General features: G+C 67.4%; 50 protein-coding genes (2 of these 50 only partly in view). 16 read left to right on the forward strand and 34 right to left on the reverse strand.

The annotated features are described in order from the left end of the window. From ASG27_RS02475 to cysC, 8 genes are all read right to left on the reverse strand, one after another. Positions 1-823, reverse strand: the 5' portion of a protein-coding gene (locus tag ASG27_RS02475) for a sulfotransferase family protein (RefSeq protein ID WP_056411033.1). Its footprint begins 35 nt before the window's first position; the window shows 823 of its 858 coding nt (coding positions 1-823); the start codon lies at positions 821-823; the stop codon falls past the left edge of the window. Positions 824-898: 75 nt separating this feature from the next. Further along, positions 899-1435 carry a phage tail protein gene (locus ASG27_RS02480; protein ID WP_056411036.1) on the reverse strand — a complete coding sequence of 179 codons (537 nt, stop codon included), beginning with the start codon at positions 1433-1435 and terminating at the stop codon, positions 899-901. A 16-nt stretch (positions 1436-1451) separates the two neighbouring features. Beyond that, the gene (locus ASG27_RS02485) at positions 1452-1979 is read right to left on the reverse strand and encodes a phage tail protein (RefSeq protein WP_056411038.1); all 528 of its coding nucleotides are present in this window, start codon (positions 1977-1979) and stop codon (positions 1452-1454) included. Positions 1980-2001: 22 nt separating this feature from the next. Then, positions 2002-2520 (reverse strand): phage tail protein, encoded by a 519-nt coding sequence (locus ASG27_RS02490; protein WP_056411040.1) that lies wholly within the window; start codon positions 2518-2520, stop codon positions 2002-2004. Between the two features lie 63 nt (positions 2521-2583). Then, the gene (locus ASG27_RS02495; RefSeq protein WP_056411044.1) at positions 2584-3084 is read right to left on the reverse strand and encodes a GNAT family N-acetyltransferase; all 501 of its coding nucleotides are present in this window, start codon (positions 3082-3084) and stop codon (positions 2584-2586) included. Continuing rightward, the gene (locus tag ASG27_RS02500) at positions 3074-4243 is read right to left on the reverse strand and encodes a hypothetical protein (RefSeq protein ID WP_056411047.1); all 1170 of its coding nucleotides are present in this window, start codon (positions 4241-4243) and stop codon (positions 3074-3076) included. The genes ASG27_RS02495 and ASG27_RS02500 overlap by 11 nt, the downstream gene beginning before the upstream one ends. After that, entirely contained in the window at positions 4236-4874 is a 639-nt protein-coding gene (locus tag ASG27_RS02505; protein WP_056411051.1) for an aspartyl/asparaginyl beta-hydroxylase domain-containing protein, read from the reverse strand. Before ASG27_RS02505 ends, ASG27_RS02500 begins: the two co-directional genes overlap by 8 nt. Next, positions 4871-5554, reverse strand: a complete 684-nt coding sequence (gene cysC / locus ASG27_RS02510) for an adenylyl-sulfate kinase (RefSeq protein ID WP_056411053.1) — start codon at positions 5552-5554, stop codon at positions 4871-4873. The genes ASG27_RS02505 and cysC overlap by 4 nt, the downstream gene beginning before the upstream one ends. Positions 5555-5811: 257 nt before the next feature. On the opposite strand from cysC, the gene uvrA reads away from it, so the two are divergent. The 3 genes from uvrA (at position 5812) to ASG27_RS26450 (ending at position 10260) form a co-directional block, all read left to right on the forward strand. Continuing rightward, the gene (uvrA, locus tag ASG27_RS02515) at positions 5812-8859 is read left to right on the forward strand and encodes an excinuclease ABC subunit UvrA (RefSeq protein ID WP_156370417.1); all 3048 of its coding nucleotides are present in this window, start codon (positions 5812-5814) and stop codon (positions 8857-8859) included. Between the two features lie 131 nt (positions 8860-8990). Continuing rightward, the gene (locus tag ASG27_RS25685; protein ID WP_235503874.1) at positions 8991-9848 is read left to right on the forward strand and encodes a DUF6402 family protein; all 858 of its coding nucleotides are present in this window, start codon (positions 8991-8993) and stop codon (positions 9846-9848) included. Between the two features lie 22 nt (positions 9849-9870). Next, positions 9871-10260 (forward strand): hypothetical protein, encoded by a 390-nt coding sequence (locus tag ASG27_RS26450; RefSeq protein ID WP_156370418.1) that lies wholly within the window; start codon positions 9871-9873, stop codon positions 10258-10260. A 14-nt stretch (positions 10261-10274) separates the two neighbouring features. Here the strand turns inward: ASG27_RS26450 and ASG27_RS02530 are convergent, their stop codons facing one another. Beyond that, a complete protein-coding gene (locus ASG27_RS02530) occupies positions 10275-11255 on the reverse strand; it encodes an alpha/beta hydrolase (protein ID WP_056411063.1) in 981 nt (326 codons plus the stop codon). Between the two features lie 137 nt (positions 11256-11392). On the opposite strand from ASG27_RS02530, the gene ompR reads away from it, so the two are divergent. Both ompR and ASG27_RS02540 read left to right on the forward strand, forming a co-directional pair. Beyond that, positions 11393-12139 carry an osmolarity response regulator transcription factor OmpR gene (gene ompR, locus ASG27_RS02535; protein WP_056411065.1) on the forward strand — a complete coding sequence of 249 codons (747 nt, stop codon included), beginning with the start codon at positions 11393-11395 and terminating at the stop codon, positions 12137-12139. Beyond that, positions 12136-13569, forward strand: coding sequence for an ATP-binding protein (locus tag ASG27_RS02540; RefSeq protein WP_082485714.1), 1434 nt, complete (start codon positions 12136-12138; stop codon positions 13567-13569). The genes ompR and ASG27_RS02540 overlap by 4 nt, the downstream gene beginning before the upstream one ends. A 286-nt stretch (positions 13570-13855) precedes the next feature. Here ASG27_RS02540 and ASG27_RS02545 read toward each other — a convergent pair whose 3' ends face one another. Next, on the reverse strand, positions 13856-15904 hold the full coding sequence (locus ASG27_RS02545) for a sigma-54-dependent Fis family transcriptional regulator (protein ID WP_056411067.1): 2049 nt from the start codon (positions 15902-15904) through the stop codon (positions 13856-13858). 307 nt (positions 15905-16211) lie between these two features. Between ASG27_RS02545 and exaC the strand changes: the two genes are divergently transcribed. Both exaC and ASG27_RS02555 read left to right on the forward strand, forming a co-directional pair. Continuing rightward, positions 16212-17735, forward strand: coding sequence for an acetaldehyde dehydrogenase ExaC (gene exaC, locus ASG27_RS02550; RefSeq protein WP_056171339.1), 1524 nt, complete (start codon positions 16212-16214; stop codon positions 17733-17735). 347 nt (positions 17736-18082) lie between these two features. Then, positions 18083-18463: a DUF779 domain-containing protein gene (locus ASG27_RS02555; protein WP_056171337.1), complete on the forward strand. Its 381-nt coding sequence runs from the start codon at positions 18083-18085 to the stop codon at positions 18461-18463. A gap of 56 nt (positions 18464-18519) precedes the next feature. On the opposite strand, the gene ASG27_RS02560 is transcribed toward ASG27_RS02555, so the two are convergent. Continuing rightward, positions 18520-20505, reverse strand: coding sequence for a methyl-accepting chemotaxis protein (locus ASG27_RS02560; protein ID WP_056411070.1), 1986 nt, complete (start codon positions 20503-20505; stop codon positions 18520-18522). A 293-nt stretch (positions 20506-20798) separates the two neighbouring features. Here ASG27_RS02560 and ASG27_RS02565 point away from each other — a divergent pair, with 293 nt between their 5' ends. Then, the gene (locus ASG27_RS02565) at positions 20799-21239 is read left to right on the forward strand and encodes an acyl-CoA thioesterase (protein ID WP_056411072.1); all 441 of its coding nucleotides are present in this window, start codon (positions 20799-20801) and stop codon (positions 21237-21239) included. Then, complete coding sequence (locus ASG27_RS02570) at positions 21236-22186, forward strand: EamA family transporter (protein WP_056411076.1); 951 nt, start codon at positions 21236-21238, stop codon at positions 22184-22186. Before ASG27_RS02565 ends, ASG27_RS02570 begins: the two co-directional genes overlap by 4 nt. 139 nt (positions 22187-22325) lie before the next feature. Here the strand turns inward: ASG27_RS02570 and ASG27_RS02575 are convergent, their stop codons facing one another. The 13 genes from ASG27_RS02575 to def form a co-directional block, all read right to left on the reverse strand. Then, positions 22326-23450, reverse strand: a complete 1125-nt coding sequence (locus ASG27_RS02575) for an ABC transporter substrate-binding protein (protein WP_162240415.1) — start codon at positions 23448-23450, stop codon at positions 22326-22328. Positions 23451-23701: 251 nt separating this feature from the next. Next, on the reverse strand, positions 23702-24718 hold the full coding sequence (locus ASG27_RS02580) for a succinylglutamate desuccinylase/aspartoacylase domain-containing protein (RefSeq protein WP_056411081.1): 1017 nt from the start codon (positions 24716-24718) through the stop codon (positions 23702-23704). Then, complete coding sequence (locus tag ASG27_RS02585) at positions 24715-25704, reverse strand: Bug family tripartite tricarboxylate transporter substrate binding protein (RefSeq protein ID WP_056411084.1); 990 nt, start codon at positions 25702-25704, stop codon at positions 24715-24717. The genes ASG27_RS02580 and ASG27_RS02585 overlap by 4 nt, the downstream gene beginning before the upstream one ends. A 307-nt stretch (positions 25705-26011) precedes the next feature. Beyond that, positions 26012-26914, reverse strand: coding sequence for a LysR family transcriptional regulator (locus tag ASG27_RS02590; protein ID WP_056171323.1), 903 nt, complete (start codon positions 26912-26914; stop codon positions 26012-26014). Positions 26915-26983: 69 nt separating this feature from the next. Then, positions 26984-27811 carry an orotidine-5'-phosphate decarboxylase gene (gene pyrF / locus ASG27_RS02595; RefSeq protein WP_056411087.1) on the reverse strand — a complete coding sequence of 276 codons (828 nt, stop codon included), beginning with the start codon at positions 27809-27811 and terminating at the stop codon, positions 26984-26986. Between the two features lie 147 nt (positions 27812-27958). Then, on the reverse strand, positions 27959-28516 hold the full coding sequence (locus ASG27_RS02600) for a FlgO family outer membrane protein (RefSeq protein ID WP_056411090.1): 558 nt from the start codon (positions 28514-28516) through the stop codon (positions 27959-27961). After that, positions 28513-29202 carry a hypothetical protein gene (locus tag ASG27_RS02605; protein WP_056411093.1) on the reverse strand — a complete coding sequence of 230 codons (690 nt, stop codon included), beginning with the start codon at positions 29200-29202 and terminating at the stop codon, positions 28513-28515. The genes ASG27_RS02600 and ASG27_RS02605 overlap by 4 nt, the downstream gene beginning before the upstream one ends. Positions 29203-29411: 209 nt before the next feature. Further along, positions 29412-30611: a phosphoglycerate kinase gene (locus tag ASG27_RS02610; RefSeq protein WP_056411095.1), complete on the reverse strand. Its 1200-nt coding sequence runs from the start codon at positions 30609-30611 to the stop codon at positions 29412-29414. Between the two features lie 163 nt (positions 30612-30774). Continuing rightward, positions 30775-31110, reverse strand: a complete 336-nt coding sequence (locus ASG27_RS02615; protein WP_056411097.1) for an AzlD domain-containing protein — start codon at positions 31108-31110, stop codon at positions 30775-30777. Further along, a complete protein-coding gene (locus ASG27_RS02620) occupies positions 31107-31874 on the reverse strand; it encodes an AzlC family ABC transporter permease (protein WP_436128050.1) in 768 nt (255 codons plus the stop codon). The genes ASG27_RS02615 and ASG27_RS02620 overlap by 4 nt, the downstream gene beginning before the upstream one ends. Positions 31875-31927: 53 nt before the next feature. Further along, a complete protein-coding gene (gene fmt, locus ASG27_RS02625) occupies positions 31928-32923 on the reverse strand; it encodes a methionyl-tRNA formyltransferase (protein WP_056411100.1) in 996 nt (331 codons plus the stop codon). 41 nt (positions 32924-32964) lie between these two features. Continuing rightward, entirely contained in the window at positions 32965-33465 is a 501-nt protein-coding gene (locus ASG27_RS02630) for a hypothetical protein (RefSeq protein ID WP_056411102.1), read from the reverse strand. Then, a complete protein-coding gene (def, locus tag ASG27_RS02635; RefSeq protein WP_056411104.1) occupies positions 33462-33971 on the reverse strand; it encodes a peptide deformylase in 510 nt (169 codons plus the stop codon). The genes ASG27_RS02630 and def overlap by 4 nt, the downstream gene beginning before the upstream one ends. Positions 33972-34170: 199 nt before the next feature. Between def and ASG27_RS02640 the strand changes: the two genes are divergently transcribed. Continuing rightward, positions 34171-35388, forward strand: a complete 1218-nt coding sequence (locus ASG27_RS02640; RefSeq protein ID WP_082485717.1) for a LysM peptidoglycan-binding domain-containing protein — start codon at positions 34171-34173, stop codon at positions 35386-35388. 100 nt (positions 35389-35488) lie between these two features. Further along, positions 35489-36706: a DNA-processing protein DprA gene (gene dprA / locus ASG27_RS02645; RefSeq protein WP_056411107.1), complete on the forward strand. Its 1218-nt coding sequence runs from the start codon at positions 35489-35491 to the stop codon at positions 36704-36706. A gap of 111 nt (positions 36707-36817) precedes the next feature. Here the strand turns inward: dprA and ASG27_RS02650 are convergent, their stop codons facing one another. The 10 genes from ASG27_RS02650 to ASG27_RS02685 all read right to left on the reverse strand — a co-directional run bounded on the left by ASG27_RS02650 (position 36818) and on the right by ASG27_RS02685 (position 49810). Further along, positions 36818-39235, reverse strand: coding sequence for a DUF1631 family protein (locus ASG27_RS02650; RefSeq protein WP_056411109.1), 2418 nt, complete (start codon positions 39233-39235; stop codon positions 36818-36820). Positions 39236-39252: 17 nt separating this feature from the next. After that, entirely contained in the window at positions 39253-40203 is a 951-nt protein-coding gene (secF, locus tag ASG27_RS02655) for a protein translocase subunit SecF (protein ID WP_056411112.1), read from the reverse strand. A gap of 11 nt (positions 40204-40214) precedes the next feature. Beyond that, entirely contained in the window at positions 40215-42098 is a 1884-nt protein-coding gene (gene secD / locus ASG27_RS02660) for a protein translocase subunit SecD (protein WP_056411113.1), read from the reverse strand. Positions 42099-42113: 15 nt separating this feature from the next. Continuing rightward, a complete protein-coding gene (locus ASG27_RS26455) occupies positions 42114-42287 on the reverse strand; it encodes a hypothetical protein (RefSeq protein WP_156370419.1) in 174 nt (57 codons plus the stop codon). Beyond that, positions 42284-42619: a preprotein translocase subunit YajC gene (yajC, locus tag ASG27_RS02665; RefSeq protein ID WP_056171299.1), complete on the reverse strand. Its 336-nt coding sequence runs from the start codon at positions 42617-42619 to the stop codon at positions 42284-42286. Before yajC ends, ASG27_RS26455 begins: the two co-directional genes overlap by 4 nt. A 422-nt stretch (positions 42620-43041) precedes the next feature. Then, positions 43042-43896: a hypothetical protein gene (locus ASG27_RS02670; RefSeq protein WP_056411116.1), complete on the reverse strand. Its 855-nt coding sequence runs from the start codon at positions 43894-43896 to the stop codon at positions 43042-43044. Between the two features lie 36 nt (positions 43897-43932). Then, a complete protein-coding gene (locus ASG27_RS25690) occupies positions 43933-44523 on the reverse strand; it encodes a hypothetical protein (RefSeq protein ID WP_082485718.1) in 591 nt (196 codons plus the stop codon). 299 nt (positions 44524-44822) lie between these two features. Further along, positions 44823-45281, reverse strand: coding sequence for a hypothetical protein (locus ASG27_RS25695; protein WP_235503875.1), 459 nt, complete (start codon positions 45279-45281; stop codon positions 44823-44825). 33 nt (positions 45282-45314) lie between these two features. Beyond that, positions 45315-45911 (reverse strand): hypothetical protein, encoded by a 597-nt coding sequence (locus ASG27_RS02680; protein WP_156371485.1) that lies wholly within the window; start codon positions 45909-45911, stop codon positions 45315-45317. 329 nt (positions 45912-46240) lie between these two features. Further along, a complete protein-coding gene (locus ASG27_RS02685) occupies positions 46241-49810 on the reverse strand; it encodes an indolepyruvate ferredoxin oxidoreductase family protein (RefSeq protein WP_056411120.1) in 3570 nt (1189 codons plus the stop codon). 168 nt (positions 49811-49978) lie between these two features. Between ASG27_RS02685 and ASG27_RS02690 the strand changes: the two genes are divergently transcribed. From ASG27_RS02690 to ASG27_RS02710, 5 genes are all read left to right on the forward strand, one after another. Next, positions 49979-50461 carry an Lrp/AsnC family transcriptional regulator gene (locus ASG27_RS02690; protein ID WP_056411122.1) on the forward strand — a complete coding sequence of 161 codons (483 nt, stop codon included), beginning with the start codon at positions 49979-49981 and terminating at the stop codon, positions 50459-50461. Between the two features lie 392 nt (positions 50462-50853). Then, positions 50854-53892 (forward strand): DUF2339 domain-containing protein, encoded by a 3039-nt coding sequence (locus ASG27_RS02695; RefSeq protein WP_056411124.1) that lies wholly within the window; start codon positions 50854-50856, stop codon positions 53890-53892. Further along, positions 53889-55409 (forward strand): DUF3999 domain-containing protein, encoded by a 1521-nt coding sequence (locus tag ASG27_RS02700; RefSeq protein ID WP_056411125.1) that lies wholly within the window; start codon positions 53889-53891, stop codon positions 55407-55409. Before ASG27_RS02695 ends, ASG27_RS02700 begins: the two co-directional genes overlap by 4 nt. A 94-nt stretch (positions 55410-55503) precedes the next feature. Continuing rightward, entirely contained in the window at positions 55504-57270 is a 1767-nt protein-coding gene (locus tag ASG27_RS02705; protein ID WP_056411625.1) for an MFS transporter, read from the forward strand. Positions 57271-57370: 100 nt separating this feature from the next. After that, positions 57371-57671: the 5' portion of a bifunctional diaminohydroxyphosphoribosylaminopyrimidine deaminase/5-amino-6-(5-phosphoribosylamino)uracil reductase RibD gene (locus ASG27_RS02710; RefSeq protein ID WP_056411127.1), read on the forward strand. 164 nt of this gene lie beyond the right edge of the window; only the first 301 of its 465 coding nucleotides appear in the window; its start codon is at positions 57371-57373; the stop codon falls past the right edge of the window.

The raw sequence follows: 57671 nt of genomic DNA on the forward strand, positions 1-57671 counted from the left end.
CGTTGGCCCGGCGGGGGGCGACGATGCTGGCCGAGGTACCGGTCTGGTCTTGCCAGAAGTCCATGTCCTGGTACTTGGCGAACAGGTCCGGGGGAAGGATGCTGCGTCGCGGCTTGAAGGCGACCTTCTTCTTCACGTCGTGCAGGCCCTTGACGCCGAGGTGCTGGTCGAACTCGTTCTCGGAATACTCGACGTTGTCGAAGTCGTGCTGAAAGGCGTCCTCGCCCAGGAATCGGTAGATCAGCTCCAGGGTGCGCTGGGGGTGCTGCGTCAGGAGGTCGTAGTCCACCAGCAGAAGCCGGTCGGAAAACTCGCCGTAATAGGCTTCCTTGAGCGCGGTCCAGGCGCTGCCCACGGAGCCGCCCGCAGACATCATGACCTCGCAGCGCGAGTAGACCGTGTGCCGGCTCCCCGCGTTGTACATGCGGCTGTAGTCGAACGGGTTCTTGCGGTGGATGACTTCGAAGCTGTCCATCACCCAGGCGGGGTTGCGCACGCAGCAGACCATCTTGAAGCCGCCCACCAGCTCGGCCAGCTGGTGCATGCGTGCCGTCCAGTGGCGGTTGGTGTCAAAGATGACGGGCTCGGTCTTGTCAGCGTAGTAGGCATCGATCAAGGCGCGGCAGATGGCCTTTCGCTTGGCCGCGTCGAAAAAAGCGTAGGACTCGCTGCCTGCCCCCATCTGCTCCAGCACGCCGTTGACAAGGCCTGCCACAGGGCTGCTCATGGCCGCGTGAAAGCGCGGGTTCTGGCGCAGGATGCCTGCGAGCAGGGTGGAGCCCGAACGTGGAAGGCCGGAAATGAAATGCAGGGTATGCGGCATGTGGCAATGGGGGGCAGTGGACGCTTGCCGGGCGACTGCTCGTCGGTCAGTCGCCCGTCGCGTCGCGGGGCTGCGTCAGTTGCGGGCGGGGAATTCGCCTCGCAGCGCGATGCAGTAGTTCAGCACCAGGAAGGGCTGCCTGTTTTCGTGGGGCGTCGTCCCGCCGCTGGGCAGCAGCGTGTTGGGCGCCATCGGGGCCGAGGGGGTGCCGCCTGTCTGCATGTACTGGATGACACCGCTGCCTCCGCGTGCATCGCGGCTCAGGTAGCTGTTGCTGTCGGGTGCTGGCAGGGTGCCGATGTTGTTCATGCCGGTGATCTGGTGGTTGTGCATCGGCATTTCGGTGGACAGCAGCGTCACGCTGTCGGACCCTGCGATCTCGCCCCAAAACCATTGGCTCAGGCCCGGGCTCTGCCCGGGAGAGACGATCACGCGGCCTTGCAGGTCGGGCAGTCCGAACGTGGTCTTGCCGTCCCCTCCGTACGTGGTGCCCAGTATCGAGAACAAGGCCGTGTTGCTGGTGATGGGCAGCACCTGGCCGTTGCACAGCGCCCAGTCCTTGGGCGCGAAGCTGAAGGGAAATGCCCGGATTTCTCCAATGAACTGATCCATACGATTCTCCTGTTGCTCAGTTGCGGCTGGGGAAAATGCCTTCGAGGGCAATGATGTAGTTGATGGCCATGCTGGGCATGATGTTGTCGTGCGGCTGGCTGCCACCCGCGACCGTCACGGCAGTGGGCGCCATGGCCTGGGGCTTGGGGTCGGTGCCGGGCACCGGGCCGTAGAGGTTGTCGGTGCCGGTCTGCGCGAACAGCATGCCGCTCGCCCGGGCGCTGGTCGCCGTGGCGGAGGTGGCGTTGAACGTGTGCGTGTGCTGGGGCAACTGCTGGGTGAGCAAGGTGACGCTCTCGCTGCCGTACAGCTGCGACACCACGCGGGGGGTCAAGCCGAGGCCCGTGCCCTGCCCGACCGGCACCCGCCCGCACAAGTTCGGCAGGGCGAAAGTGTTCTGGCCGTCGCCCCCATACCGGATGCCGATGAGCACGTAGAGGGTCTGGTATTCACTGATGCTGAGCAAGGCTCCGTTGCACAGCGCCCATCCCCGCGGCGCGAAGTTGCCGGCAAAGAGACGGATATCTCCGACATAGCTTTCCATGGTGGGTCTTTCAGTCAGTCGTTCAATTGCGGGAAGGGAAGACACCGGTCACCGCGATGCAGTAGTTCAGCACCAGGGACGGCTGGCAGTTATCGTGCGGCTGGCCTGCGCCTTCCGTGCTGACGCAGCCAGGCGCCAGCGCCTGCACGGGGCTCGAGGCATCTGCATACAGGTTCACGGGATTGCCCCCTGCGACAGCCGAGCCGACCAGGGCGCCGGTGAATTCGGCGCTGTTGGCATTGCCTGCGGACGCCATCACGGCGTGGATGTGCGCGGGCATCTCACTCGCTACCAGACTCACTGTCTCCGAGCCTCCCAGGCTGCCGTACGGAGTAGCCTGCGCGGCATGCCGCACAGACCGTCCGCGCAGGTCCGGAAGCTGGAAGTTGGTCGTGCCGTTGCCGCCGTAGGTGACGCCCAGCAAGGTGAACAGGGCCTGGTTGGTGCTGATGGCCAGCGTCTGCCCTTGGCACAGCATCCAGCCCTTGGGCGGCCATTCGTAGGGCAGGAGGCGGATTTCTCCGAGGTAAGGGGTTGCCATGGGGCTCAGCCTTTCGTTATGGTGGAAATGAACGAGGGTTTCGCGCGTGGGTCTTCATGCGCTTCACGGGGGGAGAGGGCGCCACAGCATCCGCCATTGAACCGGTTGCTGCTCGGTGGCTTCGAACCCCAGCGCCAGGTACAGGCGAAGGGCGGGTTGATTCAGAGGGTCCACGGACAATGTGACAGCTTGACGACCCATCTCGCGCGCCTGGGCCTGCACCTGCCGGACCAGCGTGCGCCCATGGCCGCAGCCGCGCGAGTGCGGCGCCACCGCGAGGTCCACGATGTGCAGCGTGTCGTCGTCATCGTCGAGCACCAGGGCGCCGATGGGTTCGTGGCCGGCCAGCGCGATCAGTGTGCGGGCCTGCGGAAAGCGGCGTCCGTAGTCTGCCTGCCGGAAGGCGTACTGCTGGTCCACCAGCGCTTGCAGCGCGGCCGGCGGAAGGCCCAGTGCATGCAGGTGTGCGCAGTGCGAATCGAAAAGCGCGCGCAGGAACGGCGCATCCTGCGCGCCGCCCGGGCGCGTGTGCAAGAGCAGTGGGGACTGCGTATCAGCCAGCATTTGCCACCTCGGGTTCGGGCGCTGCCTGCTCCGCCGGGGACACCAGCGCCCGGTGCAGCGAAGACAGCCGCTGCGCAATGGCCCGGGACTCGGCGGCATCGAACACCGCGGCCTTGGCGCTGCCATCCGGCTGGAAGCGGATATCCGGAAGCTTGGCGTTGCGCTGCATGCGCTGGGCGATCCGCTGCTGGCCTTGAGCATCGCAGCGCAGGCCGAACATCCCGGCGACCTGGCGCACGGTGTTGCCGTTCAGCTGGCGGTAGTCGATGCAGGTGGTGTGTGGCTCTGCAGGGAGCGCCAGCATGCCCTCCATCAGGCCGTGGAGCACGCGGATGCGGTGCTCCAGCACCGAGGCATTTGCGGACACCATGAACACCGGCGCCACGCCGGCGAGCGATGGGTCCCCCGACATGTGCCGGCCCGCCTGCGCGTGGTGGGACGCGAGGATTTCCACGGGGTCGCGCACCAGCGCCACGATGGGGACGGCGGGGTACGCACTGCGCAGCATCCGTGCATGGAAGATGTCCCACGCATTCCACTTGATGACCACCCGGCGGCCTGGAAAAAGGCTGGCCTTCACATCGATCAGGCATTCGACGCCAGCGCGCTTCTCTTCAGGACTCAGCGCTGGGTCGACCAGCACCTCGGTGAGCACCGGGGACTCGGAGAAGACTGCCGCTTCGTCCAGCTCCGACAGGCAGCCGGACAGCAGCGTGGAGCCGCAGCGCGACAGGTGAAGGATGAACCCCGCGGGCCGGGCCCGGGGCACCCGCCGGGCGCAGGCCGCCAGGGCGCGCAAGGAGGTCCGGGGCGTGATCAGCTGGTTCAGCGTGGTGCTTTGCCAGCAGCGGCTCAGGTACTCGTCGTGGAAGGGTTCGGTGGGTGCGCCATCGGGCAGGCACCAGTGCAGGTGCTGGCCGCGAGCGTGGTAGCTGCGGGGCAGCCAGATCCCAGCCATGCCGGCAGCCACCTCGTCGGGCAGGTTGTCGCGGTTCAACGCGTCGAGGGCCTGCAGGATGTCCGCGTCGCTGTGGCCGCCTGCACCCCAGAGGCCCCGCAGCGCAGCCAGCAGGTCCACCACGGACCGGGCTTGCCGGCACAGCGCCAGCTGCTGCGGCGAGCCGAGCAGCGTGTGGTAGGCGTGCCGCAGGTCAAGCACCGAACGCACCTTCCTGGATGCGGCGCACCAGCCACGGGTTGGCCACGCAGTCCATGACCAGGTGCGTGCGTGCCGCCCGGCTGCGATTCACCACCGCGTGCTCCTCGTCGGCGTTGAAGTACCAGAACTCGCCTTCGCGCATGGGCACTTCCTGGCCTGCGACGAGGAAATGCACACCAGGATGGGTCCAGACCGGCACATGCAGGCGCGCCTCGCCGCAGCCCAGGTGCAGGCCATGGTCCCGGTGGGGCTTGATGCTGGCGCCCGCATGCAGCCGCATCAGCCGCGCGGACTTCAGCGGGCACTCCAGCCGGGCCATCAGTTGCCGGATGGCAGGGCAATCCTGCAGTACCGGCAGGTCGTTCCAATCGCGGGCTCCGTCGTTCAGGGCAAAGCCCTGCAGGATGGGGTGCGCCGCGACATGCTGGCTCTGGCAGCGCAGCGGCAACACGTCCCATGCGCCGTCGTAGTCACCCCGGTTGACGTGGGGCAGCCAGCTGCGTGCCATCAGCTGCGAGACTTCATCCTGCAGCGCGGTGATGGGCACGGGTATGCGCAGGCGCGAGAACAGCGGCCCGCGCACTCCCTGCGCCTCGGCGGGCGCGGCCGCAAGGGCCATGGGCATGCTCATGGCAGCGGCACGTGATCGGCTTCACGCGGGAGATGGGCTTGGGCTACGCGCTGTACGATGGTGGGCATCGTGTCTTGTGAAGGCTCCAGCAAGGCCAGCATCCGGCCCACGCAGGCATCGATGGAAAGCTGGTCCGTGCGCAGTGCAAGGTCGGGTGCGAGCGGGGGCTCGTAGGGTGAGTCGATGCCCGTCAGGTGTGACAGGGCGCCGCTGCGTGCCTTCTGGTACAGGCCCTTGGTGTCGCGCTGCTCGGCCACTGCGAGCGGTACATCCACGAAGACCTCCAGGAAGTCGCCGGGTGCGAACAGGTCTCTGGCCGCTTGGCGCTCCGCGCGGAAGGGGGAGATGAAAGCCACCAGCACCAGCACGCCCGCATCGACGAAGAGCCGCGCCACCTCGGCCACGCGGCGAATGTTCTCCACGCGGTCCGCGTCCGAGAACCCCAGATCCTTGCACAGGCCGCGCCGCACGTTGTCGCCGTCGAGCACATAGGTGCGCCTCAGGCCCCGGTGAAGCTCCACTTCCAAGGCGTTCGCCAGCGTGGATTTGCCCGCACCGGACAGCCCGGTGAACCAGACCACCCGCCCGCCATGCCCGGCCAGTTGCTCCCGGTCTTCACGCAGCACGCTGAAGGTCTGAGGGGTTACTGCGGATTGACGGTGGAGATCTTGGGGTGGCATGAGAACGTAACAGGCATTGCGAGCGTTGCAAACAAGGGTGCAGGGGGTTTGTGCGTGAATATGTGCGAATCCACTTGCGCACACAAGAAAAAAAATGACAGGTGTTATTTTTCTTGTGCGACACGTGCACCGACGGACCCCTGTGCTGTCAAACAACGGTGCGGTTAGAGGCCCCGTCCATGTCAATCCCGCGAGTCCATGGCACGCAGGAGGGCCGTGACCTATCATGGTCGGTTTTCCTGCACCAGGCCCCACCCGTGACCGACCACACCGCCCCGTCACCCGCCACACCTGATGACGGCACGTACCTCGCCCGCGCCCTGCGCGAGCAGCGCATCAGCATCCGCGGCGCGCGCACGCACAACCTCAAGAACATCGACCTCGACATCCCCCGCAACCAGCTGGTGGTGATCACGGGGCTGTCGGGGTCGGGCAAGTCGAGCCTGGCGTTCGACACGCTCTATGCCGAAGGCCAACGGCGCTATGTGGAGAGCCTCTCTGCCTATGCGCGGCAGTTCCTCGGGCGGCTGGACAAGCCCGATGTCGACCTCATCGAGGGCCTGTCGCCCGCCATCAGCATCGAGCAGAAGGCCACCAGCCACAACCCGCGCTCCACCGTGGGCACGGTGACCGAGATCCACGACTACCTGCGGCTGCTCTATGCCCGCGCCGGCACGCCCTACTGCCCCGACCACGGCCTGCCGCTGGCCGCGCAGACCGTGAGCCAGATGGTGGATGCCGTGCTGGCCCTGCCGGAAGACACCAAGCTCATGCTGCTCGCGCCCGTGGCGCGCGAGAAGAAAGGCGAGTTCACCGAGCTGTTCGCGCAGATGCAGGCGCTGGGCTACGTGCGCTTTCGCGTCGACGGCCAGATCTACGAACACGAGAACCTGCCTGCGCTCAAGAAAACCGAGAAGCACAACATCGACGTGGTGATCGACCGCATCAAGGTGCGGGCCGACCTGCAGCAGCGCCTGGCCGAGAGCATCGAGTCGGTGTTGCGCGTGGGCGGGCACGAGGGCAACGGCCGCGTGCTGGCGCTGGAGATGGACACGGGGCAGGAGCACCTGTTCAGCAGCAAGTTCGCCTGCCCCGTGTGCAGCTACTCGCTGCCGGAGCTGGAGCCGCGCCTGTTCTCCTTCAACTCGCCCATGGGCGCGTGCCCTGCGTGCGACGGCATCGGCCAGCGCGACGTGTTCGACCCGGCGCGTGTGGTGGCCTTTCCCACGCTGAGCCTGGCCAGCGGCGCCATCAAGGGCTGGGACCGGCGCAACGGCTACTACTTTGCGATGCTCGAAAGCCTGGCCAAGCACTACGCGTTCAACATCGAGGCGCCGTTCGAGTCGCTGCCCGCACCGGTGCAGAACGCCATCCTGCACGGCTCGGGCGACGAAGAAATCGCCTTCAGCTACATCATGGACAGCGGTGCCTCCAAGGGCAAGGTGTATGCCAAGAAGCACCCGTTCGAAGGCATCATCCCCAACATGGCGCGGCGCTACCGCGAGACCGATTCGGTGGTGGTGCGCGAGGACCTGGCGCGCTTTCGCAGCACCCAGCCCTGCCCCGAATGCCACGGCACCCGCCTGCGCCGCGAAGCCCGCCACGTGCGGCTGGGCGAGGGCGAGCAGGCCCGTGCCATCTTTGAAGTGAGCCACGCGACGCTGAACACCGCCCATGCCTGGTTCAACGACCTCCAGCTCACCGGCGCCAAGGCCGAGATCGCCGGCAAGGTGGTGCGCGAGATCGCCACCCGCCTGCAGTTCCTGAACGACGTGGGGCTGAGCTACCTGAGCCTGGACCGCAGCGCCGAGACCCTCTCCGGCGGCGAGGCGCAGCGCATCCGCCTCGCGTCCCAGATCGGCTCGGGCCTCACCGGCGTGATGTACGTGCTGGACGAGCCCAGCATCGGCCTGCACCAGCGCGACAACGACCGCCTGATCGCCACGCTCAAACACCTGCGCGACATCGGCAACAGCGTGATCGTGGTCGAGCACGACGAAGACATGATGCGCGCCGCCGACCACGTGATCGACATGGGCCCCGGCGCGGGCGTGCATGGCGGGCGCGTGATGGCGCAGGGCACCTACGACGAAGTGCGCGGCAACACGCAGTCGCTCACCGGCCAGTACCTGTCGGGCGTGCGCTCGATTGCCGTGCCTCCGCGCCGCACGCCCTGGCTGCCGGTGCTCGAGCAACAGGCTGCGCCCGTGGTGGAGGCCAAGGCCAAGTCGCGCTTTCCGCAGACCGAAGCCAGCAAACGCCGGGCCGAGCGCATGGCCGAGCACCACGCGCGCCAGGGCGCCCTGCAGGCGCTGCGCGTGGCTGGTGCCACGGGCAACAACCTCAAGAACGTGACGGCGGACTTTCCGGTGGGGTTGCTCACCTGCGTGACGGGCGTGTCGGGCTCGGGCAAGAGCACGCTGGTCAACGACACGCTGTACGCCGCCGTGGCCCGCCAGCTGTACCGCGCGCACGAAGAGCCCGCCGCGCACGACGAGATCGTGGGCATCGAGTACTTCGACAAGGTCATCAACGTCGACCAGAGCCCCATCGGCCGCACGCCGCGCAGCAACCCGGCCACCTACACCGGCCTGTTCACCCCCATCCGCGAGCTGATGGCCGAGGTCAACACCGCCAAGGAGCGCGGCTACGGCCCTGGGCGCTTCAGCTTCAACGTGGCCGGTGGCCGCTGCGAGGCCTGCCAGGGCGACGGCGTGGTGAAGGTGGAGATGCACTTTCTGCCCGACGTGTACGTGCCCTGCGACATCTGCCACGGCCAGCGCTACAACCGCGAGACACTGGAAGTGCTGTGGAAGGGCAAGAACATCGCGCAGATCCTGGAGCTGACGGTGGAAGACGCCGCCGCCTTCTTCAAGGACGTGCCGACCATCGCGCGCAAGCTGCAGACGCTGCTGGATGTGGGCCTGTCGTACATCCGGCTGGGCCAGGCGGCCACCACGCTGTCGGGCGGCGAGGCGCAGCGGGTGAAGCTGGCGCAGGAGCTTTCCAAGCGCGACACGGGCCGCACGCTCTACATCCTGGACGAGCCCACCACCGGCTTGCATTTTGCGGACATCGACCTGCTGCTCAAGGTGCTGCACCAGCTGCGCGACGCGGGCAACACCATCGTGATCATCGAGCACAACCTCGACGTCATCAAGACCGCCGACTGGCTCATCGACATGGGCCCCGAGGGCGGTGCCGGCGGCGGCACCGTGGTGGGCGTGGGCACGCCAGAGGACCTGGCGGCCAACCCGGCCAGCCACACGGGGCAGTACCTGCAACAGTATTTAATTGCGTTTTAGTCATTAAATTACGCAAAGTAACAACAAACACATTAAAGAAACAGGTTTGAGTCCCAGCGGCCTCGAGAATCGCCCCGAGATTTTCATGGCTAGTGGGGGATTTTTTGGGTGAAATAATCAAGACGGATGTGGTGAAGCTGCAGGAGCAACTTGAGAAAAGGTTGCCATCTGTGGCTCTGTTTCAACTTGCGGATATTCCCGGCGTGATGCGCTCACGACTTGGATGGCCTGTGGCGGCTTCATTCATGGACAGGTGGTTCAGAAGTCCAAAGTTTGAAATGAGCTTGGACATGAAGCGTGGTGGAGCATCTCCTTACCTCTTGCACCAACTGCCCGAAGAAAGGTTGGAGGAAAATCTGGCCACGATGACATGGGCCCTTGGGTTCCCAAGAGTGCGTGCGGCCATGCTTGATCTGCAGATGAATTGGGCAACTGCACGGGGTTTGAAGTTACTCCGGCAACGAATTTTGAAGCAAGGTATAGGAAAAACCGGTTGTTGGCGCTTCGGAGATCTCGGTCGTCCAGCTAAAGAAGTTGATAACAGCTGTCAAGTGAATTTTGCGGGGGTTGGAAAACTCAGCGATCCCATGGATGATTTCTATGCTGCATTGGGAGAGGCATCAATCAAGATGGCTATTTCAGGAATCGTCACCTCAAACACTGTAAGCAGAGTGACGATTGAAGTGGACGAGCTCGGCTTCTATCTGCGCGATACGTATGACTTCAATGACGACTTGTTCATTTCTCAACCCCTAGGGTTCTGGAGTTTCAATGGGGTTGAGCGTAATGCCAGATTTGCAAATGATGTTTTCACCACCCCAAGATTTGTTCACGATAGAAATGTCGAAGAGGTACGTGGCCGAAGATATCTGGTCCAAAACAAACACTTTCGTCTATGGCGTGAGCAGCATGGACGTGGCGGTGACTTTATGGTTATTTCGGACATGCACCGAATAAAACTTCCGAAAACCATTAAATATGATTTTTGACCACGTAGGGTTTATTTAATCCGTGAAAATTAATAGATTGACAATTTCTGGGTTGGCCTTTTTGCTTGTTGCAATTCTGTTGATTCTAGATGGATTTTTTCTCAAGTTGCAATCCCGTCATCTCAGCCCCCATGGTGTCTATCAACTTGATTATTATCAGCCATCTCTGCTTCAACGATTGTTTCACAAGGACTTGAGAGACCCTGCGGTCGTGCGTCTCTATCGCGTTGAGCCGATGGAGTTGCTGGGTGAGAGTGAGGTCGTCGATCTTTCTGGAGGAGTAGAAATTGCTTGGCTTCTCGATCCGCCTTTTGCTTTTGGAGAGGTTTGGGGAGCACAGGATGCGGTTTTTCATAAAATACCTCCCGAATGCACTTCAATATCCAAAATACCGAGCTGTCTTGAAAACTGACGGCTTTGTCCATCTCATTGCCCCAGCAGGCGCGCCACCAGCGGGTCCAGCGAGGCCATGAAGGCCTCCACTGCGCGGGCGTAGCCGCTGTCCAGGCCCAGCTCGCCGTTGATCTCGCCGTGTTCGAGCGGCTCGGGCAGGACCTCGGCGCGCACGCCCAGGGTGGCGGCCTGGCGCGCCATGGCCTCGGCCTGCAGGCAGGGCTGGTCGGGGCGCTCGGTGGAGCACACGAGCTGGTAGGGCGGAGCGCCGGCCACGAGCTGGTGGAAGGGCGACAGCAGCGTCCAGGTGGCCAGGTTCGTGCCGAAGGCCTCGTCGTACAGGCGGGCATGCGGCGCGGCCATGAGGCGCGGCACGTTCAGCACCGCGCTGTCCAGCGACACCGTGCCCAGCCAGGGCCAGGCGCCCTGGCGCTGCGCGAACGCGGGCTGCGCGTTGATCAGCGACACCAGGTGGGCCCCCGCGGAGTGGCCCATCAGGATGAAGCGGCCGGGGTCGGCGCCCCACCCGGGCGCGCGCTGCTGGGCTGCGGCCAGCGCCTGGGCCACGTCGTAGGCCTGCTGCGCCACGGGGGTGTCGGGCAGCATGCGGTAGTTGATGGAGACGAACACGAAGCCACGCGCCACCCAGCGCGCCACCTTGTTCTCCACGACCTTCGGCATCGCCTTGTCGCCGGTGCGCCAGGCGCCGCCGTGCACCATGAAGATCACCGGTGCGCGCAGGCCGGCCGGGCGCGCGTCCGCGGGCGGCAGGTACACGTCCATGCGCTGGCGTGCGTCGCTGCCGTAGGGCAGGTCGGCCAGCTTCTGCACGCCGGCGGGCAGCGGCGCCGGGTTCTGCAGCGCGCGCTCCAGCAGCCGGGCACGCAGGCGGGCGCCGGGCGTGGCGGGCGCGTCGGAGGACTGGGCATGCGCCGGGGCGAGGGCCAGCAGGGCGGCACTGGCCAGTGCACACAGCAGGGCTGGGGCAGAGCGGAAGAAGGTGGCGGCAGACATGGTGGACAACTCCGAAGAAGAAGGGATGCCTGCATGGTGCGGCTTCCACGCCCGGCTGCGGGTTGCGCCGCCGTGCCAAGTGATGACAAGGTATGACAGCGCCGTCACAGGCCGTCACCGCCTGTCATGATCCGCGCATGAACGATGCACGCGCCAAGATCCTCGTGGCCGATGACGAGCCCGACCTGCGGGCCCTGCTGCAGCGCTACCTTGGCGACCAGGGCTACACCGTGCGCACGGTGGACGGCGCGGGCCCGCTCAACGTGCTGCTGGCGCGCGAGCGCTTCGATGTGCTGGTGCTCGACGTGATGATGCCGGGCGAGGACGGCCTGGCCATCTGCCGGCGCCTGCGCGCGCAGGGCGAGACCATTCCCATCCTGATGCTCACCGCGCGGGGCGACCCGGTGGACCGCATCGTCGGGCTGGAGATGGGTGCCGACGACTACCTGCCCAAGCCCTTCAACCCGCGCGAGCTGCTGGCGCGCATCCAGGCCCTGGTGCGGCGCCAGCGTCTGCTGGGGGCCCACGCCGGGCCGCGCCAGGCGGGCGGGCAGATCGCGTTCGGCGCGTTCACGCTGTGGCTGGACGAGCGCCGGCTCACGCGCGAGGGCGCCGACGTGCCCCTGACCACGGGCGAGTTCGCGCTGCTGCAGGCCCTGGCCCGGCAGCCGCACCGGCCGCTGGGGCGCGACCGGCTCATCGCGCTGGCCTACGGCCCCGACCACGCGGCCACCGACCGCAGCATCGACGTGCAGGTGATGCGCCTGCGCAAGCTCATCGAGTCCGACCCCGCGCAGCCGCGCCACATCCGCACGGTGTGGGGCGTGGGCTATGTGTTCGTGCCCGACGGGGCCGCGCCGCAGGGTGCGGGCACCACGCCATGACGGCGCCGCACATCCCGGCCTCGCATATTCCGGCCCCGCCCGCAGCGCCCTCATCAGCGCCCGCCCACCGCCGCAGCCCGTGGCCGCGCAGCGTGCTGGGGCGCAACCTGCTCCTGATTGCCGCGCTGGTGGTGCTGGGGCAATTGGTGGCGGTGGTGCTGGTGCGGCAGATGATCCTGCAGCCCCGGGTGGCGCAGGTGGCCGATGGCGTGGCGCGCAATGTGGCGGCGCTGAGCGCCGGGCTGCAGGCACTGCCCGCAGGCCAGCGCGCCGCGTTTGTCGAAGCCTTCAACCTGCAGCAGGCAGCGCAGGCAGCGCAGGCGGTGCCCACGTCCCAGCCCCGGCGCGCCTTGTTGTCGCCGCTGGAGCGGCAGTTCGTGCAGGCCGTGGCGCGGCGGCTGGAGGGCGGCGGCACCGCGCCGGGTGGCGAGGCCCTGTGGCGGCGCGACAGCACGGGCGTGCTGGCGCTGCGGGTGGTGCACGACGGCACAGCCTACTGGCTGCACCTGCCCAGCGTGTTCCCTACCCGCGAGTTCACGGGGGCCTGGCTGCTGGCCACGCTGATCAGCGTGCTGCTGGCGTTGTGGGGGGCCTGGTGGCTGCAGCGGCACATCAACCGCCCGCTGGGCCAGGTGGTGGGGGCGGCGCAGCAGCTGGCGCAGGGCCAGGCACCCGCCGCCCTGCCCGAGGACGGGCCCGACGAGATCGCCACCGTGGCGCGCAGCTTCAACCAGATGGCGCAGAGCCTGGCCGCGGCCGACCACGAGCGTGCGCTGATGCTGGCGGGCGTGTCGCACGACCTGCGCACGCCGCTGACCAAGCTGCGGCTGGGGGTGGAGATCGCAGGCCCCGGCCTGGACGCGCCGCTCGCGGCCAGCATGGCGCGCAGCATCGACGAGATGGACGGCATCGTCGGCCAGTTCCTGGACTTTGCGCGGGTGGGCGAGGCCGAGGCCGCCGCCATGGCATCGCTCAACGACCTGGCCCGGGCCGTGGCCGAGGCGCAGGCAGACCATGGCCGCAGCCTGCGGCTGGAGCTGGCCCCGCCCTCGCATTTGCCCTATGAGCCCGATATGCCCGATATGCCCGATGTGCCCGTGCGCCCGCAGGCCCTGCGCCGTGCGCTGGACAACCTGGTGGAAAACGCGTGGCGCTACGGCGCGGCGCCCGTGGTGTTGCGCACCGGCACGGCGGGCGCCACGGCCTGGATCGAGGTGGCCGACCAGGGCCCGGGCATCGCGCCCGAGGCACTGGAGCGCATGCGCGAGCCCTTCGCGCGCGGCGGTGGCGCGGCGCGGTCGGGCGCACCGGGGGCGGGGCTGGGCCTGGCCATCGTGGACCGGGTGGCGCGCAGCCATGGCGGCCGGCTGGAGCTGCGCACCGCACCGGGCGCAGGGCTGTGCGCGCGGATCGTGCTGCCGCTGGCGTGAACCGGAGCGGGGAGTGCGTGGGCTGGCAGGCGGGGCATCCAGTGCCCTGTTCCTTCACTTCTCACGGGGAAAATCACAGTCAAAATGGCCACTACCGCTTGTTGGATAAGCGCTAGCAGCTATTAATTCAATAGCATTTGCCATGCGTGCCATGCGTGCCATGCGTGCCATGCGTGCCATGCGTGCCAGCGTACGCCCCGGCCCGCCGCACCACGCGCCCGCTGGCCGTCGTCGCGCTACCGTGCAGGTTACCGGTGCCGCTGCTTCCGCAAGCCCCGCTGCCCGCTCACCCCGGCGTCTTCTTGAGCTTGCGGTACAGCGTCTGGCGGCTGATGCCCAGGCGGCGCGCGGCCTCGGACATGTTGCCGCGGGTGGACTGCAGGGCCTGGTCGATGGCGGTGTGGGACAGCTGCTGCAGGTTGAGTGGCGCGGGCGGGGGCTCGTCGTCGTCTGCGGTGGCCTGGCCGGTGGGCCAGGCCGTGGGCCCGCTGCCTGCGTGTGCGTGTTCCTCTTTCTGTTCCTGCGCCGCCAGCGCCTGCGCCAGGTCGTCCGGCAGATGGTCCCAGCGCAGCGTGTCTTCGCCGTCGTCAAGCATGGCGCAGGCGGTGCGCAGCACGCTGGCGTACTGGCGCAGGTTGCCGGGCCAGGGGTAGCGCGCCAGGCGGGCCAGCAGGTCGGGGGCCAGCTGCAGGCTGCGCGGCCGGCCGGGGCAGGGGCTGGGTCCTGCGGTCGGTGTGGCCAGCGAGCTCAGCAACTGCTGCGTCAGCGCCAGAAAATCGGTGCGCTCGCGCAGCGCCGGCAACTGCACCGTCAGGCCGTTGATGCGGTAGTACAGGTCTTGCCGAAAGTGCCCTTGCTCGGCGGCCTGCATCAGCTGGCTGTGGGTGGCGCTCACCAGCGCAAAGTCCACCGCGTACGACTTGCCCGCGCCCACCGGCGTCACGCTGCGCTCCTGCAGCACGCGCAGCAGGCGGGTTTGCATGGCCAGGGGCATGTCGCCGATTTCATCGAGGAACAGCGTGCCGCCGTGGGCCTCGCGCAGCCGGCCCGCGCTGCCCTCCTTGCGCGCGCCGGTGAAGGCGCCGCCCACATAGCCGAACAGCTCGGCCTCGATGAGGTTCTCGGGGATGGCGCCGCAGTTGATGGCCACGAAAGGGCCGTCCTGCCGCGGCCCGCTGGCGTGCAGCGCGCGGGCGAACACTTCCTTGCCCACGCCCGACTCGCCCTGGATCAGCACCGGGATCGGCTTGCCCACCACGCGGCGCGCCTTGTCGGCGGCGCTGCGCCAGCGGGCATCGCCCGTGTCCAGCTGCGCGAGGGCATCCACGGCCTGTACCGGTGCCGCGGCCTCGGGGGCTGCGACTGCGCCGCGGGCCGACGCCAGCGCGGTGCCCGGCCACGCCGCGGGGTCCCTCTGCACCTGCGCGAACAGCAGGGCACCGCCGGGCAGGCGCACGGCCTGCGGCTGCTGCGGGCGGCGCTGGTGGTGCGACAGCAGGTCGTCCAGCCGCGCGTCCACCACGCGCTCGAGCTCGGTCGCGCCGACATCGCTGGCGCACAGCCCCAGCTGGGCCAGGGCTGCGCGGTTGGCGCCCACGATCCAGCCGTCGCCCGACACGGCCACGATGCCTTCGGCCACGCTGCCGATGCCTTCGGGGTCGCGGTGCAGGTGCAGGCGGATGTTGCGCTTGCAGGCGGCGGCCAGCAGGCGGTTTTCGATCATGCGGGCTGCGGTGCTGACCAGGCCCAGCGTGTGCGCGTGCCCCTGGCGGTAGTCGCCCGAGATGTCGAGAATGCCCAGCAGCTCGCCGGTGGCCGACAGGATGGGCGAGGCCGCGCAGGTGAGAAAGCTGTTGCGCTCCAGAAAATGCTCCCCGCCGTGCACCTCCACGGCCGTGCACTCGGCCAGCGCGGTGCCGATGGCGTTGGTGCCCCGGTGCGCTTCGTGCCACGACGCGCCGCTCGTCAGCGCCACGCGCTCGGCCTTGCCCACGAAGCCCGGGTCGCCCAGCGTGTGCATCAGCATGCCGCGGCGGTCGGCCAGCACCACCACGCTCTGGCTGTGGCGCACCTGCTCGAAGAGGTATTCCATCACCGGCCGTGAATGCGCCAGCAGCTCGGGGTTGCTGGCCAGCGCATGGCGCAGCGTGCCGCTGCTCGCGTGCTCCACGCCCGGTGCCCGGCCCGTGGGCGCGAGGCCAGCGGCCATGCTGCGGCTCCACGAGCGGGCCAGGCGCTCGTCCAGCAGGCCGCTGGGGCACTGGCCGAACTCCAGCAGGTGCTGGCGGGCCTGTCGCAATGCGACAAGGGGCGGGGTGGTGGCGGAAGAACGCACGCGCTGGTCTCCTGTGCAGGCGTCTGGTGCACCCGCTGCGGCCAGTATGGCGCCCCCACCGGGCCGGGGCAAGGGCGCCGCCCTGCCGCGCGGTGCGGGTGTTCCATTTCGTGACAGGTGTGGCGTTGCGGAACACGGCGGGCGGGCACGGTGTGACGGTCCGGACAGTGCTCCGACAGAAAAATCCCCATGAAATCAACGGTCCGCCGCGTGCCAGGCGCTGGCATGCGTCTTGAGTAGGGGACTGCATCGGCGCGGCCCGCGCGGCCGGCCGATGCCACACACAACATCCCTGGAGACAACGCACATGACCGTATACGCAGCCCCCGGCGCCGCCGGCGCCAAGATCGCCTACCAACCCCGGTACGACAACTTCATCGGCGGCCAGTTCGTGGCCCCGGTCAAGGGCCAGTACTTCGACGTGATCTCGCCGGTGAACGGCAAGGTCTACACCCAGGCCGCGCGCTCCACCGCCGAAGACATCGAGCTGGCGCTGGACGCTGCCCACGCCGCTGCCGACGCCTGGGGCAAGACGGACGCCGCCACGCGCAGCAACATCCTGCTCAAAATCGCCGACCGCATCGAGCAGAACCTGGAGCTGCTGGCCTATGCCGAAACCGTGGACAACGGCAAGGCCATCCGCGAGACGCTGAACGCCGACATCCCCCTCACCGTGGACCACTTCCGCTACTTTGCGGGCTGCGTGCGCGCGCAGGAAGGCGCGCTTTCCAACATCGACGAGAACACCGTGGCGTACCACATCCAGGAGCCGCTGGGCGTGGTGGGCCAGATCATCCCGTGGAACTTCCCCATCCTGATGGCCGCGTGGAAGCTGGCCCCGGCGATCGGCGCGGGCAACTGCGTGGTGCTCAAGCCCGCGGAGTCCACGCCGATTTCCATTTTGATCCTGGCCGGGCTGATCGCCGACCTGCTGCCGCCGGGCGTGCTCAACATCGTCAACGGCTACGGGCGCGAGGCGGGCATGCCGCTGGCCACCAGCAAGCGCATCGCCAAGATCGCGTTCACCGGCTCCACCAGCACCGGCCGCGTGATCGCGCAGGCCGCTGCCAACAACCTCATCCCCGCCACGCTGGAGCTGGGCGGCAAGAGTCCCAATGTGTTCTTCGCCGACATCATGGACAAGGACGACGCCTTCCTGGACAAGGCCATCGAAGGCCTGGTGCTGTTCGCGTTCAACCAGGGCGAGGTCTGCACCTGCCCGTCGCGTGCGCTGATCCAGGAAAGCATCTACGACAAGTTCATGGAGCGCGTCTTGAAGCGCGTGGCCGCCATCCAGCACGCCAACCCGCTCGACACCGACAGCATGATGGGTGCGCAAGCCAGCAAGGAGCAGCTCACCAAGATCCTGTCGTACCTGGACCTGGGCAAGCAAGAAGGCGCCGAGGTGCTGGCCGGAGGCGGCCAGGCCCACCTGGGCGGCGACCTGGAAGGCGGCTACTACGTGCAGCCCACGCTGTTCAAGGGCCACAACAAGATGCGCATCTTCCAGGAGGAAATCTTCGGCCCCGTGCTGGCCGTGACCACCTTCAAGGACGAGGCCGAGGCCCTGGCGATCGCCAACGACACGCTGTACGGCCTGGGCGCCGGCGTGTGGAGCCGCAACGGCAACGTGGCCTACCGCATGGGCCGCGCGATCAAGGCCGGGCGCGTGTGGACCAACTGCTACCACGCGTACCCGGCGCACGCGGCGTTCGGCGGCTACAAGGAGTCGGGCATCGGGCGCGAGACGCACAAGATGATGCTCGACCACTATCAGCAAACGAAGAACCTGTTGGTGAGCTACTCAGAAAACAAGCTCGGGTTCTTCTGAGGGGTGGCGGTCCAAAAACCGCCCCTGGCGTCGTTGCTCCGTCTTGCCGTAGCGTTGCTACTGTCTGCGACGGAGACGCCTAGGGACCCTCTGCACGAATCATCGCGCCGTGTGCATCTGCGGTCTCGGGCGGCCTGCGGCGTTGCAAATACTCGCAATAGCTACGGCTATTGCTGCGTTTTGCGCCTTGCACGCCATCCCGATCCGCAGCGCACACTTGGCAGCTCGATCCGTGCAGAGGATCCCTAGCCAGGAACGGTTTGTGAACCGCTGGAGGCGCTGCTGCCGGTCCGCTGTTCCAGCGGGCCGGATCACTGCCATTGATGCTTGTGAATCAGGAGACACCCATGGTCGACAAAGTCATCGCCACACCTGCCGCGCTGGAGCTGGTGGCCTTTCTGCAAGCCAAGCATGGGCCTGCGCTGATGTTCCACCAGTCGGGCGGCTGCTGTGACAACAGTGCGGCCAACTGCTATCTGCCCGGTGAGATCACGATGGGCGCGGGCGATGTGTATCTGGGCGATATCGGCGGCTGCCCTTTCTACATCGGCCGCGCGCAGTACGAGACCTGGAAGCACACGCAGCTCATCATCGACGTGATTGAGGGCACGGGCGGGACGTTTTCGCTGGAGGGGCCCGAGGGCAAGGCGTTCCATACGCGCTCTCGGGTGTTCAGCGATGCGGAGCTGGCTGCGCTGGGCATCGAGCGCGGCGTGGCAGGCGGTTGAGGGGGCGGATTTTGAGGTAGCCCGACCTCTACCGCTTGCCTGTAAAGCGCTAGCAGCTATCGAATTTGTAGCGATGGATGTGTGGGCGAGGTGGCCTGCTGGCGCACGCTGCCTTCGTCCCCCAGGCGGAACACCGACACCACCTGCACCAGGTCTTCGGCCTGCAGCTGCAGGCTGCCAGCGGCCGCGGCCATTTCTTCGACCAGCGCGGCGTTCTGCTGCGTGACCTGGTCCATCTGCGTCACGGCCTCGCCCACCTGGGCCACGCCCAGGGACTGTTCGTGGCTGGCGGTGCTGATCTCGCCCACGATGTCCGTCACGCGGCGGATGGCGCTGACCACCTCGTTCATCGTGCTGCCTGCGCGGTCCACCAGGGCCGTGCCGTGCTCCACGCGCTCCACGCTGGCGCTGATGAGGGCCTTGATCTCGCGGGCGGCCCCGGCACTGCGGCCGGCCAGGCTGCGCACTTCGCTGGCCACCACGGCAAAGCCACGGCCCTGCTCGCCTGCTCGCGCTGCTTCCACCGCGGCGTTGAGTGCCAGGATGTTGGTCTGGAACGCGATCGAGTCGATCACGCCGATGATGTCCGAGATCTTCTGCGACGACGCGTTGATGCCCTGCATGGTGTGCACCACCTGGGCCACCACTTCGCCGCCCTGCACGGCCACGGTGCTGGCGCTGTCGGCCAGCTGGCTGGCCTGGCGCGCGCTGTCGGCGTTCTGCCGCACGGTGGAGCTCAGCTGCTCCATGGACGCCGCGGTTTCCTCCAGCGCGCTGGCCTGGCTCTCGGTGCGGGCCGACAGGTCGGTGTTGCCCTGCGCGATCTGCACGCTGGCCGTGGCCACGCTTTCGGAGCCGCTGCGCACCTGGCGCACCACCCCGGTGAGCTGCGTGCGCATCTGCAGCAGCGCCTGCAGCAACTGGCCCACTTCGTTCGTGCCGTGGGCGATGGGCGCGCCGCCCAGGTCGCCCTGGGCCACCGCGCGCGCCAGGCCCACGGCCTGCTTCAGGGGCTGCGTCATCGAGCGCACGAACACCAGGGCCATCGCGCAGGTGGCCGACAGCGTCACCGCCAGCGCCACCGCCACCCACAGCAGGCTTTGCTGCAGCCGCGCCACGCGGTCCTGCAGCGCCTGGGCGAGGCTGGCCAACGACTGCGTGTTGAGCGTGTTGAGCGCATCGATGGTGCGCGTGAGCGCGTCGAAGTAGTCCTTGGAGGCCATCTTGAGTTCGGGCGCGTTGATCACCTCGCGCTCGGCCAGCTGCAGCGATTGCTGGATCTGCGCCCGGATGTCCTGCACGCCGCTGCCCAGGGCCTGCCGGAGCGCCGCATCGCCTTGCAGCGCGCGTTCCAGCCCGCCGAAGGTGTCGCCCTGCAGCTCGACCACGCGCTGCTGCAGCACCAGCATCTGGCTCTTGGCCTCGGGGCTGAGCTGGCCGCGGCCGAGCGCGCCCGCGCCCTGCGCGCGCAGCAGGCCCAGCTTCTCGCCGAGCAGCGGCGCCTGGATCAGCGACGACTGGATGAGCGCCTGCGTGGGCGCTTCGGGATCGATCTGCAGGCCGTAGGCGTGCACCAGCGACGCGCTCAGCTGCAGCAGCGAGCCGATGAGCTGCGTGTGCTGTGCCGTGCTCTGCGCGAGTTCGATGCCGCGCGCGGCCACCGCCTGCTCCAGCGTGCGCCAGGCCTGCTGTGCGTCCGTCCAGGCCGCAGCCTGGGCCGCGGGCACCTGTGCGCTGGCAAAGCGCTCGGTCACGTCGCGCAGCGCGGCCTCGACCGCCTCGCGCGCAGCGGGGCGGCGTGCCGCCAGCGACTCGTCGCCGCCCAGCATGCCGGCCGACAGGCCCCGGTGCACCTGCACCGCCTGCACCAGCCGCGTGACGGCCTGCGCAGGCGGCACGCCGCGAGCCTCCTGCCGGGCGTGGCCGATGCCGCGCAGGGCGTCGGCCACATAGACATACGTGGGCAGCGCGCTCATCATCAGCCCGAGGGTTCCGAGGATCAGGAATTTTTCGAGCAGGTTCAGTCGGTGAAGCAGTGACATGGCAGGGCGGCACGCCGGGGCGTGCAAGGTGAAAGCCGGCTCTGGCGTGGTCGGCCATCGCCGGTGGGCGGCGCGGCAGGCCGGGGCCGCAGGGTTGCTACGCAATGTAGGCAAGTGCGGCCTGCAGGGTGTTGACTCAGGTCAAGCTGTGGCGCCGGCCCTGGGCCTGAGCACCACCGGCGCTGCACCTACGTTCGCGCGCGGGCTGCACTGACGCGGCGCCCCCTGCAGCGCGCCGGGTGGCTGGTGATAATGGCTTCACACCCCCTGCACCGTTTTGATGGAGCACCCGCATGCAATCGATCACCCTGCGTTTCCTGGCGTCCCAAAGCACCCTGCCGCAGGCCGGCCGCGTGCCCGGCGGGACCGTGCTGCGCTGGGTGGATGAAGCCGGCTTCGCCTGCGCCAGCGCCTGGGCCAAGGGGCCGTGCATCACGGAGTTCGTCGGCGGCGCGCAGTTCATGCACCCCATCCGGCCCGGAGACCTGGTCGAAGTGCATGCCCGCCTGGCGGCGACCACGGACACGGCCATGCAGCTGGCGGTGGAGGTGCGCAGCGGCGGCCTGCACGGCGAGCCGCAGCAAGAGGTGCTGCACTGCGTGGCGGTCTACACCGCGGTGGACTCCGACGAGCAGCCCCGCACCATCGACAAATGGAGCCCCGAGACCCCCGGCGACATCGCGCTGGCGCAGCGCGTGCAGGCCCACATCGACGCGGCCCGCAGCGCGCAGTGACCGGGCACGGCACGGCGCAGGCGGCGCCGCCGCTGCGGGCGCGAGACCTGATCATCGCGCTGGTCGTGGTGGTGTTGTGGGGCGTGAACTTCGTGGCCATGAAATGGGGGCTGCGCAGCTTCAGCCCCTTTCAGCTGGGCGTGGCGCGCTATGTGTTTGCGGCGCTGCCGCTGTTGCTGATGATCCGGCCGCCGCGCGTGCACTGGCGCTGGGTGCTGTGGTTCGGTCTGTTCCAGGGCGTGGGGCAATTCGGGTTCTTGTTCATTGCGATGAAGGCGGGCATGACGGCCAGCCTGGCCAGCGTGCTGCTGCAGACCCAGGTGTTCTTCACGGCCCTGTTCGCGTTTGCGCTGCTGCGCGAGAAGCCGGGGCGTCCGCTGCTGTGGGGCTTGGCGCTGGCGGCGCTGGGCCTGGCGTGTTTTACGATGAACCACCTCGGTCACGGCACCGTAGTCAGCGCCGCACAGGCCACCACATTGGCAGGCCTGCTGCTGACGCTGTGCGCTGCTGCGATGTGGGCCGCATCGCACATCGTGGCGCGGCTGGCACAGAACGCGAGCCCGGGTTACGACCCGCTGGCCTTCGTGATCTGGAGCAGCGTGGTACCCATCGTGCCGTTCATCGCACTGTCGGCAGTGTTCGACCCCGACGCCGCGCGCTGGCTGCAGTGGGACACCCTCGCCAGCGTGCCGCTGTCGGGCTGGGCTGCCGTCGCTTACCTGGGCTGGGCGGCCAACACCGTGGGCAATGCGTTGTGGACGAACCTGCTGCAGCGCTACCCCGCCAACCGCGTGGCGCCGTTCAGCCTGGCGGTGCCCGTGGTCGGGCTCACCGCGGGGATGCTGCTGCTGGGCGAAAGCGTGGCGCCCTGGCAGTGGGCGGGCATTACGCTGATCGTGGCGGCGCTTGCCTGTGTGGTGCTGGGGCCCAGGCTCCAGAGAAGATAGCCCGCTACCGATTGCACTGACCCATTGTTTGATGTTGGATTGGGCGTGCCGTCGTGCCGTCGTGCCGTCGTGCCGTCGTGCCGTCGTGCCGTCGTGCCGTCGTGCCGTCGTGGCGGCGCAACCTGCCCCCGTCCCCCGGTCAGTTGATCGGCCTGCCCTGGCGCCCGATCATGGTCATGTCCACGAAGTCCGAGCCGTTGTGGTTGCCGGGGCTGAAGGTCACTTCGAACCCGCCCACATCCACCTTCATCCGGGACAGCGTCTGCAAAAAGCCCGCGCGCGTCGGTGCCGGACCGGTGCGCTGCAGTGCTGCGCAGAACACCTTGGCGGCGATGAAGCCCTCCAGCGAGATGTAGTCGGGCTGGGTGCCGGCCCCGCTGCTTTTGAGCAGGCGGTTGTACTCCTTGCTCACCTCCACCACCTGCTTGAACGGGTTGGGCACCAGCTGGGTGACCGAGATGCCGAAAGCCTGGTCGCCCAGCTCCTGCGCCAGTTGCCGTGCGCCGACGAGGCTGCGGGCGTAGTACTGCGCCTTGCGGCCGGTGGCGGCTTCGTAGCCTTGGATGAAAGCCACAGCGTCGGTGCCGGACACGCCCAGCAGCACGGCTTGGGCCTCGACCGGTGCGAGCTGCCGGATGGCGTCTTTCGGCTGGGCAGAGTTGTTGGCCATGGCGCCGGTGCCCACCTGGGTGGCGCCGTATTGTTTCAGCAAAGGCTCCAGCTCGGCGAGCAGCTCGTCGCCCGTCTTGCTGGTGTAGCGCACGAACGCAATCCTGCGGATGCCCAGCGTGGTGACGTGCCGGATGATCGCCTCCAGCTCGGCATGGAAGCTCGCGCGCACGGTGAAAACCATGGGGCTGCTGGAGCGGTACACGTCGCTGGCGCCGGTGTACGGCGCAAAGAACGGGACGTTGTACTTCGTCGCCACCGGAATCACCGCGCGGGCCACCGGCGTCCAGGTGTAGTGGGTCAGCGCGAAGGCTCCGTGCTGCTCGATGAGCTGGAGGGTGTTCTCCACCGCCAGCTCGGGCTTGTACTGGTCGTCGAGCGACACCAGGCGGATCTTGCGCCCATGGATGCCGCCGCGGCGATTCACCTCGTTCAGGTACAGCAGCGCGCCGTCGCGGTACGCCGCCGCCTGGCTGGCAAAACTGCCGGTGAAGGACGCCGACTGGCCCAGGACGATTTCGTCCTTGGACACCTCTTGGGCAGCGGCATGCAAGGGGGCCAGCAGCAGTGCCCAGATCAACAACCAGACTTTCATGGCGATGTCCTTGTATTCGTGGAAAACAGTGGTCCCCATGACGCCGGGCTGTTCATCACAGCGGGTCATGCAGCGGGGATGGGAGGGGGCGAGGTCGCCCGCAGCGTGGGCGCGTGCGGGTGGGTTGGCAGCCGTGCAGTGGGAAGCTGCACGGCGGGCGATGGCGCTGGCCCAGCGTTGCCAGGCGCCAGCCATGGGATGTGCGAGAGCGCCTGTGCGCCCAGGCGCACGGACGGCGCCAAAGGGGCTGGCTAGCTCAGTGCCTTGCGGCGCGCAAAGCGCACCACCGTCACGCCCGCGCGGGCCTGGCGCACCGAGGGCATCACCAGCACGCAGTCGTCGTACGGTGTGGTCACCGGCACGCCGTCGTTGTCGCCGATGACGGTGCCCGCTTTCTCAAACACCTCGAGGCCTGTGTAGGGCGCCACGAACTTGAACGCGCTGCTGGTGGCCACGACCGGGCCGGTCACCTCCAGCGCCCACTGGCGGGGTGCATCGGGCAGGCGCCAGCCGGGTAGCTGCGCTGCCAGCGCGGCCGGATTGATCACGCCGGACTGCTCCAGAAAGCGCACGCACTGGTCCTGCGCCACGGCGCGGCTGGCGGGGTCGCCATGAAAGCCGCATTCGACCAGCAGCGATCGGGTGTCGGCGGCCGCGCCCTCTCCATCGTTGTCGGGCAAGCCGAAGCGGCCGTAGTCGCGCATGCGCACGCCGTCCTTGTGGCCCGCGTCGACCACCACGTGCTCGGGTGAGCGCATGGCGCGCGCCAGCGCCAGGTTGCGCGGCTGGATGCCGGTGAGCAGCAGCGGGGCCGAGGGCTCGTGCATGGAGTGGATGTCCAGCAGCCAGTCCGCGCGCGCCACGAAGGGCCGCAGGGCCCCGGCGCGGCGGCGTTCCGCGGTGTCGGCCGCGTCGATGCGCTCGTCGAGCCACTGGCGGTTGAGGTCTTCGTCGGTGAAGCGCGAGGCATCGTGGCTTGCTGCATCGAACCGGTCGAACGCGGCGAGGTTGCAGAACGCGAGCGTGAGCGAGCCGGACTCTGGCCGCACGCCGGCTTCGAGCAGGCCCTGGATCGCCCAGGCGCCGCACAGCTCGTTGCCATGCACCAGCGCGCTGATCATCACGTGGCGCCCGGGCTGGCCCGAGTCGAAGTGCCACACCCCTTCGGTGCCGGTGTTGCCGGCGCGCCAGGCGCTGATATCGGGCGCGGGCAGCGCGAAGCTGAGCGGTGGCACCGCGCCGTGGTGGAGGTCGTCGTGGCGGTTCATTCTTCGATCTTGGCGAATTCGACGATCTTCTTGTACTTGGCCACTTCGGCGGCGAGGTACTGGTCGATGTTGACGTTCGTGGCCGCCACCGTGGAGCCGGTGGCTTCCATCTTCTTTCGGAACTCGGGCGACTGCAGGCTGTCGTTCAGCGCCTTCTTCACCTTGTCGAACACGGGCTTGGGCAGGTTGGCCGGGGCCAGCAGCGCGAACCACACGCCGATGTCCACGTTCTTGAACTGGGGCGACTCGGCCAGGGCCGGGATGTCCGGCGTGGTGGGTGAGCGCTTGGCTTCGGTCGTGCCCAGGGCGATCACCTTGCCGCTCTTGATGTGGGGCAGGCCGCTGGAGAGCACGAACACGCCGAATTCCAGGTTGTTGCCCAAGAGGTCATTGGTCAGCGGCGCCACGCCGCGGTAGGGGATGTGCGTCATGAACAGCTTGCCCTGCTCCTTGACCATCTCGCCGGCCAGGTGCAGCGACGTGCCCACGCCCGAGCTGCCGTAGCTGAACTTGCCAGGGTTCTTCGACACCTTCTGGGTGAACTCGGCCACGTTCTTCACGCCCGAGCCGGCGGACGCCACCAGCACCAGCGGCTGCGAGGCGATGAGGCCGATGGCGGTGAAGTCCTTCACGTCGTACTTCACCTTTTTGGTCACCAGCTTGTTGATGGCGATCTCGTTGCTGGCGCCCACCAGCAGCGTGTAGCCGTCCGGCGCCGCGCTGGCCACCTTCTGCGCGCCGATGGCACCGCCCGCGCCGCCGATGTTCTCGATCACCACCGGCACGCCCAGCTTGTTGCCCAGCTCGGTCGCCACGGTGCGCGCGGTCAGGTCGGTGCTGCCGCCCGGCGGGTAGCCCACGACGATGGTGATGGGCTTGGAGGGGTAGGCATCCTGCTGCGCCCAGGCCGGGGCGGCGGCCAGGGCCGCCAGGGCGCACAGCAGCGCGGTGCGGCGCAGGGGGGAGGACAAAGACGGATGGTGCATGGTGTGGGTCCGGGTCGGTGGGTTTGTGGGCTGCTGCAAGCCGCCACGGGGTCAGGATTACGCGGCCACCCAGGGCGGGTGGTGCCGTAAAACTTCCTGCGGCGTAAACCATTGTCGAAAATACGATCTGCTGTGTTGGTGCTGAAACGGCACCAAGCATTGCCAATCCGTACCGGGCGTGCAGGGAAAACCCCTGCGTGATGGATGAATCCACCAATGCATGTGTCGCATTCACGCCGGACCTGAGCAGTACCTGAGCGGCACCTAGGCCGCATCGATGCTGCATTCGTGCTGCATCGGCGAGGCATCACCGCTGTGACAGGGCCTTCCACAGTGCCTCGGCCAGCGGCCCCAGGCGGCGCTTGGGCCGGTACAGGCGCACATCGAAGCGCACCTCCATGCGCGCATCGCCCGCTGGCGCAAGGCGGCGCGCCTTGCAGTCGGCATGCACCATGGACCAGGGCAGCCAGGCCACGCCCAGGCCCTTTTGCACGTACTCGTAGTGCGCGTCGGCCGAGTCGCACTCCACCACCCGCTGCAGGCGTGGGGCGTGCGGGTTGTGCGCCAGGTGGTCCTCCACCAGCCGGCCCAGGGCCAGCTGCGGTGCGTAGGCGAGGTAGGGCACGGCATCGGTGGTGCCCGGTGGGCCGAATCGGTACATCGCGTGGCCTTGCGCCGTGGCGCGCGACACAGGCACCAGCCGGTCCGAGGCCACGGTCATGTGCAGGAACTGCCGCGCATCGAGCCGGATGGCGAGCGCCGGGTGGTGGTAGACCAGCGAGAAGTCGGCCTCGTTGCGCTCCAGCAGGGCCACGGTGTCGGCCAGCGCGCGGGTGCGGATGCACAGCTCGCCACCTTGCAGCAGCGGCTGCAGGCGCACCAGCCAGTCGGCCACCACGGTGCGCGCCAGCGTGCGGCCCGTGGCCAGCGTCACGGTGCGGGCCTGCCGGCCGGCCAGGCTTTGCAGTTCCTCGTGCGACTGGGCGAGGTTGCGGGCCAGCTGGCCTGCCGTCTCGAGAAAGCTGTGCCCGGCCGGCGTGAGCGTGACCGGGCCGCCCGTGCGTTCGACCAGCGGCGTGCCCGCCCAGGCCTCCAGCGCCCGGATGCGGCGGCCAAAGGCCGGGTGGGTGACATGCCGCAGCTCGGCCGCGCGGGTGAAGCTGCGTTCCTGCGCCAGGACGATGAAGTCTTCAAGCCACTTGAGCTGCATGGCAGGAGGGGTGGGGGGCTGGCCGAACGGGTCGTGGCGTTGTGCGTAGGCTGGCGGTACCGCGCCGACCTAGCGGCTGCGCGAGGCTTCGAGCACGGCGCGGGTGCGCTGCGCCTCGGTGCGCGCTGCGTCCGCAAAGTCGTCGCCCTTGGAGGCGTACAGGATGGAGCGCGACGAGTTCACGATGATCGGCCCGCCGTCGCGCAGCCCTGCGCGCACGGTGGCTGCGGCGTCGCCGCCCTGCGCGCCCACGCCGGGGATCAGCAGCGGCAGCGTGGGCGCAATGGCGCGCACGCGCTCGATCTCCTGCGGGTAGGTCGCGCCCACCACCAGGCCGAGCTGGCCGTTCTTGTTCCAGGGCCCCTGGGCCAGGCGCGCCACGTGTTCGTACATCAGCGGCTCGCCCTCCACGCTGGCCAGGCGCTGGGTCTGCAGGTCGTCGCCACCCGGGTTGGAGGTGCGGCACAGCAGGAAAGCGCCCTTGCCGTGGTAGGCCAGGTAGGGCTCGATGGAGTCAAAGCCCATGAAGGGCGAGAGCGTGACCGCATCGGCGCCGTAGCGCTCGAAGGCCTCCTTGGCGTACTGCTCGGCTGTGGAGCCGATGTCGCCCCGCTTGGCATCCAGGATCACCGGCACGTGCGGTGCGTTGGCCCGCATGTGCTGCATCAGGCGCTCAAGCTGGCCTTCGGCGCCGTGCGCGGCAAAGTAGGCGATCTGTGGCTTGAAGGCGCAGACCAGGTCGGCCGTGGCGTCCACGATGGCGGCGCAAAAATCGTAGATCTTGTGCGCATCGCCCTGCATCCCCGCAGGAAACCGCGTGGGCTCCGGGTCCAGGCCCACGCACAGCAGGGAGTTGTTCTGCGCCGTGGCGTCGCGCAGCATGTCGGTGAAGGTCATGGGGCGTGATTTTAAGTGGGGGGCTGCCCGGTGCCTTCCGGTTTTCTGCTGCTGCAGTGCCTGGGCCGCTGGTGGCCAGCCATGACGGCCTTCGCCGGGGCAATAAAAAAGGCCGTCGAAACGGCCTTGGAGTCGGGAGACTGCAGCTCAGCGCTGCACGGTCAGCAGGCGCTGCACGTCGCGGTCGTTGGGTAGTGCGTAGTCGTAGCCGCGGATGATGCGGCTGTCTTCGGTGCGCACCAGCTTCAGGCTCACGTAGGTGTAGTTGGCGGCAGCCGAGTACGTGCCCACGAGCACCAGCGACGCGTTGTGGTTGCGTGCGATGTCCTTGATCTCGCGCGACAGCAGCAGTTCGCCCGCGCCTTCGCGCACGAACACGTCGCCGCGCAGCTTGATTTCCTTCACATCGAAGCCGGTGGCGGCCATGTGCGAGGCATATTGCTCGGACAAGGTGCGGCCCAGGGGCGCAGAGCGGCTCAGGTCGTTCACGTTGACCACGGTGGCCACGAGGACGGGGCCGGTGCCGGTGGCGGTCAGGTCAAAGCCCGCGGTCAGCTTCGACACAGCGTCGCGGCTGCTGTTGAGGAACTGGTTGTTCGAGGCTTCCTGGTAGGTCGGCTCGTTGCGGATGGTCGTGCCATTGTTGGCGCAGCCGGCCAGCAAAGCTGCTGCGGCCAGCGCGGTCAGAAGTGCTGCGGATTTCATTGCGAGACCACCTTCATGTTGACGTGCTTGTAGTAGGACGGACGCAGGAACAGCGGCGTGTCCGCATTCTCCAGGTAGTAGACGTCGGTCTTGCGGGCCACATACTGGCCGCCGCGCGTGACGGTGGTGGTCAGGATCAGCTCGGTATTGGTCGGGCCGCCCGAGTTGATGCTGGAGCCGTAATCTGCCAGGCCGGTGAAGCCCAGCGTGGCCAGCAGTTGCGTGTCGATGTGCTCGTGGCGCAGGCCATAGGCGGCCATCAGGCCCGCAGCGATCATGGTGAACTGGCCGGGGATGAAGTGGGGGCGTTCGCTGTTGTGACGCACCACCTGGGTGTTGTACGTGACGGTGAGCGTCTGGCCGGGGTCTTGCAGCACGGGCGCGCCGCTTTGCACGAGCTTGGTGATCAGGAAGTCACGGAAAGCCAGGTCGAAGGGGCTGGGGTTGGGCGGCTGGGCCACGAACAGCGCAGTGCCGGGGGCCGTGCCGGCCTTGTCGAGCGTGCTCAGCGTCTGGGCCACCACGTCGTTGGAGAGCAGTTCCCAGTGGCCTGCGGAGCGCACCTTGGGTTGGACCGTCAGCTCAAAGTTCTCTGCGAGAGGGATGGGCGAACGGTAGGCGCACCCTGCCAACGTTGCCACGGCGCCAGCGAGTACCGCCAAGCTGACTGCTTTTGAAAATTTCATGATTCCCTCCTACGGACTTTGAGAGGCGGGGACATGAACAGATACATCCCACGCGATTGAAAAATAATTCTGGGCGGGATACTCAACAAAAACAAGAAAAAATTGAGGTAACTGCGCCCAGCCGCTCGCAATTCGTTGTTTTTGGTCACAGTTGCATGTGACTGCTTACGCGCAGTCGCATGCGCTTGCGACTTTATGCGTAACAAATATCAACCGGCGGTAACCGCGCGTTTTTCGAGAATGTCGAATGCGGGCAACGTCTTGCCCTCCAGCACCTCCAGGAAGGCGCCGCCGCCGGTGGAGATGTAACCCACCTGCTTTTCGATGCCGTACTTGGCGATGGCAGCCAGCGTGTCGCCGCCGCCGGCAATGCTGAAGGCGGGGGATTCGGCGATGGCCTTGGCGATCTCGCGGGTGCCGTTTTCAAAGGCCGCAAACTCGAACACGCCCACCGGGCCGTTCCAGACGATGGTGCCGGCCGATTTGAGCTGGGCGGCGAGCCGGGCGGCGGTCTCCGGGCCGATGTCCAGGATGAGGTCGTCCTCGGCCACGTCCTTGGCGGCCTTGACGGTCGCGGGTGCGTCGGCGGAGAACGCCTTGGCAGTGACCACGTCGGTGGGGATCGGCACGTCCGCGCCCCGGGCCTTCATCGCGGCGATCACTTCGCGCGCCGCGTCCAGCAGGTCGGGCTCGGCCAGGCTCTTGCCGATGGGCAGGCCGGCGGCCAGCATGAAGGTGTTGGCAATGCCGCCGCCCACGATGAGCTGGTCGACCTTGTCGGCCAGGCTCTTCAGGATGGTGAGCTTGGTCGATACCTTGGAGCCCGCGACGATGGCGGCCAGGGGGCGCTGGGGCTGGGCCAGGGCCTTGGTCAGGGCGTCGATCTCGGCCGACAGCAGCGGGCCTGCGCAGGCGATGGGCGCGAACTGGGCGATGCCGTAGGTGGTGCCTTCGGCGCGGTGGGCGGTGCCGAACGCGTCGTTCACGAAGATGTCGCACAGGGCGGCCAGCTTCCTGGCCAGGTCTTCCTTGTTCTTCTTTTCGCCCACGTTCAGGCGGCAGTTCTCCAGCAGCACGACCTGGCCGGGTGCCACGGTCACGCCGTCGACCCAGTCGGCCACCAGCGGGACCTCGCGGCCCAGCAGTTCGGACAGGCGTGCAGCCACCGGCGCCAGCGAGTCTTCGGGCTTGAACTCGCCTTCGGTCGGGCGGCCCAGGTGGCTCGTGACCATGACGGCGGCACCGGCGTCCAGCGCCATGCGGATGCAGGGGATCGAGGCGCGGATGCGGGTGTCTTCGGTGATGCGGCCGGCGTCATCCTGCGGCACGTTCATGTCGGCACGGATGAAGACGCGCTGGCCTTGGGCCTTGCCTTGGGCGCACAGATCGGAGAAGCGGAGGATGTTCATGGCAGAGAGGTAGAAGGAGAAAAAGGGCTCGCGGCGGCCATTTTAGTAACCGCGGTGAGGGCGTCAGCTCGCCCATGCCAGTGCACCCGTGGATCTGGCTTTGCCAGGCCACCGGGTGCGTCCCCCTAGGGGAAGTCGCGCAGCGACTCAGGGGGAGCCTATTTCACCAGCCCAGCCCGATGTGCAGCGGCAGGTAGATCACCATGCCCACGACGATGGTCCCGAGGATGCCCCGCTTCCAGAAGTAGTAGCCACTGGCGCACAGCACGGCCGGCAGGCGGGCGTCCATGAACGTGTCGATGAACTCGCCCTGGGTCATGAGGATCTCGGGCGCAATGACGGCGGCCAGTGCGGCCAGCGGCGCGTACTTGAGTCCGCGCTTGAGCCAGTCGGGCAGGGGCAGCTCGCGGTCCGGGATCATGAAGAATGCGCGCGAGACCAGGGTGATGACCGCAAGGCCCAGGATGGCGATGGCCGGCTCGATCCAGGCAAGGCTCATGGGTGGCGCTCCTCGCGCAGCGGCACGACGTCGCCCGCCTTCAGGTGCTCGCGCTCTTCGGGCGGCAGCACGCTGTCGGCTGGCAACAGCACCACTTCGGGTTTGTGGCGGCGGCGGTCCACGGCTTCCATGAGCAGGCCGGCCGCCACGGCCGCCGCAATGGCCACCAGGATGTTGAGCTTGAGCGGCAGGGCGAATGCCGCCACGGCTGCGGTGGCCGCCACCCCTGTCGCCAGCCAGGTGGCGCGGTCGAACAGCAGCGACAGCAGCACGCCCAGCAGTGCCAGCACGCCGGCAAACCCCAGGCCCCACGACAGCGGAACGGCGTTGGCCAGCAGGATGCCCGCAATGGACGGCACCTGCCAGGCCAGCCAGTTGGTGCTGGCCGCCCCCCAGAAGTACGGTACTTGCTCCGGTTGCGGGCGGGGCTCTGGAAAGCGCTTCATGAAGCCCACGTAGATCACGTCACCGCTGAAGTAGCCCACCGCCAGCCGCTGGCGCAGCGGCAGGTGGCCGAAGTAGCTGCGCCACATGCTGCTGAAGATCACGAAGCGCAGGTTCACGCAGCTGGCCGTGAGCCACACCACCCACAGCGGCGCCCCCACGGCGATCAGCGGGATGACCGCCAGTTGCGCGCTGCCCGCGTAGACCACCAGCGACATGAACAGGGCCATGCCGACGGGCAGCCCGCTCTTGACCATGACGACGCCGGTGACCAGGCCCCAGGCGGCGATGCCCAGCGACGTGCCGGCCATGTCGACCATGGCCAGGCGGAAGGAGGGGTGGCGCAGCGTGTGGCGAATGCGCGCGCTGCGGCTCATCCGGGTGCCGCTGCCGCAGCCGCCATAGGCGCCGCGCCCAGCACCATGCCCGGTGTCAATGCGAAACCCCGCAGGAAGTCAGCCGCAGCCAGCCGCTTGCCGCCTGCGCGCTGCAGGGTGGTCAGGCGCAGCGTGCCCTCTCCGCAGGCCACGGTCACGCCGTCGTCGCTGACCGACAAAACCTCGCCATGGCGCGCATTGGGTGGGCCCTGGGTGCTATCAATTTTGTAACCCCAGACCTTGATGGCCTCGCCTGCACAGTCGGTGCTGGCGCCGGGAAACGGGTCGAAGGCACGGATGCGCTGGCCGATCGCCGGCGCTGGCAGCGACCAGTCGATGGTGCTTTCGGATTTTTCGATCTTGTGCGCATAAGTGACGCCCTCGGCAGGCTGGGGCTCGGCCTGCAGGCCGCCGCAGGCCGCGAGTTCAAGTGCCTCGACGATCATCCGCCCGCCCAGGGCCGCCAGCCGGTCGTGCAACACGGCAGTGGTGTCCGCCGCGCCGATGGGGGTGCGTTCGGTCAGCAGCATGTCGCCGGTGTCCAGGCCTGCGTCCATCTGCATGATGGTGACGCCGGTTTCGGCGTCGCCCGCCTCGATGGCGCGGTGGATGGGCGCCGCGCCGCGCCAGCGGGGCAGCAGGCTGGCGTGGATGTTGAGGCAGCCTTGGGGCGGAAGGTCCAGCGTCCACTGCGGCAGGATGAGTCCGTAGGCTGCCACCACCATGACATCGGCCCCCACAGCCAGCAGCGCCTCGCGCGCCGCCGCCGCATCCTCCGGGTACTTGCCGTCGAGCCGCAGGCTGCGCGGCTGCGCCACGGCGATGCCATGCGTCTGGGCGCACTGCTTGACGGGCGAGGCCTGCAGCTTCATGCCGCGGCCGGCCGGGCGGTCCGGCTGGGTGAGGACGAGCGGCACCTGAAAGCCGGCCGCCAGAAGCTGCTCCAGCGCCACGCGGGCGAACTCGGGGGTGCCGGCAAAGATGACTCTCATGGAAACAAGGGTGTCGTGATCACGGGTGCCGCTGGGCGCCGTCAGTCGCGTGTGTTGTCGAAGTTGGGCAGTTCGTCGGTGAACATCACCATCCGCACCACACCCTGGCGGTCCAGGTGGACGTGGGCCAGGCGCGGGTCGGAGTTCTGCCGGAAGCGGTACGTCCAGATGTCGCCGTCAAAGCGTGCCACCCGCTCCACGCGCAGCGGCGGGCCGAAGGTGCCCTGCACATCGCGGACGGTCCAGATGCCGACGGGAATGGTCTCGAAACGCGTCTGCGTGAGGACCTGTTCGTTGCGAACCAGCCTGCCGGACGCATCGAAGTCGAGGTTGTAAGCGGCAAACCCGGCGGGAAGCTCCGAGTACAGCAGCCGCTCGCCCGACGGCAACGCCACCACGGCGGTCGGTGGCCCTTGCCGGGCCATGACCTCCGCACGCAGCGCGCCAGGCTTTTCGCTGGCCACCAGCGCGCAGCCCGCCACCAGCGCCGCCAGCGCCAGCACTCCGCCGCCCCGCAGGGCGCGAAGCGCCGTGCCCGTCACTCTCGGGCCCCCCGCTGCTGCTTGAGCATCTTGGTCTTGATCCGGTTGCGCTTGAGCGGTGAGAGGTACTCCACGAAGACCTTGCCCAGCAGGTGGTCCATCTCGTGCTGGATGCACACCGCCAGCAGGCCATCGGCCTCGATGACGCGCGACTGGCCATCGGCGTCGAGGGCGCGCACATGGACGGCATCGAAGCGCTCCACGCCGTCGTAGATGCCGGGCACCGACAGGCAGCCCTCGTCATTGAGGTGCTTTTCGGCGCTGGCCCAGACGATCTCGGGGTTGATCAGCACCAGAGGCTGGTCGCGCCCCTCGGAGACATCGATCACGACGAGGCGCTCGTGCACATCGACCTGCGTCGCCGCCAGGCCGATGCCCTGGGCGTCATACATGGTCGCCAGCATGTCGGCCACCAGGGCCCGGGTGCGGTCATCGACGGCCTCCACGGGGCGTGCGACCTTGTGGAGCCGGGGGTCCGGGTAACAGAGAATGGGAAGGATTGCCATGGATGCAGGTAAGAGATGTCGCTATTTTCGCCACTTTTGCCGCCCGCTGCAGTATTGCAAGCCAATAATCGTTGCCGAATCAAGGGCTTGAGCAGAGAATCTAAAAAGGTTTGTAACTTAGTTGCCTGGTTGTTCGCGTGGCGCGAAAGCCAAGGCGCCAGTGAGGGGGCGTTTCACAATGCATGAGAAAAGGAACAACATGACGGCATTCACCAGCGTGCGGCGGACCGCCATGGGCGCGCTCACCATCGTTGCTGGCGCTGTTTTGGTGACCCTGCCCGCTCAGGCGCAGAACTACCCCATCTCCGGAGAGCAGCGTGCCACTGCACAGCAGGTGTCCGAGCGGGGCATTCCGCTGGCCGAACTCGCCGCCAGCGCCCCCGACACCTACACCGTCAAGCGCGGCGACACGCTGTGGGGCATCTCGGGCATGTACCTCAAGCGGCCCTGGCGCTGGCCTGAGCTGTGGGGCATGAATCTGAAAGAAATCCGCAACCCGCATTTGATTTTCCCCGGTCAGATTCTGTACCTGGACAAAAGCAATGGGTATGCGCGGCTGCGGACCACTCCACCCGGCGCTTCTACGGCCGAGCCGCAGACTGTGCGCGTGTCTCCCCGCACTCGCAGCGATACCTTGGCGGACACGGCATTGCCGACCCTCAAGCCGCACCTCATCGAGCCATTTCTCGTCGAGCCCCTGGTGGTGGATGCCCAGGTACTGCTGCGTGCCCCCCGCATCGTTGCCACCACGGAAGACCGTGTGCTGATGTCCAGCGGTGATCGCGCCTACGTGCGTGGCGACCCGGCAGCACCGGTGCGTGCCGAGGCGGGTGAGCCTCGTTTCTACCGGGTGTTCCGGGATGCCGTGGCCATGAAGGACCCCGTAACCGGCGAGATTCTGGGTTATGAGGCGCAGTATCTGGGCAAGGCGGAGTTGGTGCGCGGAGAGATGTTTGAGGAGATTCCGGACGGCAAAGGTGGGCGCATCTCCGAATACATTCCTGCGACCGTGGATTTGTCTGGCTCCAAGGAGGAGATCCGCGCAGGCGACCGTCTCCTTCCCGCGCCTGCGCGGGCTTTCACGAGCTATACGCCGCGTGCACCGGAGATGGAGGTTGAAGCGCGCGTCGTGTCCATCTATGGCAGTTTCTCTGCCGCGTATGCGGCCCAGAACCAGGTCGTGGCCATCAATGTGGGCACGGATGACGGTATTGAACCCGGTCATGTGCTGACGCTTCTGACCAAGGGCGACCGCATCAAGGACACCACCGACAGTTCGAAAGCCGTGATCAAGCTTCCGAGTGAAATCAACGGAACCGCGATGGTATTCCGCACGTTCGAGCGCGTCTCCTATGCGCTTTTGCTGGAGATCAACAGTGGCGTTCGCGTCGGTGACCGATTGACCAACCCTCGTTGATTGATTGATTGATTGATTGATTGATTACTGACTGACGTCCCCGCCGCTGTCGTCTGCCCTGCGCGCAGTCGATGCGCGGCAGCTGTGCCCAATCCCGTTCATGGACCGCGAAGAACTCGGCGCATGGTTGCGCCTGACCCTGAGCCAGGGCGTTGGCAACAGCACGGCGCGCGCCCTGCTGGCGCGGTTTGGCTTGCCGCAAGCGATCTTTCTGCAGCCTGAAGCCGAGCTTCGGCAGCACGTGACCGCAGCCCAGGCCCGGGCTCTGTGCACGGTGCCAGGCACCTGGGACACTCTGGTGGAGCTGACCTGGCGCTGGCTGCACGAGGCCGACCCGCAGGGGCCTGCGCGCGCCGTCATCACCCTGGGCGACACCCGTTATCCGCAGGGGCTGCTGGAGACCGAAGACCCCCCGCTTGTGCTGTACCTGATGGGGCCCGCCCGCTTGCTGGCGCGCGCCCCGTTCCCTGCCGGTCGTTGCCTGGCGGTGGTGGGCAGCCGCAATCCGACGGCCCAGGGCGCCGAGAATGCGCGGTTGTTTTCCAGGGCGCTGCATGGCGCCGGTTTGACCATCGTCTCGGGGCTGGCCCTTGGCGTGGATGCCGCCGCGCATGAAGGTGCGCTGGACGTGGCGACGGCGGGGGCCGCGGTGGCTTCCACCATCGCCGTGGTGGGCACGGGGCTGGACCGGGTCTACCCCCGCAGGAATCTCGATCTTGCGCACCGCATTGCGGCCCGCGGACTGCTGGTCAGCGAATACCCGCTGGGCACGCCGCCCCTGCCCGCCAATTTTCCCAAGCGCAACCGCATCATCTCCGGCGTGTCGCAAGGCACCCTGGTCGTGGAGGCCGCGCTGGCGTCCGGCTCCCTCATCACGGCGCGCATGGCCGTTGAACAGGGCCGTGAGGTTTTTGCCATTCCCGGCTCGATCCACGCACCGCAGTCGCGGGGTTGCCATGCCCTGATCCGCCAGGGCGCCAAGCTGGTGGAGTCGGCGCAGGATGTGCTGGAAGAGTTGCGCCTGCCGCCTTGCGCGCAGCAGTCGGCACCTCCACCCGCGCAGGCGGCCACCGAGGGCATGACCGACATCGATGGCGTCGATCATGTCGATGATGCTGGCAACGCAGAAGTGAACACGCCGGTGCCCGAGACCCCGCTGCTCCAGGCGCTGGGGTTTGATCCCATCAGTGCGGACGCGCTGGTGGCGCGCACGGGCATGGCGGCCGCGGCCTTGCAGGTGGGCTTGCTGGAGCTGGAACTGGACGGCCGGGTGGCACGCCTGCCGGGCGGCCTGTTTCAGCGCCTGGCATCTGCCTGAGCGCTGCCTTGACGGGGGCGGGACCTGGCGACAAGACCAGGCGCGAAGGTTGAGGAGACCGGGCGCTACATCGCGCCGGCCGCCGCTGCCGCGCCCGCAGCGGACCGTGCTTCAGCCCAGCAACCGCTCCGGGTTCGCGTCCAGCTTGGCCAGTGCATCCCGCGTGGCGCGCACCGTCAGGCCTTCTTCGTCCTGCGGAACCAGCAGGCCCGCCTGCAGATACGCCGCCAGCCGGCGCAACTGGATCAGGTAGCTGCTGCCATCCACGGCGGCGAACAGATGCAGCTGCTTGCGCTGGCTCTGCCACGCGTACTGCACCTGCGCCGACGCGCCGTTGTGGTCCAGCGTGTACCAGGTGCCGGGCTGCAGCTCCTGGGCCCAGGCCACCATGTTGTCTTCCACCGGGGCGCCGTTGTCGGCCACCACGTGGATGGACGATGCGTCGATGCCGAGCATCATCTCGATGTTGTCGGCATTGAGCGGCATCTCGCCCAGCGTCGCGTCGCCGATGAAATCTTCCAGGTTCGACAGCCGCTTGGCCATCGCATCGATGTGCGCCTGGGGGATCGATGCGGTCTTGGACAGGAAGGCGTCGGCCAGCGTATCGGTCAGGGTCTTGATCTGCGCATCCTGCGGGGCGCCGTTCACCCCCAGAAGCTCCAGACCCTGGCGCAGCCGCTGCAGCAGGCCCGGCAGGTTCTGGATGACCTGCGCGCGGTCGCTGCGGTGCGGCTTGGCGCTGGCGGCCCACACCAGGTCGGCGGCGGTGCGCTTGAACGCAATGGTGTCCACATGCTGGGCGCCATCGCGCACGGCCGACAGGGCCAGTACCTCGGCCCAGGTCTTGAACAAAAACTCGCGGATCTCGTCGCGCACCGGCATGTCCTTGAGCATGGTGCGCAGCTCGATGGTGTACTGGATGGCCAGCGTTTCCTTCTGCTCCACCTGCTGGGCCACGCTCACCAGGCGCGATGTGGCCTGCTTCTCGGTCAGGAACTTGGACAGGAATTTCTCGAATTCGTCGTAGACCAGCTGGAACACGCGGCGGCCGGTCTCGGGGTACTGCTCGATCACCTGCACGACACGGCGGATCTCCGCCTCCAGCGCGCTGCCGTTGATGCTGGTCGCGTCAAAGCCCATCACGCAGGCGCCCATGCGGTCGATCAACTGGCGCGCGGGGTGGGTCAGGTTGCTGAAGAACTCGGGCTCGGCCAGCGCCACGCGCAGCACCGGCACCTGCAGCCGCGCAAACCACACGCGCACGGCGGGGGGAATGCGGTCTTCTGCCAGGATGCTCTGGAACATCAGGGCCACGACTTCGATGATGGCTTTCTCGCCCGCGGACGATGCCTTCTTCTTGAGCTCGGTGGAACGCTCGCGCACGGCGCCTGCCACCTGCACCACGCCTGCGGGGCTGTAGTCTTCCATCAACGTGGCCACGCCACTGTAGTACGTGTCTGCCTGCACGCGGTGCGCCGTCAGTGCATGCGCCAGGGCGGCCGAGGCCGGGGGCGCGTTCACCATGTCAAAGCCGGTGGCCGGCTGCGTCAGCAGCCTTCGCAGCTGGCCCATCACGCCCTGGGCCCGCTGCCGGGCGCGTGCCAGCGGTGTCATGCCCGTGGCAAAGCCCGTGGGCATGCCATGCTGCGGATAGCCGGGGGGCTGCTGCTGCATGCGCTGCTGGGGGTATTGACCCATGGGACCCGCTGGTCCCATACCTCCCATGCCCGCCATGTGGCGGCCGGGCGGGGCCATCATGCCGCTGCGCGCCGCAGCGGCTGCCGCCATGGCGTCGCGTGTCTGCGCGAGTGCCTGGGAGGCCAGGCCGCCCGCGCCGGACTCGCCGCCCGCACCGGCCACACCACCGCTGGCCGTGCGGCGCACGCGGGATTTCAGGTCCGCCTGTGGCGTGACGCCCTGCTCCACATAAAAGACATTGACTGCCTGGTACTGCTTTTGCAGCAGGTTGGCCAGTTCCCGCTGCAGCGGGTCGACCACCACCTGCAGGTCGGTGCGCGGCATGCCGGCCTCCACCCACTGCTCCACCAGCAGCACGCAGACCGTTTCGGGCCGCAGGATGTCGTTGCTGTCCAGGTCCTGGCCTTCCAGCGACTGGGTGCGCTGGCGCAGGGTATCGAACTGCGGGCCGACCTGCTCGTTGAGCGTGAGCGCCATGCGGGAGGCGAGGATCTTGTTCTCGACCACGTCGTCGCTGAGCAGCTCGAACTGATTGCCCGGCCCATTGGGTGTGAGCTGGCCGCGGTTGGTGCTGGTGTGCGGCGCCAGCGCCTCGCGCCAGGCCTTGGCGGCGCGGTCGGTCCAGACCGCACGTCGCTGCTGGTAGAGCATCCAGGTGTCGCGGTGGGCCTGCATCTCGCGGGCCGTACCCGTCTGGGTGATCAGCGTGGTGAGAAAGTCCAGAACGACCTTGTCCAGGTCGACCAGGCCGCTGCAGATGCCCTCCACGAACCGCTGGCGCGCCTGCCGGGCCAGGCGGCGCTGCGGGACGGACGACGGTGTGGGCTGCATGGACAGATATTAGCGGCTCAGACCGTGGCTCCGGCATGGGGATCGTTCGGATCCTCGTCCTTTTTGGCAGGCTTGATGAGGTCTTCGCGTTTCACACCCAGCCACATCGCGATGGCGGCCGCCACGAACACGGACGAGTAGATGCCGAACAGGATGCCGATGGTCAGCGCCAGCGCAAAGTAGTGCAGGCTGGGGCCGCCGAAGAAGAACATCGACAGCACCATCGCCTCGGTCGAGGCGTGGGTGATGATCGTGCGGCTCATCGTGCTGGTGATGGCGTGGTCGATCACCTCGTGGGTGGTCATCTTGCGGTACTTGCGGAAGGCCTCGCGGATCCGGTCGAAGATCACGACCGACTCGTTGACCGAGTAGCCCAGCACCGCCAGCACGCCCGCCAGCACGGCCAAAGAGAACTCCCACTGGAAGAACGCGAAGAAGCCCAGGATGATCACCACGTCGTGCAGGTTGGCGATGATGGCCGCGACGCCGTACTTCCACTCGAAGCGGAAAGCCAGGTAGATCACGATGCCGACCACCACCATGGCCAGCGCCATGAGGCCGCCGTGCACCAGCTCCTCGCCCACCTGCGGGCCGACGAACTCGGTGCGGCGCAGCGTGACTTCAGGGTTGGCGGCCTTCAGCGCCCCCAGCACCTGCTCGCTCTGCTGGGCAGACGTCACGCCCTTTTGCACGGGCAGGCGGATCATCACGTCGCGGGCGGTGCCGAAGTTCTGCACCTGCACGTCCGGGTAGCCCAGGCCCGAGACGGTCTCGCGGACCTTGGCCAGTTCGGCCGGCTGGCTGTAGGCCACTTCCATGACCGTGCCACCGGTGAACTCCACCGACAGGTGCAGCCCGCGCGTGAGCAGGAAGAACACCGCCAGGGCAAAGGTGAGGAAGGAGATCGCGTTGAAGATCAACGCGTGCTTCATGAAAGGGATGTCTTTTCGGATGCGGAAGAATTCCATGTCTTCCTCCTTTAGTTCGTCTTGGCCACAGCGGTGTCGGACTCAGGCTTCCACACCTGGCCGATCGACACGCTCTTGAGCTTCTTCTGGCGGCCGTACCAGAGGTTCACCAGGCCGCGCGAGAAGAACACGGCCGAGAACATGCTGGTCAGGATGCCGATGCAGTGCACCACGGCAAAGCCGCGCACCGGGCCGGAACCGAACGCCAGCAAGGCCAGGCCCGCGATCAGCGTGGTCACGTTCGAATCGAGAATCGTCGCCCAGGCGCGCTCGTAGCCCGCATGGATGGCGGCCTGCGGAGACACGCCCGCGCGCAGTTCTTCGCGGATGCGTTCGTTGATCAGCACGTTGGAGTCGATCGCAACGCCCAGCGCCAGCGCCATGGCGGCAATGCCAGGCAGTGTGAGCGTGGCCTGCAGCATCGACAAAATGGCCAGCAGCATCAGCACGTTCACGGCCAGCGATATCGTGGAGAACACGCCGAACAGCGCGTAGTAGATGCACATGAAGACGGCGATCGCCACCATGCCCCAGACCACGCTGTGGATGCCGCGCTCGATGTTGTCGGCGCCCAGGCTCGGGCCGATGGTGTATTCCTCGATGATTTCCATCGGAGCGGCCAGCGAGCCCGCGCGCAGTAGCAGCGCGGTGTCGTTGGCTTCGGCCGTGGTCATACGGCCGGAGATCTGCACCCGGCCGCCGCCGATTTCGCTGCGGATCACGGGGGCCGTGACCACTTCGCCCTTGCCCTTTTCGAAGAGCACGATGGCCATGCGCTTGCCCACGTTCTCGCGCGTGATGTCCTTGAAGATGCGCGAGCCCTTGGCGTCCAGCGTGAGGTTCACGGTGGGCTCCTGCGTCTGGCCGTCAAAGCCGGGCTGGGCGTCGGTGAGGTTCTCGCCGGTCAGCACGACCTGCTTCTTCACGATGATGGCCTGGCCGCTGCGCTCCAGGTAGCGCTCGGAGCCGAACGGCACCGGGCCGCGGCCGGTTTCCGCAGAGCGGGCCTCGGTGCCTTCGTCCACCATGCGCACTTCCAGCGTGGCGGTGCGGCCCAGGATGTCCTTGGCCTTGGCGGTGTCCTGCACACCGGGCAACTGCACCACGATGCGGTCCAGGCCCTGCTGCTGGATCACCGGCTCGGCCACGCCCAGCTCGTTGATCCGGTTGTGCAGCGTGACCATGTTCTGCTTGAGCGCCTGCTCCTGCACCTTGCGGGTGGCTTCGGGCTTGATGGCGGCGCGCAGCTTGAATTCGCTGCCGTCAGGCGTGCTCGTGACCTGCAGGTCGGTGAACTGGTCCGTGATCAGGTTGCGCGTGGCCGTGAGCGTGGCCTCGTCGCGCACGCGGATGTCGATGTTCTGGCCGTCGCGGCTGATGCCGCCGTGGCGGATGTTCTTGTCGCGCAGCGCGGTGCGGATGTCACCGGCGTACGACTCTGCCTTCTTGGTCAGAGCCGCCTGCATGTCCACCTGCAGCATGAAGTGCACGCCGCCGCGCAGGTCCAGGCCGAGGTACATCGGGTTGGCGTGCAGCGCCTTGAGCCACAGTGGCGAGCGCGACACCAGGTTCAGCGCGACGATGTAGGACGGATCGTTGGCGTCGGGCACCAGCGCCTTTTGCAGCGCGTCCTTGGCCTTGAGCTGGTTGTCGGGCGTGTCGAAGCGCGCGCGCACCGAGTTGCCTTCCAGCGCCACGAAGTCGGGCGTCACGCCAGCGGCCTTGAGCGTCTCTTCCACCCGCTGCTGCACGGCGGCGTCCACCTTGATGGTGGCCTTGGCCGACGAGACCTGCACTGCAGGCGCCTCACCGAAGAAATTGGGCAGGGTGTACAGGGCCCCCACCAGCAGCACGATCACCAGGATCGCGTACTTCCAGACCGGATAACGGTTCATGATCGCGCTCTTACCTCAGTTGTCCATGGCGCCATGCGCGCCAGCAGCCCCATGAGCCTGCGCCTGGCCATGCCAGACATGCCGTGGCACTGGCGTGGCCAGACCACCGGCATCGCCCGCCTCCTTGCGCGCAGCGCGCAAGACGAAGAGGGAGGCAGCGCAGTCGCTCAGGGGGTTGTTCTTCTTCACTTCACCGAGCCCTTGGGCAGGACTTGCACGACAGCGCTGCGCTGCAGTTGCACTTCCACGCCACTGGCGATCTCGATGTGCAGGAAACCTTCGGACAGGCGCGTCACCTTGCCGACGATGCCGCCCGAGGTAGCCACTTCGTCGCCCTTGGCGATGGCGTCGATCATGGCGCGGTGCTCCTTCTGGCGCTTCATCTGGGGCCGGATCATGACGAAGTACAAGACCACGAACATGAGAACCAGGGGCAGCATGCTCGTCAGCGAGGACATCATGCCGCCGCCGCCAGCGGCTGCGGCGGGTGCGGTCTGGGCAAAAGCGGAAGAAATAAACACGGGTGGCACTCCACAACGGATGGTCAAAATACACAAAAACCGCCCACGCAGGCGCCTGGGCGCCCGCCAAGGCGGAACAGGACATTGTATGCGGCCCCCCGCCTGCGCCCCAAGGGCGAAGACCCAAGCCCGCGCCGGGTGTTTGCTGCACAGGCGCTGCAGGCAGGGTGGTTGCATCCATATGAATAAAAATGGCCGCTAACGCTTGATGGGTAAGCGCTAGAAGCTCCTTAATTCATAGCAAAAGGCCCGCGGGGTGCGGGGCCCTGGGGTCGCAGATGCAGCCAGCAGGCTGGACTTCAAGCCGCCCGACGTCCGGTGAAGGCGCCTGCACCACCTCGGTACCTGGGCCATCAGCCAGTGTCATTCCGAGCGCGCCATCGTCAGGGGCGCTCTTTCGCTTGGCCATTGCCGCTGAGCGCTCAGCGCCCAGAAATACTCAGGCGCTTGTGGGTAAAGAAAGTATTACCTCCGAGAGTTTTGAACTGCACGAATTCGGGCGAAGGGGCGCTGCTACCGGCCGTTTTCCAAGCGAAAAGCCCCGTGGGGCTGGGATCAGGAGGCAGCGGTTCGGTTGCAGCAGCAAGTGCCGCTTCGTAGTACGCAACATATTTCGCGTGCCACTGTGTATTGGTAGCGTCATTAACGATGGCCAACCGATCGTCGATCATTCTGCTTTTCTTGTTGGCGATGCTGGGGTAATGCGCAAAACCTTCAAACTGCACATTTCCGCGGTCGTTCGCAGTCACGATATCCCTCAAGCTGCCTGCTCCTGCTGCCATGAATTCCTTGGCACTGCCGGACTCGAGCCGATTCACAATCACGCGGCGCATCATGCGCATAGCATCTTTGATTGCTTCAGGGCCAGTGATGTTGTAGCGTTTCCATTCCTGTGGATCCGGTACTTCCGCCAGAAAGAGCCGGATCAGCAACCCGGCATCGGAGTTCTGATCTGGAAAAGTCACCGCCTTGCTGACGTTGACACTCACCAGCGCGGGCGTCACCGTCAGTGTGGACATTCCCTCGCCACGATTTGATTTCAGCATCAGCTTGGCATTGCCCGCGCTGCGTGCAGTGACCTCGAAAGTCCACGAGTCTGCGCGGCTGTTGTGCGTGTTGCTCGTGAGCTCCAGCACATGGGGATAGTCACTCACGGCCACCAGTGTGTAGCGCTTGTCGATGGCTTCCAGCTTGACGCGCAGAACGTTACCCTCCACAAGGTCAACCGCCCCAGGCACAGGGCTGCCGTAGGCGTATTTCAATAAGGCGTTTGGCATGTAATTCCTCCCCTTGCTGATCGATATTTTTTTGAACTATTGCGCTGACTTAGCAGGCTTGAATGCAGGAATTCTCACTTGGACACCCACTCGCTGACACTGAGCGAGCTTGTGATTGACCCAAGGGCGGCTGACCAGAAAGGTGCTGGTACCTATGTCTTCGTCGGTCGGGACCACGCCTGTTTTGAGATTGATCCCGCCACTGGCATAAGCCAGCGCATGTCCCGCCGTCACTGGGTCCAGAGCTGGATCTGACCGATAACGTTGCCCATCTTTTACGGAGTTGATTTGTTGAAGATAGGCGCCTTCATGCCAAATCATCCATAAGAGAGTTTCATCGCTGTCACCCGCACCTTCAGCCTTGAACGCCTGTTGTACGAAGCAAAACGTGTTCAGGTACCCGTTGGCTTCTTCCTCTGCAAGATAGGAGCGCAGCGTAGTCCGGCTCGGCATTCTTCGGGGGTCGGGCCTGGAGAACTTGGGGTCGATGGCCGGATAGGGGTTGGGCTGCGAAGGAGGTGCTGCTGCCGTAGCAGGTTCCGCGGCGGTGGCAGTGGCCGCGGCGGTCAACGCGAACGCCAGCGCAAGGCTGGCGGAAACCCGGTATGCAAAGGTGGTGGTCTGCATGGTCTGGCACCGCTTCGATGGGAGAGGCACTATAGAGCCGGGCGAACACGGAAATATCGAATGCTGGCCGCCTAAGCGCTGGTCAACTTGTCATTGATCTATTTGCGTCGTTTGCACTGTTTTTTAGAGCACTTTCCGCCGATGGTGGGCGCTTGGATTGAGCGTCTTAAAACGCATCGCGCGGCACGGGCGGGCGGAGTGTGGAAATACGGATTCGGGCACCTACCCGCCGACACTGGGCGAGCTTGTGGTCAACCCAAGCGCGGCTGACCAGAAAGGTACTCCCACGGATGTCATCGTCAGTCGGGACGACATCTGTCTTGAGGTTCACGATGCCGGTGGCGGATGCCATCGACCGCCCCCCTTGTAGCGTCATCGAGTGCGGGATCGGGTCGATAGCGTTGCCCCTGCGGGACGGTGTTGACATCCTGAATGGTCATCCCCTCATGCGAGATCATCCACACCACGCTCTCGCCTTTTTCATCAGGGCGGCGCGGCTTGAATGATTGCTGAACGAAGCAGAAAGTATTCGCTTGCATGGTTCCCTCCATTTTGCTCAGCAACGCGCGCAGCGTGGCGCGGCCAGGCATTCGGTGGGCATCGGGCTTGGAGAACGAGGGGTCGATTGCGGGATAGCGCATGTCGGCCGGAGCGGAAGCTGTTCCCGCAAGGGATGCGCCAATTGCCGCAGGTATCCCTGCAGTCAAAACAAAAGCCAGCGCAGTGATGGCGTGTATGAGGCATGCAGTGCAGGGCATGGGCCGCATGCTTTCGTGTCGCTCGCTACATTCTCAGGAGGTGTGGCGCGGCACAGTTGGGCGAAATGCGGGGATGCGCACTCGGGTGCCCACACGCCGGCACTGAGTGAACATGTGATCGACCCAGGGGCGGCTCACGAGAAACGTGCTGCCACCGACGTCCTCGTCAGTTGGAACCACGCTGGTCGTAAGGTCCACCGTGCCGGTTCCGTGAGCCATTGACCGCCCCTCTGCCACTTCATCCAGCGCATCGTCGCGCTCAAAGCGCTCTCCAGGGCCCAAAAGATTGACGAGGTGGATGGACTTCCCCTCATTCCAGATCATCGACAACACGCTCAACCCCGGCTCAGCCGTATCTGGCGCATCCAGCCGCCGCTGCACAAAGCAGAACGTGTTCGACTGCCGGTGGCTTTTCATTTCGCTCAAAAACGACCGCAGCGTGGTCCGGCTCGGCATTCTTCGGTCGTCGGGCTTGGAGAACGCCGGGTCGATGGCCGGATAGGGGTTGGGTTGTGACGCAGGCGCCGCTGTCGCAGCAGATTCCGCGGCGGTGACAGCGGCCGGGGCGGTCAACGCGAACGCCAGCGCGAGGCTGGCGGACATCCGGTGTGCAAAGGTGGTCGTGGGCATGGTCTGGCACCGCTTCGATGGGAGGGGCACTATAGAGCAGGCCACAGGCGTAACCGTCGAACGCTGGCGCCCGTGCGGTGGGCCGGCATGTCATTGGTTTCTTTGCTGCGTTGGCCCTGCTGTTGAAGCACTTTCCCCTGGGGGCGGGCCTAGGTGCTGCCGCTCACCGACCAGGCACCCCAGGAGTCAAAGCGCGATGGGCCCCAGAGGGGCCCACCGCAAAAATCAGCGGATATCCATGGTCGCAGAAGCTTGCACAGTGCAACCGCAGAGCCGAACCACCGTGCAGCCCCGCAGCTCCAGTCTCTGCAGCTCCTGCAGCTCCTACCTCAGGCCGACCGCTGCATCACGCCCTGCGGTTGGCGCCACTGCACCATCAACCCATCCCACTTCGGCCGCGCCGTCTTCAGATGGCGCTCCTTCACGTGGCCGTAGCCGCGGATCTCTTCGGGTATGCGCGCGATTTCCACCGCCAGGGCGTGGTTGTCGGCCGTCAGGCCCGCCAGCAGTTCTTCGATGCAGGCCCGGTACTCCACGATCAGCGCGCGTTCCATGCGGCGCTCTTCGGTCTTGCCGAACACGTCGAACGCCGTGCCGCGCAGGCCCTTGAGCTTGGCCAGCACGCCGAAGGCGCTGCGCATCCAGGGGCCGAAGGGCTGCTTGACCAGTTCGCCGCGGTCGTTCTTCTTGGCCGTCAGCGGGGGCGCCAGGTGGTGCACCAGCTTGTAGTCGCCTTCGAACATGTTGGCGATCTTGTCCGTGAAGGCTTTGTCGGTGTGCAGGCGCGCGACCTCGTACTCGTCCTTGTACGCCATGAGCTTGAACAGGTATCGGGCCACGGCCTCGCTCAGGCGCGTGCCGATGTTCAGGCGGGACTCGGCGGCTTTGACCTTCTCGACGAACGCGTGGTATTCGGCCGCATAGGCCGCGTTCTGGTAGCCGGTGAGGAAGTCCACGCGCTTGGCGATGGTCTCGGCCAGCGACGGCTTCTTGACGAACTGGATCACCTGCGCGGCCTGGAACAGTGCCTGCACCGACGCCAGGTCGTGCGCGCAGCGGCGGCCCCATTCGAAGGCGGCCTTGTTGTTGTCCACCTGCACGCCGTTCAATTCCATGGCGCGCATCAGCGATGCAAGGCTCAAAGGCACGCGGCCCTTTTGCCAGGCGTAGCCCAGCATCAGCGGGTTGGTGTAGATGCTGTCGCCCAGCAGCTGGGTGGCCACCTGCTCGGCGTCGAAGCTGCCCACGCCACCCGCACCGACTGCGGCGGCAATCGCGCTGTCGCAGTTGGCACCGGGGAACTGCCAGTCCGGGTTGGTCACGAAGGCCGCCGTGGGCGTGCCGTGCGTGTTCAGCGCCACGAAGGTGCGGCCCGGCTGCATGACGGCCAGCGTGTACTTGTGCGCCGCCACGATGGAGTCGCAGCCGATCACCAGGTCGGCCTTGGCGGTGTCGACCTTCGTGGTGTAGATGGCCTCGGGCCGGTTGGCGATCTGGATGTGGCTCCAGGTGGCGCCGCCCTTTTGCGCCAGGCCGCCTGCGTCCTGCGTGATGACGCCCTTGCCGTCCAGGTGCGCGGCCATGCCCAGCAGCGATCCGATGGTGATCACGCCCGTGCCGCCCACGCCGCCGACCACGATGCCCCAGGCGGTTTCGGCCACCGGCAGCACGGGTTCAGGGAGGGACGGCAGCGCCGACAGGTCGCCCTTCTTTTCCTTCTTGGGCTTCTTGAGCTTGCCGCCTTCCACCGTGACGAAGCTCGGGCAAAAGCCGTTGACGCACGAGTAGTCCTTGTTGCAGGTGCTCTGGTTGATGCGGCGCTTGCGGCCGAATTCCGTTTCCACCGGCTCCACGGAAAGGCAGTTGGACTTGGTCGAGCAGTCGCCGCAGCCCTCGCACACCAGGTCGTTGATGACCACGGTCTTGTCGGGCGTGGCCAGGGTGCCGCGCTTCCTGCGGCGGCGCTTTTCGGTGGCGCAGGTCTGGTCGTAGATGATGACCGTGCAGCCCTTGATCTCGCGGAACTGGCGCTGCAGCGTGTCGAGCTCGTCGCGGTGGTGCACCGTCACGCCCTCGGCCAGTGCCACGCCGTCGTACTTCTGCGGCTCGTCGGTCACGATGATGAGCTTGGCTACGCCTTCGGACTTGAGGCTGTTCATGATCTGCAGCACCGAGTGGCCCTCGGGCCGCTCGCCCACCTGCTGGCCGCCGGTCATGGCCACGGCGTCGTTGTAGAGCACCTTGTAGGTGATGCTGGTGCCCGCGGCGATGCTCTGGCGAATCGCCAGCAGCCCGCTGTGGAAGTACGTGCCGTCGCCCAGGTTGGCGAACACATGCTGGTCGGTGGTGAACGGCGCCTGGCCCACCCAGGTCACGCCCTCGCCGCCCATCTGCGTGAAGGTCGACGTGTTGCGGTCGGGCATCCAGTTGGCCATGTAGTGGCAGCCGATGCCGGCCACGGCGCGCGAGCCTTCGGGCACGCGGGTGCTGGTGTTGTGCGGGCAGCCGCTGCAGAACCAGGGCGCGCGCTCGCCGGTGTCCACCTTCAGCTCGGTCATCGCGCGCTCGCTGGCCTCGATGACGGCGATGCGCGCATCCATGCGCGCGATGATGTCGCTCGACACGCCCAGCTTCTTCAGGCGCTTGGCAATCGCCTTGGCGATGATGGCCGGGGTCAGGTCGGCCTTGGCGCGCAGCAGCCAGTTCTGGCTGGGGTTGGGCATGGACCATTCGCCGCCGGTGGCATCACCTTCAGGTTCGTCGAACTTGCCCAGCACGTGGGGGCGCACGTCCGAGCGCCAGTTGTACAGCTCTTCTTTCAGCTGGTATTCGATGACCTGGCGCTTTTCCTCCACCACCAGGATCTCCTGCAGGCCCTGGGCGAAGTCGCGCGTGATGGTGGCTTCGAGCGGCCAGACCACGTTGACCTTGTGCACGCGGATGCCCAGCTGGCGGCAGGTGTCGTCGTCCAGGCCCAGGTCCACCAGGGCCTGGCGCGTGTCGTTGTAGGCCTTGCCGCTGGCGATGATGCCGAAGCGGTCGTTTTGGCCTTCGATCACGTTGTAATTGAGCTTGTTGGCGCGGATGTACGCCAGGGCCGCATACCACTTGTAGTCCATGAGGCGCGCTTCCTGCTCCAGCGGCGCGTCGGGCCAGCGGATGTGCAGGCCGCCGGGCGGCATCACGAAGTCCTCGGGCATCACGATCTTCACGCGGTCCGGGTCCACCGAGATGCTGCTCGACGACTCCACCACTTCCTGGATGGTCTTCATGCCCGACCACACGCCCGAAAAGCGGCTCATGGCAAAGGCGTGCAGGCCCATGTCCAAAATCTCTTGCACGCTGCTCGGGAAGAACACCGGCGTGCCGCAGGCCTTGAAGATGTGGTCGCTCTGGTGCGCGGCCGTGCTGCTCTTGCTGATGTGGTCGTCGCCCGCAATCGCGATCACGCCGCCGTGCTTGGCGGTGCCCGCCATGTTGGCGTGCTTGAACACGTCCGAGCAGCGGTCCACGCCCGGGCCCTTGCCGTACCAGATGCCGAAGACGCCGTCGAACTTCTTGGACTGTGGGTACAGGTCCAGCTGCTGCGTGCCCCAGACGGCCGTGGCGCCGAGTTCCTCGTTCACCCCGGGCTGGAAGACGATGTTGTTGGCCGCCAGGTGCTTTTTGGCCGCCCACAAAGATTGGTCATACGTGCCCAGCGGCGAGCCGCGGTAGCCGCTGATGAAACCCGCCGTATTGAGGCCCGCCATCGCGTCGCGCTGGCGCTGCAGCATGGGCAGGCGCACGAGGGCCTGGACCCCGCTCATGAACGCCCGGCCACTGTCTAAAGAATATTTGTCATCGAGCGTGACGGTTTCCAGGGCCTTGCGAATGTGTTCGGGCAACGGGGCGTTCATGGGTAGTTCCTGTGGGGTGACGGCCTGCTGTCACCGCCTTGTGGGCAGCGCAGAGGGAGTTTCAACGGTTTGAAGCACAGTTTATGCACTCCGAAGGGATATGTCCTTTCGTTTTCATGCTAGGTTTACCCTTGATTTGGAAAGGATCTTTCTTAAAATCGCGCTGATATGAACAATTTTGATAAATTCGACATCGCCATCCTGAACGAGCTGCAGGTCGATGCCCGGCTGACCAACGCCGAACTGGCCCAGCGCGTGGGCTTGTCGGCGGCTCCGTGCTGGCGCCGGGTGCGGGCGCTGGAGGAGCAGGGCTTCATCAAGGGCTACCGCGCCGAGATCGACCGGCACAAGATCGGCCTGGGGGTGCTGGCCTTCGTGCGGCTCGATGCCGACCGCAGCACCGGCAACCTGACGCGCGAGATGGAGGCGGCCATCGCGCGCATCCCCGAGGTGGTCGCCTGCCACTACATCAGCGGCACCGGCACGTTCGAGTTGCAGGTGGTGGCGCGCGACCTGGACAGCTTTTCGCAGTTCGCGCGCGAGGTGCTGCTCAACCTGCCCAACGTGAAAGACATGCACACCAGCTTCTCGCTGGGCGAGGTCAAGGCCAGCAGTGCGCTGCCGCTCACGCACCTGGCGCGTGCCAAATGACGTTTGCTATGTATTTGGTAGCTGCTGCCGCTTGCCAGACAGGCGGTAGGGGCAGTTTTGAACCCGCACAGGCGTGCTGCCGCTGCGGCAGCGCTCCGGCCACGCGCGCCGCCGGTACCGCCCACGTAACAAGGCGTTAAGGCGCCCTCCCGCAGCATGGTGTGCTGTATAAGCCTGCTGAACCATCGCGGAGCCAGCCAGGCTTCGTGCGCGCTGCATCCACCACCACGCCCAGCCAGCGGCCTGCCCCGTGCCCACGGCCGGGGGCGCGGGGCCGTGGCACCGCAGTGACGGCGGGTTTTCCTGGTGGGTCCATCAATCAATAACTACGGCTCCCTTCGAGCACAGGCCGCCAGCCTGTCGACCGGGGCGCCAACGAGGGAGGGGTCGGCATGATTTTCTGGGGCGTTTTTTGGGGCGCGGTGCTGGGCTCCGTGCTGCCGGGCTACGGCTACGGTGAGCTGGGGCCGTACATCGGCGGCATCCTGGGCTTTTTTGCCGGGTTGTCGCTGCGCTGGGCCATCCGCGCTGCGATCCGCAGCGAGCTGCAGGCGCACGCCGCAAAGCCCGTGACCAGCCTTGCGCCGCCAGCCACATCGGCGGCATCGGCGGCATCGGCTATCGCTGAGCTGGAGCGGGCGCCTGCTGCCACGGCAAGGGTGCCGGTCCCCGCGCCTGTTCCGTCGCAAATCCCCGTCCCGGTCGCGGCCGCGCCCACTGCGGACGACGAACTGCTGGAGGTGGACGACGCGCCCCGCAGGGGCGGTCTCACGCCGCAAGGCCTGCCCGCCAATCCGCCGCCGCTCGCGCAGCCCCCTTCGCCTGCCGCCACCCGCCCCCGTCCTCCCGCGCCGCCCGCCCAGCCCAACCCGATCGAGCTGGCCGTGCTGGCCGCAAAGAACTGGTTCCTCGGCGGCAACACCATCGTGCGCGTCGGGCTGGTGATACTGTTCATCGGCCTGTCCTTCCTGGCGCGGTACGCAGCCTCGGCAGGCCTGTTCCCGGTCGAATTCCGCCTGGCCGCGATTGCCGGCGTGGCCATCGCGCTGCTGGTGGTCGGTTTCCGCAAGCGCACCGACAAGCCCGCGTTCGCGCTGGCCCTGCAGGGCGGCGGCGTGGCGGTGATGTACCTCACCGTGTTCGCGGCGTTCCGGCTCTACGGGCTGCTGCCGCCCACGCTGGCCTTCGCGCTGATGATCGCGGTCTGCGCCACCAGCTGCGCGCTGGCGCTGCTGCAGGACTCGCGCTCGCTCGCGGTGGCGGCGTTCGCCGGTGGCTTCGCGGCGCCCATCCTGCTGTCCACGGGCCAAGGCAGCCACGTCGGCCTGTTCAGCTACTACACCCTGCTCAACCTGGCCATTCTGTTCATCGCCTACAAGCGCTCGTGGCGCGTGCTGAACGTGGTGGGCTTCGTGGCGACCTTCGGCGTGGCCTCGGCCTGGGGCGTGCTCAAGTACGTGCCCGACCAGTACGCCAGCACCCAGCCCTTCCTCGCGGTCTTCGTACTCATCTACCTGTTCGCGGCCATCCTGTACGCCCGCAACACGCCGACCAGGCTGGGCAACGCGGTCGACACCATGCTGGTGTTCGGCACACCGCTGGTGGGCTTTGGCCTGCAGGCCGGGCTGGCGCAACCGTTCGAGCTGGGCACCGCTTTCTCGGCGCTGGCCTTCGCCGCGCTGTACCTGCTGGCCGCCATGGTGCTGGTGCGCCGCGCGCAGGGCAGCTACCGCCTGCTGATCGAATGCTTCATCGCCATCGGCGTGGGCTTTGCCACGCTGGCCGTGCCGCTGGCGCTGGACGCGCAATGGACGTCGGCGGTGTGGGCGCTGGAGGGCGCTGGCGCCTTCTGGGTCGGCATGCGCCAGGCCCGCTGGATGCCGCGCGCTTTCGGCCTGGTGCTGCAGGGCGTGGCGATGCTGGCCTTCATGGACGGCGTCTCCAGCGTCTCGCGCCTCGCGCTGGTCAACCCGGCGTTCCTGGGTGCCTTGCTGATCGCGCTGCCGGCGCTGCTGCTGGCCTGGTGGCTGCGCAAGCCGCTGCCGCACAGCGGCTCGACCTGGGCCAAGGGCTATGCGGGTGTGGAAGCGCGGCTGTCCAGCCCCGCCTACCTCTACGGCTTTGCCTTCTGGTGCCTGGCCTGGCTGCTTGAGATCACGCGGCGCGTGCCCGGCCTGGAGGCGGGCCAGTGGCCCGTGCCGGTGTTCTCCGAACGCATCATCGAACTGCTGGCCATGCTGGCCATCGTGCTCAGCGCCGCGCTGTCGATGGTGCTGGGCCTGCGCACGCGCTGGCCCGTGGCCACCTGGCCGGCGCGCGGCACCATCGCCGTGCTGGCGCTGGGTTTTGTCGCGCAGGTGGGCGACGGCTACCGCGTGCTGGCTACGCCCGCCTGGGCCGTGTGGCCGGTGGCGCTGGCGCTGCATGGGTGGATGCTGCGGCAGACCGACCGCCTGCAGGCAGCGGCTGCTGGGGACGGCAGGCCCGCAGCCGCGGTTGCAGCCGCAACGGGTGCCTCGGCCTTCGGCTGGTTCCATGCCGCCACGGCGTGGCTGGTGACCTTTCTGCTGGCCGACTGCCTGTGGTCCGGCATCGGCAAGGCCGAGCTGTGGCGCACCTCGTGGGCTGGCGTGGTCATGCTGGTCAGCGCCATTGCGGTGCTGATGGCGCTGGCGCTGTGGGCCGGCCGCGGCAACCGGCCTGCGGCACGCGCAGCGCTGCCCTGGCCGCTGAACCCGCATGCCGAGGCCTACTACTGGCTGGCAGCGCTGCCGCTGGCGGTGCTGGTGTTCTGGGGCTCGCTGCTGGCCGCGGTGCATTCGTCGGGCCACACCGCGCCACTGCCCTACATCCCGCTGCTCAACCCCACGGACCTGACCCTGGCGCTCGCGCTGGGCGGCCTGGTGTTCTGGCGGCGGGTGCTGGTGTCGGCACTGCCGCAGCCCGCCCACGCGGGCTGGGTCGTCGGCCGCCATGCGCTGGTGGCGCTGGCGCTGCTGGTGTTCATCGCGATCAACACGGTGTGGCTGCGCGTGGCCCACCACTTCTTCGGCGTGCGCTGGGATGCCTCGGCGCTGTTCGACAGCTTCGTCGTGCAGACCGGCTACGCCATCCTGTGGACACTGCTGGCGCTCAGCATGATGGTGCTGGCGCACCGCCGCGCGCAGCGGCCGCTGTGGCTGGTGGGCGCAGGCCTGCTGGGGCTGGTGGTGGTCAAGCTGCTGCTGATCGACCTGTCCAACGCCGGTGGTGCCGAACGCATCATTGCCTTCATCGCGGTGGGTGTGCTGATGCTGGTGGTGGGCTACTTCGCGCCGCTGCCACCCAAGGCCGCGCCCCGTGCGGCGCCCGATGCTCCGCCGGTCTCGCCGGTCTCGCCGGTCGCGCCTGCGGCACCTGTGGCCCCGGCGCAAGAGGAATCACTGTCATGAAGTCTCCCCGTCACCACCTGCCGCTGCCCGTAGCCGCATGGCTGGCTGCTGCCGCCCTGTCCCTGGCCGCCGGGGGTGTCCAGGCGGCGGCCGATGCCAACAGCCCGGCCGCCTACGCCATCCGCATCCCTGTCACGCTGGCGGCCGATGCGCCGCTGCAGCGCGTGTTGCTACCCGCCGAGGTGCTGGTGCGCCTGCAGAGCCCAGGCTATGCCGACGTGCGCCTCTTCAACGGCGCAGGCCAGCCGGTGCCCATGGCGCTGGCCGGCGTGGCGGCCGCCAGTGCGCCGGAGGAATCGGTGGTGCTGCCGGCCTATCCCATCCTGGGCGGGCCCGGCATGCCAGGGCAGGCCGGGCTGGAAGGCCTGTCGCTGCGCATCGAGGAGCAGCAGGGCCGGCGCGTGGTGCAGATCGACACGGCGGGAACAGCCGCCCCTGTCGGCGCGCAATCCGTGCGCGGTGCGCTGCTGGACGCACGCAGCGTCCCACTGCCCGTGGCGCGCATGGCGCTGGACGCCGATCTGCCCGCCGGCCAGCCGGTGACCTTCACGGTGCAGGCCAGCCGGGACCTGAAGAACTGGCGGCCGCTGGCCGAGACGGTGCTGTACCGCGCCGACGCGGCGGGCACGACCCCATCCCCAGCAGCACCGGGCCGCCTGGGCAGCGAGCACATCGACCTGCAACGGGCCGACCTCAAGGACCACTACCTGCGCGTGACCTGGGGCGATGCCGCCGTGACATTCCGCGGTGCGACGCTGGTCACCTCGCGCGGCGCGGGCCCGCGCGAGCGCGTCAGCGCCAGCATGGCCGTGCCGCCGCTGGGCAACAACCTGCGCGAGCTGGTGTTCGCCCTGCCGTTCGCCACACCGGTCGCTGCGCTCAAGATCACGCCGCAGGGCAGCAACGTGCTGGTGCCGGTGCGCGTGCTGGGCCGCAACGACCGCGAGCGGCCCTGGGCGCACCTGGCCAGCGCCACGGTCTACCGCATGTCCACGGGCGGCAAGGAGCAGACCAACGCCCCGGTCGAGCTGGGCGGCGCTTCGGTGCGCGAGGTCAAGATCGAGGCCGACGCCAAATCGGCCGGCTTTGCCGCCGCGCCCGACATCGCGCTGCAGTTCGAGCCGGCCCAGCTGGTGTTCCTGGCCAGCGGGCAGGGCCCCTTCACCCTGGCGGCCGGCTTGCCCGGCGCCGGTGCGGCAGCAAGCGCCTTCCTGCCCCTGGCCAGCCTGGTGCCGGGCTACCAGCCCCAGCAGGAGAACACCCTGCCCGCGGCGCTGGCCGATGTGGCCCGGGCCGACATCACCGGCGGCAAGCCCGCGGACGGCCCGCTGGTGGCCGCCGCCGCTGCCAGCGACGGGCTGTCCACGCGCAGCTGGGTGCTTTGGGGTGTGCTGCTGGCCGGCGTCGGCGCGCTGGGGCTCATGGCTTGGCTGCTGATGCGGCAGACCAAACCGGCGAGCCAACCGGCGATGGAGCCCGCGAGCAGTGCGCCGGATTCACCGCGCGATGCGGTGTGACCGTGCCGTGTGGTGACCGTGCGGCGCTCTGCCAAGGTGGCTATTCGGCGCCGCACGCACCATGGCCGCGCCAACCGTCGCACAATGGCAGGACATGCCACCTTTGCCGTCCCACGAAAGCACGCGCAGCACTGCGCCCACCCCCGCTCCTGACCTGACCCCCGCTGCCGATGCCGCAGCGCGCGGGCCGACCGACGACGCGGCCGCCGCAGACCGCGCCGCGGCCGCGCAGGGCACCGAAGAATCCGTTGCCGCCCAGCTCGACCAGAGCGCCGCCGCGCAGCTGAGCCAGGCGGCCTCGCTGTCGCCCCTGGCGCCGCTGTCCGTGCCGGTGTTTCGCATGCTGTGGCTCACCTGGGTGGCGGCCAACACCTGCATGTGGATGAACGACGTGGCGGCCGCCTGGCTCATGACCACGCTCACCACCTCGCCCATCCTCGTGGCGCTGGTGCAGTCGGCCTCCACCCTGCCCGTGTTCCTGCTGGGCCTGCCCAGCGGCGCGTTGGCCGACATCCTGGACCGGCGGCGCTACTTCATCGCCACGCAGTTCTGGGTGGCGGCCGTGGCGCTGGTGCTGTGCGTGTTCGTCATGGCCGGCGGCATGACGGCGCCGCTGCTGCTGATGCTCACCTTTGCCAACGGCATCGGCCTGGCCATGCGCTGGCCGGTGTTCGCGGCCATCGTGCCCGAACTGGTCAGCCGCCCGCAGCTGCCCGCCGCGCTGGCCCTCAACGGCGTGGCGATGAACGCATCGCGCATCATCGGGCCGCTCTTGGCCGGCGCCATCATCGCCAGCGCGGGCAGCGCCTGGGTGTTCGTGCTCAACGCCGTGCTGTCGGTCATCTCGGGCCTGGTCATCATGCGCTGGAAGCGCACCCACGTGCCCAGCCCGCTGGGCCGCGAAAGGCTGCCCAGCGCCATGCGCGTGGGGCTGCAGTTCGTGCGCCAGTCGCCGCGCATGCGCGCCGTGCTGTGGCGCATCTCCATCTTCTTCTTGCACGCCACCGCGCTGCTGGCCCTGCTGCCGCTGCTGGCCCGGGGCCTGGAGGGCGGCGGTGCGGGCACCTTCACGCTGCTGCTGGCCAGCATGGGCGCGGGGGCCATCACCGCCGCCATGTTCTTGCCGCGCCTGCGCCAGGCCATGGCGCGCGATGTGCTGGTGATCCGGGGCACGGCCCTGCAGGCCGTGGCCACGGGCGTGATGGCCGTGGCGCCCAATGTGTACGTGGCCGTGCCCGCGATGTTCGTGGCCGGCATGGCGTGGATCACCACGGCCAATTCGTTGAGCGTATCGGCCCAGCTCGCACTGCCCAACTGGGTGCGCGCACGCGGCATGTCGATCTACCAGATGGCCATCATGGGCTCCACCGCCCTCGGGGCCGCGGTGTGGGGCCAGGTGGCCACCCTCAGCGACGTGCACGTGAGCCTGGGCATTGCCGCGGGCACCGGCGTGGTGGCCATGCTGCTGGTGCAGCGCCTGGTGGCCGACCGCAGCATGGAGGAGGACCTGAGCCCCTCCCGTGCCTTCAAGGCCCCGGTGGCCGATGCGCCGCCCAGTACCGGGCATGTGGTGGTCACCATCGAATACTTCATCGACCCCACGCGTGCCACCGAATTCCGCGCGGTGATGCAAGAGAGCCGCCGCAGCCGCCTGCGCCAGGGCGCGCTGGCCTGGCAGCTGCTGCACGACATCAGCCAGCCCGCGCGCTATGTGGAGCGCATCGAGGACGAGTCGTGGACGGAACACCTGCGGCGCTTCGACCGCGTGACGGCGTCCGACGTGGCGCTGCGCGACCGCAAGCTCGCGTTCCATGTGGGCGACGCACCGCCGCGGGTGACGCGGTGGGCGGTCGAGTCATGACGGCTCGGCAAGGCCCGAACCGCGGCTGACTCACAATACCCACCCTGAGCGGTGCGGCCCCGGCATGCGGGCCCGCCTTCCTTGTCCAACGCTTTCGACAATGTCCGCATCCGACGAAGATTTCATGCGCCTTGCCCTGGCCGAGGGCCGCAAAGCCCTGCCAGCCTGCCTGCCGAACCCGCCCGTGGGCTGCGTGTTCGTGAAGGACGGGGCGGTGATGGCGAGCGGGTTCACCCAGCCGCCCGGCCAGCACCACGCCGAGGCCATGGCGCTGGCCCAGTGGCCCGGCGATCTGGCCGGCGTGACCGCCTACGTCACGCTGGAGCCGTGCTCGTTCCATGGCCGCACGCCGTCGTGCGCGAAGGCGCTGGTGGCGCGCGGCATTCAGCGGGTGGTGGTGG

This window comes from Acidovorax sp. Leaf191 (genome assembly GCF_001424425.1).
GTDB lineage: Bacteria > Pseudomonadota > Gammaproteobacteria > Burkholderiales > Burkholderiaceae_C > Acidovorax.

Excerpts from the sequence above, each read along its gene's own strand:
- ASG27_RS02690 (WP_056411122.1), top strand. The coding sequence starts at position 49,979 with ATGAACAATTTTGATAAATTCGACATCGCCATCCTGAACGAGCTGCAG.
- ASG27_RS02540 (WP_082485714.1), top strand. The coding sequence starts at position 12,136 with ATGACGGCGCCGCACATCCCGGCCTCGCATATTCCGGCCCCGCCCGCA.
- ASG27_RS02700 (WP_056411125.1), top strand. The coding sequence starts at position 53,889 with ATGAAGTCTCCCCGTCACCACCTGCCGCTGCCCGTAGCCGCATGGCTG.
- ASG27_RS02705 (WP_056411625.1), top strand. The coding sequence starts at position 55,504 with ATGCCACCTTTGCCGTCCCACGAAAGCACGCGCAGCACTGCGCCCACC.
- ASG27_RS02505 (WP_056411051.1), bottom strand. The coding sequence starts at position 4,874 with ATGAGCATGCCCATGGCCCTTGCGGCCGCGCCCGCCGAGGCGCAGGGA.
- ASG27_RS02610 (WP_056411095.1), bottom strand. The coding sequence starts at position 30,611 with ATGAACATCCTCCGCTTCTCCGATCTGTGCGCCCAAGGCAAGGCCCAA.
- exaC (WP_056171339.1), top strand. The coding sequence starts at position 16,212 with ATGACCGTATACGCAGCCCCCGGCGCCGCCGGCGCCAAGATCGCCTAC.
- ASG27_RS02485 (WP_056411038.1), bottom strand. The coding sequence starts at position 1,979 with ATGGAAAGCTATGTCGGAGATATCCGTCTCTTTGCCGGCAACTTCGCG.
- secF (WP_056411112.1), bottom strand. The coding sequence starts at position 40,203 with ATGGAATTCTTCCGCATCCGAAAAGACATCCCTTTCATGAAGCACGCG.
- ompR (WP_056411065.1), top strand. The coding sequence starts at position 11,393 with ATGAACGATGCACGCGCCAAGATCCTCGTGGCCGATGACGAGCCCGAC.
- ASG27_RS02565 (WP_056411072.1), top strand. The coding sequence starts at position 20,799 with ATGCAATCGATCACCCTGCGTTTCCTGGCGTCCCAAAGCACCCTGCCG.
- ASG27_RS02560 (WP_056411070.1), bottom strand. The coding sequence starts at position 20,505 with ATGTCACTGCTTCACCGACTGAACCTGCTCGAAAAATTCCTGATCCTC.
- ASG27_RS02615 (WP_056411097.1), bottom strand. The coding sequence starts at position 31,110 with ATGAGCCTTGCCTGGATCGAGCCGGCCATCGCCATCCTGGGCCTTGCG.
- ASG27_RS02590 (WP_056171323.1), bottom strand. The coding sequence starts at position 26,914 with ATGCAGCTCAAGTGGCTTGAAGACTTCATCGTCCTGGCGCAGGAACGC.
- ASG27_RS02620 (WP_436128050.1), bottom strand. The coding sequence starts at position 31,874 with ATGGTCGACATGGCCGGCACGTCGCTGGGCATCGCCGCCTGGGGCCTG.
- ASG27_RS02480 (WP_056411036.1), bottom strand. The coding sequence starts at position 1,435 with ATGGATCAGTTCATTGGAGAAATCCGGGCATTTCCCTTCAGCTTCGCG.
- ASG27_RS25690 (WP_082485718.1), bottom strand. The coding sequence starts at position 44,523 with ATGCAGACCACCACCTTTGCATACCGGGTTTCCGCCAGCCTTGCGCTG.
- ASG27_RS02670 (WP_056411116.1), bottom strand. The coding sequence starts at position 43,896 with ATGCCAAACGCCTTATTGAAATACGCCTACGGCAGCCCTGTGCCTGGG.
- ASG27_RS02650 (WP_056411109.1), bottom strand. The coding sequence starts at position 39,235 with ATGCAGCCCACACCGTCGTCCGTCCCGCAGCGCCGCCTGGCCCGGCAG.
- ASG27_RS02585 (WP_056411084.1), bottom strand. The coding sequence starts at position 25,704 with ATGCACCATCCGTCTTTGTCCTCCCCCCTGCGCCGCACCGCGCTGCTG.
- ASG27_RS02695 (WP_056411124.1), top strand. The coding sequence starts at position 50,854 with ATGATTTTCTGGGGCGTTTTTTGGGGCGCGGTGCTGGGCTCCGTGCTG.
- ASG27_RS02575 (WP_162240415.1), bottom strand. The coding sequence starts at position 23,450 with ATGAAAGTCTGGTTGTTGATCTGGGCACTGCTGCTGGCCCCCTTGCAT.
- ASG27_RS02530 (WP_056411063.1), bottom strand. The coding sequence starts at position 11,255 with ATGTCTGCCGCCACCTTCTTCCGCTCTGCCCCAGCCCTGCTGTGTGCA.
- ASG27_RS02495 (WP_056411044.1), bottom strand. The coding sequence starts at position 3,084 with ATGCTGGCTGATACGCAGTCCCCACTGCTCTTGCACACGCGCCCGGGC.
- ASG27_RS02555 (WP_056171337.1), top strand. The coding sequence starts at position 18,083 with ATGGTCGACAAAGTCATCGCCACACCTGCCGCGCTGGAGCTGGTGGCC.
- fmt (WP_056411100.1), bottom strand. The coding sequence starts at position 32,923 with ATGAGAGTCATCTTTGCCGGCACCCCCGAGTTCGCCCGCGTGGCGCTG.
- secD (WP_056411113.1), bottom strand. The coding sequence starts at position 42,098 with ATGAACCGTTATCCGGTCTGGAAGTACGCGATCCTGGTGATCGTGCTG.
- ASG27_RS02580 (WP_056411081.1), bottom strand. The coding sequence starts at position 24,718 with ATGAACCGCCACGACGACCTCCACCACGGCGCGGTGCCACCGCTCAGC.
- cysC (WP_056411053.1), bottom strand. The coding sequence starts at position 5,554 with ATGCCACCCCAAGATCTCCACCGTCAATCCGCAGTAACCCCTCAGACC.
- pyrF (WP_056411087.1), bottom strand. The coding sequence starts at position 27,811 with ATGACCTTCACCGACATGCTGCGCGACGCCACGGCGCAGAACAACTCC.
- def (WP_056411104.1), bottom strand. The coding sequence starts at position 33,971 with ATGGCAATCCTTCCCATTCTCTGTTACCCGGACCCCCGGCTCCACAAG.
- ASG27_RS02640 (WP_082485717.1), top strand. The coding sequence starts at position 34,171 with ATGACGGCATTCACCAGCGTGCGGCGGACCGCCATGGGCGCGCTCACC.
- ASG27_RS02685 (WP_056411120.1), bottom strand. The coding sequence starts at position 49,810 with ATGAACGCCCCGTTGCCCGAACACATTCGCAAGGCCCTGGAAACCGTC.
- ASG27_RS02680 (WP_156371485.1), bottom strand. The coding sequence starts at position 45,911 with ATGCCCACGACCACCTTTGCACACCGGATGTCCGCCAGCCTCGCGCTG.
- ASG27_RS25695 (WP_235503875.1), bottom strand. The coding sequence starts at position 45,281 with ATGCCCTGCACTGCATGCCTCATACACGCCATCACTGCGCTGGCTTTT.
- ASG27_RS02605 (WP_056411093.1), bottom strand. The coding sequence starts at position 29,202 with ATGAAATTTTCAAAAGCAGTCAGCTTGGCGGTACTCGCTGGCGCCGTG.
- ASG27_RS02490 (WP_056411040.1), bottom strand. The coding sequence starts at position 2,520 with ATGGCAACCCCTTACCTCGGAGAAATCCGCCTCCTGCCCTACGAATGG.
- ASG27_RS02600 (WP_056411090.1), bottom strand. The coding sequence starts at position 28,516 with ATGAAATCCGCAGCACTTCTGACCGCGCTGGCCGCAGCAGCTTTGCTG.
- dprA (WP_056411107.1), top strand. The coding sequence starts at position 35,489 with ATGGACCGCGAAGAACTCGGCGCATGGTTGCGCCTGACCCTGAGCCAG.